The organism is Priestia sp. VA7, assembly GCF_055710015.1.
Genome location: NZ_JBVQPN010000001.1, coordinates 864,574 through 921,069, shown reverse-complemented (window position 1 = coordinate 921,069; position 56,496 = coordinate 864,574). Strand labels below are relative to the sequence as shown.

Annotated in this window: 62 protein-coding genes and 1 pseudogene (1 of these 63 only partly in view); 17 read left to right on the top strand and 46 right to left on the bottom strand. The window is 38.1% G+C overall.

What is annotated here, in order from left to right:
* From AC0C45_RS04785 to AC0C45_RS04765, 5 genes are all read right to left on the bottom strand, one after another.
* Positions 1-414, bottom strand: the 5' portion of a protein-coding gene (locus tag AC0C45_RS04785; protein WP_013084629.1) for a hypothetical protein. The gene continues 27 nt to the left of window position 1, outside the view; 414 of the gene's 441 nt are visible here — the first part of the coding sequence; it begins with the start codon at positions 412-414; its stop codon lies off the left edge, out of view.
* Between the two features lie 107 nt (positions 415-521).
* Entirely contained in the window at positions 522-1,511 is a 990-nt protein-coding gene (locus tag AC0C45_RS04780; protein WP_280168672.1) for a glycosyltransferase family 2 protein, read from the bottom strand.
* 12 nt (positions 1,512-1,523) lie between these two features.
* Positions 1,524-3,209: a DUF6044 family protein gene (locus AC0C45_RS04775; protein WP_047930705.1), complete on the bottom strand. Its 1,686-nt coding sequence runs from the start codon at positions 3,207-3,209 to the stop codon at positions 1,524-1,526.
* 37 nt (positions 3,210-3,246) lie between these two features.
* Entirely contained in the window at positions 3,247-3,669 is a 423-nt protein-coding gene (locus AC0C45_RS04770) for a GtrA family protein (RefSeq protein WP_047930706.1), read from the bottom strand.
* A 159-nt stretch (positions 3,670-3,828) separates the two neighbouring features.
* A complete protein-coding gene (locus AC0C45_RS04765; RefSeq protein WP_472927928.1) occupies positions 3,829-5,154 on the bottom strand; it encodes a metallophosphoesterase in 1,326 nt (441 codons plus the stop codon).
* Between the two features lie 221 nt (positions 5,155-5,375).
* Here AC0C45_RS04765 and AC0C45_RS04760 point away from each other — a divergent pair, with 221 nt between their 5' ends.
* The gene (locus tag AC0C45_RS04760) at positions 5,376-6,761 is read left to right on the top strand and encodes a protoporphyrinogen oxidase (RefSeq protein ID WP_034649449.1); all 1,386 of its coding nucleotides are present in this window, start codon (positions 5,376-5,378) and stop codon (positions 6,759-6,761) included.
* 474 nt (positions 6,762-7,235) lie between these two features.
* On the opposite strand, the pseudogene AC0C45_RS04755 reads toward AC0C45_RS04760, so the two are convergent.
* The 4 genes and pseudogenes from AC0C45_RS04755 to AC0C45_RS04740 all read right to left on the bottom strand — a co-directional run bounded on the left by AC0C45_RS04755 (position 7,236) and on the right by AC0C45_RS04740 (position 10,659).
* A pseudogene (locus tag AC0C45_RS04755) lies at positions 7,236-8,088 on the bottom strand (VOC family protein).
* A 202-nt stretch (positions 8,089-8,290) separates the two neighbouring features.
* Positions 8,291-9,229 carry an MBL fold metallo-hydrolase gene (locus AC0C45_RS04750; protein WP_472927927.1) on the bottom strand — a complete coding sequence of 313 codons (939 nt, stop codon included), beginning with the start codon at positions 9,227-9,229 and terminating at the stop codon, positions 8,291-8,293.
* A 24-nt stretch (positions 9,230-9,253) separates the two neighbouring features.
* The gene (locus tag AC0C45_RS04745) at positions 9,254-10,180 is read right to left on the bottom strand and encodes a DMT family transporter (RefSeq protein ID WP_237892860.1); all 927 of its coding nucleotides are present in this window, start codon (positions 10,178-10,180) and stop codon (positions 9,254-9,256) included.
* A complete protein-coding gene (locus AC0C45_RS04740) occupies positions 10,177-10,659 on the bottom strand; it encodes a GNAT family N-acetyltransferase (protein ID WP_016765270.1) in 483 nt (160 codons plus the stop codon). The genes AC0C45_RS04745 and AC0C45_RS04740 overlap by 4 nt, the downstream gene beginning before the upstream one ends.
* A gap of 220 nt (positions 10,660-10,879) precedes the next feature.
* On the opposite strand from AC0C45_RS04740, the gene AC0C45_RS04735 reads away from it, so the two are divergent.
* Together AC0C45_RS04735 and AC0C45_RS04730 are read left to right on the top strand one after the other, a co-directional pair.
* Positions 10,880-11,500 (top strand): LysE family translocator, encoded by a 621-nt coding sequence (locus tag AC0C45_RS04735; RefSeq protein ID WP_013058667.1) that lies wholly within the window; start codon positions 10,880-10,882, stop codon positions 11,498-11,500.
* 277 nt (positions 11,501-11,777) lie between these two features.
* Positions 11,778-13,211, top strand: a complete 1,434-nt coding sequence (locus tag AC0C45_RS04730) for an alanine/glycine:cation symporter family protein (protein ID WP_047930710.1) — start codon at positions 11,778-11,780, stop codon at positions 13,209-13,211.
* A 62-nt stretch (positions 13,212-13,273) separates the two neighbouring features.
* On the opposite strand, the gene AC0C45_RS04725 is transcribed toward AC0C45_RS04730, so the two are convergent.
* Both AC0C45_RS04725 and AC0C45_RS04720 read right to left on the bottom strand, forming a co-directional pair.
* On the bottom strand, positions 13,274-13,726 hold the full coding sequence (locus AC0C45_RS04725; protein ID WP_047930711.1) for a CBO0543 family protein: 453 nt from the start codon (positions 13,724-13,726) through the stop codon (positions 13,274-13,276).
* 157 nt (positions 13,727-13,883) lie between these two features.
* Positions 13,884-14,849, bottom strand: a complete 966-nt coding sequence (locus tag AC0C45_RS04720) for a bile acid:sodium symporter family protein (RefSeq protein ID WP_047930712.1) — start codon at positions 14,847-14,849, stop codon at positions 13,884-13,886.
* 290 nt (positions 14,850-15,139) lie between these two features.
* On the opposite strand from AC0C45_RS04720, the gene AC0C45_RS04715 reads away from it, so the two are divergent.
* The gene (locus tag AC0C45_RS04715) at positions 15,140-16,246 is read left to right on the top strand and encodes a mechanosensitive ion channel family protein (RefSeq protein ID WP_034649436.1); all 1,107 of its coding nucleotides are present in this window, start codon (positions 15,140-15,142) and stop codon (positions 16,244-16,246) included.
* 40 nt (positions 16,247-16,286) lie between these two features.
* On the opposite strand, the gene safA is transcribed toward AC0C45_RS04715, so the two are convergent.
* The 5 genes from safA to AC0C45_RS04690 all read right to left on the bottom strand — a co-directional run bounded on the left by safA (position 16,287) and on the right by AC0C45_RS04690 (position 20,500).
* Positions 16,287-16,910: a SafA/ExsA family spore coat assembly protein gene (safA, locus tag AC0C45_RS04710; protein ID WP_257061360.1), complete on the bottom strand. Its 624-nt coding sequence runs from the start codon at positions 16,908-16,910 to the stop codon at positions 16,287-16,289.
* A 137-nt stretch (positions 16,911-17,047) separates the two neighbouring features.
* Complete coding sequence (locus AC0C45_RS04705) at positions 17,048-18,412, bottom strand: hemolysin family protein (protein WP_028415084.1); 1,365 nt, start codon at positions 18,410-18,412, stop codon at positions 17,048-17,050.
* A 612-nt stretch (positions 18,413-19,024) separates the two neighbouring features.
* A complete protein-coding gene (locus AC0C45_RS04700; protein ID WP_257061358.1) occupies positions 19,025-19,255 on the bottom strand; it encodes a YuzI family membrane protein in 231 nt (76 codons plus the stop codon).
* Between the two features lie 114 nt (positions 19,256-19,369).
* Positions 19,370-20,089, bottom strand: a complete 720-nt coding sequence (locus AC0C45_RS04695) for an NAD-dependent protein deacylase (protein WP_034649430.1) — start codon at positions 20,087-20,089, stop codon at positions 19,370-19,372.
* A 12-nt stretch (positions 20,090-20,101) separates the two neighbouring features.
* Positions 20,102-20,500 (bottom strand): universal stress protein, encoded by a 399-nt coding sequence (locus tag AC0C45_RS04690; RefSeq protein WP_013058676.1) that lies wholly within the window; start codon positions 20,498-20,500, stop codon positions 20,102-20,104.
* Positions 20,501-20,658: 158 nt separating this feature from the next.
* Here AC0C45_RS04690 and AC0C45_RS04685 point away from each other — a divergent pair, with 158 nt between their 5' ends.
* Positions 20,659-20,802, top strand: coding sequence for a hypothetical protein (locus AC0C45_RS04685; protein WP_280168678.1), 144 nt, complete (start codon positions 20,659-20,661; stop codon positions 20,800-20,802).
* A gap of 26 nt (positions 20,803-20,828) precedes the next feature.
* Here AC0C45_RS04685 and pfkA read toward each other — a convergent pair whose 3' ends face one another.
* Positions 20,829-21,788 carry a 6-phosphofructokinase gene (gene pfkA, locus AC0C45_RS04680; protein WP_013058678.1) on the bottom strand — a complete coding sequence of 320 codons (960 nt, stop codon included), beginning with the start codon at positions 21,786-21,788 and terminating at the stop codon, positions 20,829-20,831.
* Positions 21,789-22,133: 345 nt separating this feature from the next.
* Between pfkA and AC0C45_RS04675 the strand changes: the two genes are divergently transcribed.
* Both AC0C45_RS04675 and AC0C45_RS04670 read left to right on the top strand, forming a co-directional pair.
* Positions 22,134-22,811 carry a C40 family peptidase gene (locus tag AC0C45_RS04675; protein ID WP_016765281.1) on the top strand — a complete coding sequence of 226 codons (678 nt, stop codon included), beginning with the start codon at positions 22,134-22,136 and terminating at the stop codon, positions 22,809-22,811.
* 139 nt (positions 22,812-22,950) lie between these two features.
* The gene (locus tag AC0C45_RS04670; RefSeq protein WP_280168679.1) at positions 22,951-23,493 is read left to right on the top strand and encodes a 5' nucleotidase, NT5C type; all 543 of its coding nucleotides are present in this window, start codon (positions 22,951-22,953) and stop codon (positions 23,491-23,493) included.
* Positions 23,494-23,643: 150 nt separating this feature from the next.
* Here the strand turns inward: AC0C45_RS04670 and AC0C45_RS04665 are convergent, their stop codons facing one another.
* From AC0C45_RS04665 to AC0C45_RS04655, 3 genes are all read right to left on the bottom strand, one after another.
* Positions 23,644-23,769, bottom strand: coding sequence for a hypothetical protein (locus AC0C45_RS04665; RefSeq protein WP_013058681.1), 126 nt, complete (start codon positions 23,767-23,769; stop codon positions 23,644-23,646).
* Between the two features lie 448 nt (positions 23,770-24,217).
* On the bottom strand, positions 24,218-24,343 hold the full coding sequence (locus tag AC0C45_RS04660; RefSeq protein ID WP_016765283.1) for a hypothetical protein: 126 nt from the start codon (positions 24,341-24,343) through the stop codon (positions 24,218-24,220).
* 102 nt (positions 24,344-24,445) lie between these two features.
* Positions 24,446-24,850 (bottom strand): secondary thiamine-phosphate synthase enzyme YjbQ, encoded by a 405-nt coding sequence (locus tag AC0C45_RS04655; protein WP_016765284.1) that lies wholly within the window; start codon positions 24,848-24,850, stop codon positions 24,446-24,448.
* Positions 24,851-24,968: 118 nt separating this feature from the next.
* Here AC0C45_RS04655 and AC0C45_RS04650 point away from each other — a divergent pair, with 118 nt between their 5' ends.
* Genes AC0C45_RS04650 through AC0C45_RS04640 form a run of 3 tightly spaced genes read left to right on the top strand, consistent with a single transcriptional unit; the run spans position 24,969 to position 28,648 of the window.
* The gene (locus tag AC0C45_RS04650) at positions 24,969-26,399 is read left to right on the top strand and encodes a spore germination protein (RefSeq protein ID WP_016765285.1); all 1,431 of its coding nucleotides are present in this window, start codon (positions 24,969-24,971) and stop codon (positions 26,397-26,399) included.
* 21 nt (positions 26,400-26,420) lie between these two features.
* Positions 26,421-27,524: a GerAB/ArcD/ProY family transporter gene (locus AC0C45_RS04645; protein WP_016765286.1), complete on the top strand. Its 1,104-nt coding sequence runs from the start codon at positions 26,421-26,423 to the stop codon at positions 27,522-27,524.
* Positions 27,521-28,648 carry a Ger(x)C family spore germination protein gene (locus AC0C45_RS04640; protein ID WP_047930715.1) on the top strand — a complete coding sequence of 376 codons (1,128 nt, stop codon included), beginning with the start codon at positions 27,521-27,523 and terminating at the stop codon, positions 28,646-28,648. Before AC0C45_RS04645 ends, AC0C45_RS04640 begins: the two co-directional genes overlap by 4 nt.
* 6 nt (positions 28,649-28,654) lie before the next feature.
* Here the strand turns inward: AC0C45_RS04640 and AC0C45_RS04635 are convergent, their stop codons facing one another.
* Complete coding sequence (locus tag AC0C45_RS04635) at positions 28,655-29,023, bottom strand: hypothetical protein (RefSeq protein ID WP_013084654.1); 369 nt, start codon at positions 29,021-29,023, stop codon at positions 28,655-28,657.
* A gap of 230 nt (positions 29,024-29,253) precedes the next feature.
* On the opposite strand from AC0C45_RS04635, the gene AC0C45_RS04630 reads away from it, so the two are divergent.
* Positions 29,254-29,856, top strand: coding sequence for a DUF3885 domain-containing protein (locus tag AC0C45_RS04630; protein ID WP_013058688.1), 603 nt, complete (start codon positions 29,254-29,256; stop codon positions 29,854-29,856).
* Positions 29,857-29,895: 39 nt separating this feature from the next.
* Here the strand turns inward: AC0C45_RS04630 and AC0C45_RS04625 are convergent, their stop codons facing one another.
* The 5 genes from AC0C45_RS04625 to AC0C45_RS04605 form a co-directional block, all read right to left on the bottom strand.
* Positions 29,896-30,591, bottom strand: coding sequence for a hypothetical protein (locus AC0C45_RS04625; protein WP_280168681.1), 696 nt, complete (start codon positions 30,589-30,591; stop codon positions 29,896-29,898).
* A complete protein-coding gene (locus AC0C45_RS04620; RefSeq protein ID WP_257061354.1) occupies positions 30,591-31,460 on the bottom strand; it encodes an ABC transporter ATP-binding protein in 870 nt (289 codons plus the stop codon). Before AC0C45_RS04620 ends, AC0C45_RS04625 begins: the two co-directional genes overlap by 1 nt.
* A complete protein-coding gene (locus AC0C45_RS04615) occupies positions 31,457-31,825 on the bottom strand; it encodes a GntR family transcriptional regulator (protein ID WP_034649413.1) in 369 nt (122 codons plus the stop codon). The genes AC0C45_RS04620 and AC0C45_RS04615 overlap by 4 nt, the downstream gene beginning before the upstream one ends.
* Positions 31,826-31,930: 105 nt before the next feature.
* On the bottom strand, positions 31,931-32,548 hold the full coding sequence (locus AC0C45_RS04610; RefSeq protein WP_472927926.1) for an alpha/beta family hydrolase: 618 nt from the start codon (positions 32,546-32,548) through the stop codon (positions 31,931-31,933).
* Between the two features lie 359 nt (positions 32,549-32,907).
* Positions 32,908-33,798, bottom strand: a complete 891-nt coding sequence (locus AC0C45_RS04605; RefSeq protein WP_013058693.1) for a YitT family protein — start codon at positions 33,796-33,798, stop codon at positions 32,908-32,910.
* Between the two features lie 258 nt (positions 33,799-34,056).
* On the opposite strand from AC0C45_RS04605, the gene AC0C45_RS04600 reads away from it, so the two are divergent.
* From AC0C45_RS04600 to AC0C45_RS04590, 3 genes are all read left to right on the top strand, one after another.
* Entirely contained in the window at positions 34,057-34,866 is an 810-nt protein-coding gene (locus AC0C45_RS04600) for a DUF4397 domain-containing protein (RefSeq protein ID WP_280168682.1), read from the top strand.
* Positions 34,863-35,486: a class F sortase gene (locus tag AC0C45_RS04595; protein WP_013084660.1), complete on the top strand. Its 624-nt coding sequence runs from the start codon at positions 34,863-34,865 to the stop codon at positions 35,484-35,486. Before AC0C45_RS04600 ends, AC0C45_RS04595 begins: the two co-directional genes overlap by 4 nt.
* Before the next feature lie 128 nt (positions 35,487-35,614).
* Positions 35,615-36,433 carry a glycerophosphodiester phosphodiesterase family protein gene (locus tag AC0C45_RS04590; RefSeq protein ID WP_280168683.1) on the top strand — a complete coding sequence of 273 codons (819 nt, stop codon included), beginning with the start codon at positions 35,615-35,617 and terminating at the stop codon, positions 36,431-36,433.
* A 27-nt stretch (positions 36,434-36,460) separates the two neighbouring features.
* Here the strand turns inward: AC0C45_RS04590 and AC0C45_RS04585 are convergent, their stop codons facing one another.
* From AC0C45_RS04585 to AC0C45_RS04530, 12 genes are all read right to left on the bottom strand, one after another.
* Positions 36,461-37,147 carry a hypothetical protein gene (locus AC0C45_RS04585; RefSeq protein ID WP_016765296.1) on the bottom strand — a complete coding sequence of 229 codons (687 nt, stop codon included), beginning with the start codon at positions 37,145-37,147 and terminating at the stop codon, positions 36,461-36,463.
* A gap of 1 nt (position 37,148) precedes the next feature.
* Positions 37,149-37,991, bottom strand: a complete 843-nt coding sequence (locus tag AC0C45_RS04580; protein WP_280168684.1) for an ATP-binding cassette domain-containing protein — start codon at positions 37,989-37,991, stop codon at positions 37,149-37,151.
* Positions 37,992-38,111: 120 nt separating this feature from the next.
* A complete protein-coding gene (locus tag AC0C45_RS04575) occupies positions 38,112-38,621 on the bottom strand; it encodes a GNAT family N-acetyltransferase (protein WP_034649397.1) in 510 nt (169 codons plus the stop codon).
* Between the two features lie 35 nt (positions 38,622-38,656).
* Positions 38,657-39,862, bottom strand: coding sequence for a TolB family protein (locus AC0C45_RS04570; protein WP_047930725.1), 1,206 nt, complete (start codon positions 39,860-39,862; stop codon positions 38,657-38,659).
* 101 nt (positions 39,863-39,963) lie between these two features.
* On the bottom strand, positions 39,964-40,782 hold the full coding sequence (gene yidC, locus AC0C45_RS04565) for a membrane protein insertase YidC (protein WP_013058701.1): 819 nt from the start codon (positions 40,780-40,782) through the stop codon (positions 39,964-39,966).
* Between the two features lie 505 nt (positions 40,783-41,287).
* On the bottom strand, positions 41,288-42,667 hold the full coding sequence (locus AC0C45_RS04560; protein ID WP_472927925.1) for a sucrose-specific PTS transporter subunit IIBC: 1,380 nt from the start codon (positions 42,665-42,667) through the stop codon (positions 41,288-41,290).
* Between the two features lie 179 nt (positions 42,668-42,846).
* Entirely contained in the window at positions 42,847-43,674 is an 828-nt protein-coding gene (locus AC0C45_RS04555; protein ID WP_472927924.1) for a PRD domain-containing protein, read from the bottom strand.
* Between the two features lie 37 nt (positions 43,675-43,711).
* On the bottom strand, positions 43,712-44,209 hold the full coding sequence (locus tag AC0C45_RS04550; protein ID WP_013084668.1) for a PTS sugar transporter subunit IIA: 498 nt from the start codon (positions 44,207-44,209) through the stop codon (positions 43,712-43,714).
* Between the two features lie 222 nt (positions 44,210-44,431).
* Positions 44,432-44,644 (bottom strand): hypothetical protein, encoded by a 213-nt coding sequence (locus tag AC0C45_RS04545; RefSeq protein ID WP_080967522.1) that lies wholly within the window; start codon positions 44,642-44,644, stop codon positions 44,432-44,434.
* Between the two features lie 130 nt (positions 44,645-44,774).
* Entirely contained in the window at positions 44,775-45,401 is a 627-nt protein-coding gene (locus tag AC0C45_RS04540; RefSeq protein ID WP_016765302.1) for an FMN-dependent NADH-azoreductase, read from the bottom strand.
* 140 nt (positions 45,402-45,541) lie between these two features.
* On the bottom strand, positions 45,542-46,033 hold the full coding sequence (locus AC0C45_RS04535; RefSeq protein WP_280168687.1) for a transporter: 492 nt from the start codon (positions 46,031-46,033) through the stop codon (positions 45,542-45,544).
* Positions 46,034-46,193: 160 nt separating this feature from the next.
* Complete coding sequence (locus tag AC0C45_RS04530) at positions 46,194-46,721, bottom strand: hypothetical protein (RefSeq protein WP_228459496.1); 528 nt, start codon at positions 46,719-46,721, stop codon at positions 46,194-46,196.
* A gap of 706 nt (positions 46,722-47,427) precedes the next feature.
* On the opposite strand from AC0C45_RS04530, the gene AC0C45_RS04525 reads away from it, so the two are divergent.
* Positions 47,428-48,594 carry an FtsW/RodA/SpoVE family cell cycle protein gene (locus AC0C45_RS04525; RefSeq protein WP_013084672.1) on the top strand — a complete coding sequence of 389 codons (1,167 nt, stop codon included), beginning with the start codon at positions 47,428-47,430 and terminating at the stop codon, positions 48,592-48,594.
* Between the two features lie 243 nt (positions 48,595-48,837).
* On the opposite strand, the gene AC0C45_RS04520 is transcribed toward AC0C45_RS04525, so the two are convergent.
* Positions 48,838-50,286 carry a SulP family inorganic anion transporter gene (locus AC0C45_RS04520; RefSeq protein ID WP_280168688.1) on the bottom strand — a complete coding sequence of 483 codons (1,449 nt, stop codon included), beginning with the start codon at positions 50,284-50,286 and terminating at the stop codon, positions 48,838-48,840.
* 214 nt (positions 50,287-50,500) lie between these two features.
* Positions 50,501-51,205: a purine-nucleoside phosphorylase gene (deoD, locus tag AC0C45_RS04515; protein ID WP_013058711.1), complete on the bottom strand. Its 705-nt coding sequence runs from the start codon at positions 51,203-51,205 to the stop codon at positions 50,501-50,503.
* Between the two features lie 194 nt (positions 51,206-51,399).
* Between deoD and AC0C45_RS04510 the strand changes: the two genes are divergently transcribed.
* The gene (locus tag AC0C45_RS04510; protein ID WP_013058712.1) at positions 51,400-51,552 is read left to right on the top strand and encodes a hypothetical protein; all 153 of its coding nucleotides are present in this window, start codon (positions 51,400-51,402) and stop codon (positions 51,550-51,552) included.
* A 51-nt stretch (positions 51,553-51,603) separates the two neighbouring features.
* Here AC0C45_RS04510 and AC0C45_RS04505 read toward each other — a convergent pair whose 3' ends face one another.
* The 5 genes from AC0C45_RS04505 to AC0C45_RS04485 form a co-directional block, all read right to left on the bottom strand.
* Complete coding sequence (locus AC0C45_RS04505; RefSeq protein WP_013058713.1) at positions 51,604-51,927, bottom strand: hypothetical protein; 324 nt, start codon at positions 51,925-51,927, stop codon at positions 51,604-51,606.
* A gap of 246 nt (positions 51,928-52,173) precedes the next feature.
* Positions 52,174-52,800: a phosphatase PAP2 family protein gene (locus tag AC0C45_RS04500; RefSeq protein ID WP_013084675.1), complete on the bottom strand. Its 627-nt coding sequence runs from the start codon at positions 52,798-52,800 to the stop codon at positions 52,174-52,176.
* Between the two features lie 235 nt (positions 52,801-53,035).
* Positions 53,036-53,806 carry a sporulation protein gene (locus AC0C45_RS04495; protein ID WP_016765306.1) on the bottom strand — a complete coding sequence of 257 codons (771 nt, stop codon included), beginning with the start codon at positions 53,804-53,806 and terminating at the stop codon, positions 53,036-53,038.
* Complete coding sequence (locus AC0C45_RS04490; protein ID WP_472927923.1) at positions 53,793-54,629, bottom strand: serine/threonine protein kinase; 837 nt, start codon at positions 54,627-54,629, stop codon at positions 53,793-53,795. The genes AC0C45_RS04495 and AC0C45_RS04490 overlap by 14 nt, the downstream gene beginning before the upstream one ends.
* Before the next feature lie 3 nt (positions 54,630-54,632).
* Entirely contained in the window at positions 54,633-54,887 is a 255-nt protein-coding gene (locus AC0C45_RS04485) for a hypothetical protein (RefSeq protein ID WP_074893265.1), read from the bottom strand.
* A gap of 117 nt (positions 54,888-55,004) precedes the next feature.
* Here AC0C45_RS04485 and AC0C45_RS04480 point away from each other — a divergent pair, with 117 nt between their 5' ends.
* Positions 55,005-56,066 (top strand): DUF2515 family protein, encoded by a 1,062-nt coding sequence (locus AC0C45_RS04480; RefSeq protein WP_047930731.1) that lies wholly within the window; start codon positions 55,005-55,007, stop codon positions 56,064-56,066.
* Positions 56,067-56,124: 58 nt separating this feature from the next.
* Here AC0C45_RS04480 and AC0C45_RS04475 read toward each other — a convergent pair whose 3' ends face one another.
* A complete protein-coding gene (locus tag AC0C45_RS04475) occupies positions 56,125-56,295 on the bottom strand; it encodes a YozD family protein (protein ID WP_013058720.1) in 171 nt (56 codons plus the stop codon).
* Positions 56,296-56,496 lie beyond the last annotated feature (201 nt).

Genomic DNA, 56,496 nt, shown 5'->3' with positions numbered 1-56,496 from the left:
ATTGCCTCGTTCGTCCGTCCAGTTAATCATAATGTCTAAACCTGCCGCTTTTCCAGGAACAGCAAAATTCGCATAGCGAAAGCGCTGACCGCTTTTGCTTAAGTTAGACCTTTCAATAGGAGAAAACAAGCTGTATTTCGCCTTATTTTTTCCTTCGTGCCGAAAAGCTTGGACCTGCACGCGCTCTACGTCTTTTCCAATGTTTTCAACGGTTAATCCATATGTATGATAGACATTATTTTTCCACTTTAGCTGATTATCTCCCGTCATGCTCGCTTTTGTCAGTTCAACCGACCATTGTTCAGATGATTTCTTCATCGGAAGCTTCTCAATCGAAAGAGCGTTGACATGAATGGCTGCAAAAGCAAGCCACACAAAACAAAAAGTGCTGACTGTATAAAATAGTCTTTTCATAGATTTTGATCTCCTTAGAAATTTTAGTAGTAGCATTTCCTGTTCACTTAAAAATTATGATAAACGCTTTAACAAAAAAAGCCTCTCCATTTAGGAGAAGCTTCTTATTAATGCATAAGCAAATCTTTTTGTGTGTCTAATGAGTGTTTTGTATATAAATCTCTTTCAATCGCATATTTAGGACGCTGTTTCACTTCGTTAAAAATCTTGCCAATGTATTCTCCGACAAGACCCATTCCCATCAGCTGCAGGCCGCCTACAAGCCAAATTGATAAAATAAGAGACGTCCAGCCAATTTGCGTATGATCTAAATATTTTTGAATCAGCGCGTAAATACCAAACGCAATACTAAAAAGAAAAGAAGCTCCTCCAAGCAGCGTTAATAGGCGTATTGGCGCTACGCTAAAAGATGTAATTCCATCAAATGCAAAAGCAAGCATTTTCTTTAACGGATATTTTGATTCGCCCGCTATCCGTTCTTTGCGGTCATATGTGACTTCCGTGGAGCGAAATCCTACTAATGGTACAAGGCCTCGCAAAAAGACGTTGCCTTCTTTATATTTCATAAGTTCACCAAGAGCACGTTTGCTCATGAGACGAAAATCGGCGTGATTTTGAACGAGCTGAATTCCTAGCTTATTCATAACACGGTAAAACCCTACTGCCGTGGTTCGTTTAAAAAATGTATCGGTTTCTCTGCTGTCTCGAACACCATATACGACTTCATACCCGAGCCAATATTTCTCTATAAAAGTACGAATAACGCTGATATCATCTTGCAAATCTGCGTCAATGGAAATGACGCAGTCGGATTGCTTATGGGCTGCTTCTAGTCCTGCGAGCAAAGCATTTTGATGTCCTACATTCCGCGCTAGCTTTAACCCTTTTACAAACAAATTGCTGCAGCTTTCTTTTTCAATAAGCGACCACGTTCTGTCTTTGCTTCCATCGTCTACAAATAAAATGGTACTTTCACTTGATACAAGACGTTCATTTATCAGTTCTTTTACTACAGTAGTTAATTGAAAAGATGTTTCTGTGAATACTTCTTCTTCGTTGTAACATGGAACAACAATCGTTAAAATAGGTCTGTTCATGCTATTGCCCCCTTACTTTGCTTCATATACATACACTTTCCAAGCGGACTGTTTATCGTTAAACGCTTTTAAAAAGTGCAAACCGTCACTTTCAGCATTTTCGATTGGCACAGCTGAAAAGATATAGCGACCGCCCATTTTTTTAAATTGGCTGATATTAAGCTGCAAATGACGGATTTTTTTCGTTGAGTCTTTTCGGTAATCATATTTTTTCCCTAGCTCGCTAACAAACACATAGCAGCGGTTGCCCCAATGATCATAGTAACTTTCTAACTTTTTATTTTTATCAAGCTCTTTGGCAATGATTTTGCGAAACTCATGTTTATACGTTAACGGATAGAAGTTGTTATACGTATCTAGCGTATAAAAGCCGTTATACTGAGCAATGGATGGATGAAGCCCAATGCTTGCTACCCGATAAGATGATTTAGGTTTCCCTATATATCTGCTGATTTCATCGAATTGGTGGACAGCATAAAATTCTTTGACTGACGGCTCGTGATTGTAGCGATAATAAAGCTCAGGGTTCGCTATAAATAACACAAGCAGCTGTAAAACCAAACACACCCACACAAACTTTTTCCACGCCTGGCCCCGTTTCCATAAAACATAGCTGCCAACTGCAAACATCAAATAAATAATGAGAGGGCGTAAAAAATGAAATCTAGCAAAGTTAAACGTATTAAAAAGCTGATATTTTTCTTTTAGCGGCTCCCATCCTTTATAAAACCAAAATGCATACCACATCGACAGTAGGAGATTAAAAATAAATAACTGCAAAAACGTTTTTTCAAGCTTTTCTTTCTGATTGCGAGCAACAATCCACAGTACAATAAAAGAAAGCGGCAAAATGACAAAGGTATGAAGTGTCATTACATGTGTATGCCCAAGCGTATAGTTCTTAAAAGCAAGGCGAACGGAATGTCCGAAACTTAGAGTAGAGCTTAAAAATTCATTTCGACTCGTCGGGGCCTCCGGAAATAAAAGAGAATCAACAAGGCGGTATTCAATGAGCAGAAAGACAGCGGTCATCGCTGCAATACTGCTTAAAAAAGGAATATTCCACACTCGTTTTTTAACTGCATCTCTTAGCCACAGCGTTCCCATCGCCGTTAAAAAGAAGAAAAACCCTAGCACAAAACTTGCGTAAAACGGAAGCAATAAAAGAGTAAGCCATTCCTTCCACGTTCCTTCGCGGTTTCGAATGGTTAAAAACGCCCACAGCGCCAGCGGCTGTCCTAATGTACTCAGCATGCCTGAAGGCCAAAAAGGAGTAAGTGCAAAAGCAAGTGATACAAGCACTCGAATCGCATAAGCATCCTCACTTTTAATAAAATGCTTTTTTAATAATAAGTACATTCCAATTAAAGCAAATACGCGCGTGATCGTTTGGCTGAGACTGTACGCAAGCATGGTCGGGAATAAACCATACAGCCACTGAATACCGCTAAATTCTGTTCCAAATGTATTCCTCGGCAATCCGTTAATAATTTGAGGTAATACGGCATGACTGGAGCCAAACAGCTCTCCGCTTCGATGCAGAACTTTATACCACGTAATATTTGAGTCTAAATTATCGTGCACGCGTATATGTGAATTTTCCCCGAGCAAAAACATAGGAGATACATATGCAAGCAGCAAAAGGAAAGCGATAATAAGCAATGTTTTTTCTTTATTCATAGCTGTTTCTTTCTTCATCTGTTAACACCTATTTCCATTTCGTAATTGCTAGAAGCTAATCGTGTACGACGACTGCTTCTTTTTTTGTATTAAATACAAAGTATTTTTGACCCGTATAATTTAAAAGCGTATACAGACCTGTTCCAATTAATATACCGACATCTTTTTTGAACGGACGCATAGCAGCAGGAAGTTGATGCAATAACCAGCTGGAGAACTGCAGTCCAATATAGTAAGACAAGCCGTAGCAAACGCCGATAACCAAAATAAAACGCAGTATGCTTGTAGATAAATGAACTCCGCTTTTAAACGTAAATATTCGATTTAACACGTAGCTGACGACTGCTCCTGTTGCGTTTCCGATAAACGTTGCTGCCCAGTAATGATGAAAAATATGAAGCAGCACATACATAATGGAAAGACCTACTGCTGTATTGACCAGTCCCACTACTAAAAAACGTACAAAAGATCCTTTCATACAAACTCCTTTTGATTTTTGATACTTTCATGAAAATTACATATTATGACTTTAAATACAGTTTCAGTGTAGCAACTCCACTTAAAAATCTAATGAAAATAACATTAAAAACAGATGAAAAAAAGCTAAAAGAATCAATAAAAATTAGGACTCTTTTAGCTATTTAGTAGAGCCTTCAATGATTAATTTTTGGTCGCTTTGATTGTCAAACGCATCCACTGCCGCTACTTCTATTTGATACGCAGTATGAGGCTGTAAACCTGATAACGGAAGACTTAGAACATCCGGAACGGGATCGCTGTAGTATTGAGAAAATGCATTATATGTTTTGACCACTTCTCCAGTTTCTTTATTTTTGACGGTAATGCGATAAGAATGAACCATCAGATTATCCACCGCTTGCGTAAACTGGATATACAGCTGATTCGATGAAGCTTTTTCTTGTATAACAGAAATAGTAGAGCTTGGCAGAAAAATCGGTTTTACTAAATCTCGTTCATTCGTGTAGTGAAACTTTTTTGCATCTGCAGGTATGTTAATTTCCCACGCTTCTCCTGTCCAGTTATTTGCGTGAAAATCCCGCCTTTTAACGACTACTTTTCGATTATAAACCTCTACAAGAAGACCTTGACTCACATCTCGGTAGCCAGGAGGAAGTTCACCTTGTAAATATCCGGCACCAGGCCAAATATACCGAACAGAAGACGTTGCAAGAGATGTAAAATCTCTTTGAAAAATAGTACGAGGATCGTCCAACGGATGGTGGGTATGACCAGAAAATGTAATGACTTGCGGATAAGGTTTTAACGTATTATAAAGAAGTTGTTCATTCACTTCTATCCCCCATCTGTTTTTCCCGTACAGTGTATTGTTAATAGGCTGATGAATAAAGACAAAAATCGGTTTTTTAGGATCGTCTCGCTTTGCTATCTTCAACTGTTCAGCAAGCCAGTTAATTTGTTTGACTGAATAATCACCGGCCGTCAGACGGCTTTCTGTTCCAAGCATGATAAAATGATATCCTTTTATCACTTGATGAAAATAAAGAGCTTTCATTTTAGTTTTAGATAAAAAACGCTGCTGCGCTTGCTGATTGGTTACGCTGTCCCTGTATTCATGATTACCAATCGTAAAAAGAGATACGGCCTGCGGCTGTTTATTTTGATTATAAATAGAAAAAAAGCGGTCGTATTCTTTTAACGCGCCGGTATCAGCCAAATCTCCTACTACTACAAATGCATCTTGTTTCGGTGCCTGTTCATTTAACTGCGTTAATGCATGTTGAAAAGTACGCAAATCAAGCGTTCCTGTTTCCTTAATATGAACATCACTGATCACAGGAAAAACTAGCTTTGGTTCGATGTATCCGCTTCGTCCGCTCTTCTCTTCGGCTCGTACGTTTAAGGTAATACCGCATATAAGAACACTTATTAATACTAAAGCGAGCCAGTCTTTTTTCAGCGTTTCCATAAAACCGCCGAGCATGATGCTTCCTCCTTTCTTCACTGCTGCGTCTCAGTCATTTTCTCTACGTGTGTGAGCTTTTATTTTATGTAATTTCAAAATATCTAATCGTATAGTTTCAATATTTCTTTTCGTGTTTGCACACACTATGTTCACAATCAATTCATTACACTTTTCCTAGTCATAGTGGTATGATTTTCGTATATTACAGACTAATTGTTGAAAATGTAGGAGTGAATATTTTGAAAACGGTCGCTGTTATTGGAGGAGGAATTACGGGCTTAACCACTCTGTACTATTTGCAGAAACTAAAACGAGAACGTAATCTCCCGCTTAAATTATTATTACTAGAGAAACATGCCCATTTAGGAGGGAAAATCAATACCCGTGAAGCTGGGGAATTTATTATGGAAACAGGGGCGGATTCTATTGTAGCTCGAAAAGAAAACGTTATGCCCCTGCTAGAAGAGCTGTACTTAACAAACGATTTAGTCTATAACAAAACGGGCAAATCGTTTATTTACTCTGCTAATGAGCTGCTTCCAATTCCTGAAGATACCATGTTCGGTATTCCAACAAGCGTGGAATCTCTTTTTAAGAGCGAGCTGATTTCTTCAAAAGCTAAAATTACAGCTTTAAAAGACTTAATTACTAAAAATACAACGTTTACGAAAGACAGCTCAATCGGACTCTTTTTAAAACATTTTTTAGGAGAAGAGCTAGTAGAAAAGCAAATTGCACCTATTTTATCGGGCGTCTACTCTGGCGATTTAGACAAACTTACGATTTCTTCGACTCTCCCGTATCTGCTCGACTATAAAAACACGTACGGCAGCATCATCAAGGGAATGGGAGCCAATGAAAAAAAATTTAAAACGGCAGGAAATAAAAAATTCATTTCGTTTAAACAAGGTTTATCAACGATTATTCACCGCTTAGAAGAAGAGCTTTCTGATGTAACGATTTTAAAAGATACGCCAACCACCAGCATAAAACGGAACGGTGAACGTTACCAAATCAGTACGCCGGGGCAAGCCCATTCAGCGGATTACGTGGTGTTAGCTACACCGCACACGGCTGCTCAGCAACTGTTGAACGATCCCGAATTAAACGAAGACTTTGAGCAGTTAAAAGATTCTTCTCTCATTAGCATGTACATCGGCTATGACGTTCCAGACGAATACCTTCCCGCTGAAGGCACCGGGTTTATTGCCTCTCAATCAAGCCACTTAATCGCCAATGCCTGCACGTGGACGAGCAAAAAATGGGCTCACACCTCTAAGCGAGGGAATTTGTTAGTTCGCTTATTTTATAAAAGCACGAGTCACCACTTTGACACCCTGCGGACGATGTCAAAAGCAGAGCTGCTAGCAGTGGCACAAAAGGACATTGAAAACAGCTTAGGAATCAAAGAGCAGCCCATTGAAAGCGACGTAACCAATTGGGATAAATTGATGCCTACCTATCACCTTAAACACGGTGAACTTGTACGCAGCTTGACTCAAAAATTGCATGACAAGCACCCCGCTATTACATTAGCCGGCTGTTCTTACTATGGAGTAGGCATTGCAGCGTGTATAACAAACGGCAAACAAACGGCTGAAGCTATCTCTCAACAGTTGACTTAAAAAAGGTTTGAAAACAATAAAAGGCCTGAAAATAAATATATTATTTTCAGGCCTTTTATTACCTTTTCGTTAGCATATAAAGCTACTTTCCTTACTATTAACAACTCTTTTATCGCTTTTCTTTTTGCAAAGCAGCAGTAGCAAACAATACAAGATAGCGCTCGTCTGAAGTTAATCTAAGCCAATGTTTCACTTTATATCTCACAGGTTTCCGCTCCCTTCTTTCAAGGTTTTATATGAAAAGACTTTATATAAAGATTCAATAACGATAAGAAATGATGCTTGATATGTATTTTATTCCCACGCCCGCTTGTTTACAAACTTTTTTAAACGTAAGACTCTTCGTTTATTTCCCTGAAAATAACACCGTTTTCGCCATTATCATCTTACTATTTGAGAAAAAAGTGTACATTTCTTTCCTATTTTGACGAACATTGCGATAAATAAAAGCTGCCAATTGCGGCAGCTTTTATGTTAAAGGACTAATCTAATTATATTGCCTGATGGATCTTTTGTGATGAAATCTTGGTTTTCTTTAGACACAGCTGCTCCGATTTCACGAAGCTGATTTATTGCCTGCTCCCTTGCTTCTTCAGCTGGAAAAACAAGTGTAAATGACCCCTAAACCAACGCTGCTTTCAAGAGGACTAGGCGCTCCAATTCCATTCCAAACGTTTAGTCCGATGTGATGATGATAGCGCCCAGTTGAAATAAACAATGCTTGATTATGGTAATTGCTCACAACCTCAAAACCTAATCCATTTCGATAAAAGTTTTCCGTTTGCTCTAATTCAGAAACGTGAAGATGAATATGTCCCATTAAGGTAGCTGAAGGTAATCCTGTCCATGGTTTACCGTTTCCTTCAGCTAATATCGCTTCTGCATCTAAAGGTTTTGTAGCCATTACTACTTCACTGTCATTCCATTCCCATGTACTTGACGGACGATCTCGATAAATCTCTATGCCGTTTCCATCTGGATCTGCCAAGTACAGCGCTTCGCTCACTAGATGATCAGACGCCCCTTGAAGCGGATAACCGCTATTTAACAAATGCTGCAGTATACTTCCTAAATCAGAACGAGTCGGCAACAATAGAGCAAAATGATATAAGCCTGTTGTACGAGGCTGTTTTGCTGTAACGTTTTCCGGCTGTTCAATCGATAACAGCGCGGTGCGTCCATCAGCTGTTAACAGAGCTTTGTTCTCTTTTCTCCCTAAAAGTTTAAACCCAATTATTTGCTGGTAAAAAGCAAGTGAACGCTCTAAATTTTCTACTTTTAAATTTACTTTCCCAACAAATATATGAGGAGCACGGTGAAAGTTCATGATTATTTCTCCTTTTGAATATATTATTTTTTAATTAACTTACTTTGTGTAACTGATTATATTTTTATAACTTTATTTCGTCAAGTTATTTATTTTACTATCATAACTTAAAGCTTGTATCACTGCACAACCAGTTGAATAAGCCCGCCTGCTCATAACATAGTATGAACAGGCGGGCTTATTTATCATTATGCATAAACTATCAAAACAGTTCTCTGCTTTTGCGCTTGACATTTCCATTAACAAAATACTGTATTCTCTCTTTTTGCTCATTTGTTGGCTTCTTATACGTTTCACATTCAAACTGAAAACATGCTTTTTCTAAATCGACTTCATTTCCTACAATTTCTCCAATCGCACTCAATTGGTCTAAATCTCGCCAAAGTTCCTCAGAAGTTTCAGGGTCAAAATGAGATGAGAGATAATACTGCGCATCATATTTTTTAAGTTCTCTTTGAATCCGCTCAAAGTCTTCTTTATCATAGCTCCAGTCACCGCTATAAAGATCTGGGCATAGACAATCACCTAAAAACAGGACTTTTTCCTGGGGTATGTAGACAATGGACGAGTCCTGCGCGTGTACCCCTCCAATATGCTGAATACAACAAGTAATTCCACCCAAGTCAACTTCCATATGATGATGAAACGTTACATCCGGCTCCTGTAAAATTAACGTGTCTCGACACGGCATTTCTTTCTTGATCATATCCCGGCAAAACTCGATTTCTTCCCCCTCCTGAACGCGTTTATCTAAGGCATCATCGTCCCAGCGCAGTGTCTTTAAATAAGCCAGCTTTTTCTTCGTTAGATGATGGCTGATTGTATACTTGTTCATGGCATGAATGCCAAATGTATGATCCCAGTGCCAATGCGTAATAGCTACTCCTTTGAGTGGAGGCACGCCCATTTTTTCAACTTCTTCTAAAAATAATGATGCATGCGCAGGAGAATTCCCGGCATCTACGATGAAACTATACTTCTCCCCGCATATAAGCCCGAGCACCGGCCGATCCGTTTCTTCAGAATGAGGAAAGTAATAAACATGGTCCGTTAGTTTTTTCAGCATATTTACACCCGCTTTATGTAGTTTAATAAAAACCGCTTCACTAAATGGTAAATAATGATAAATAAACTGTACCATACTCGGTGCTGCTTGCCTATCCAATTAGCTGATATTGGACTTTTCTTGAAGAGCTATGACTTTTTTCGGCTCTTCTGCTTTGTACTTTAAGAAGATCATCACACTAATCATCACAATCATCCCTCCCACTAGCTGAGAAACAGTGGTCATTTCTCCAAGCAAGAAATAAGCGAGAATGATGGCACCAATTGGCTCTCCTAAAATAGCCATTGAAATCGTTGTAGCACCTACGTAATTTAACAGCCAGTTAAATAAGGCATGACCAAAAATATTAGGAATAAGCGCTAAAAGCAAAAAGATCCACCAGTCTTTTGATTCATACTGAGTGAGCGATATATGTGTCCAAACATTGTAGACAAATAGAACCAGGCCACCGATTAAAAAAACGGCGAAGCTATAGATGATTGAAGGCATTTTCCTGCATAATTCTTGCCCCGCAAGCATATGAACAGAAACAGCTACTGTACCTAAAATAGAAAGTAAGTCTCCGTAAAGAGCCGTTTTGGATAGTCCGATATCTCCCGATGCGATAATCACTGAGCCGCTAACAGCAATTAAAATGCTGATAATTCCTACTTTGCTTGTTTTTTCCTTAAATAAAAAATAAGCTCCTATCACTACGAAGACCGGCTCAAGCGCAGTTAAAATCATAGCGCTAGCAACTGTTGTATGTGAAAAAGACTCCATCCAAAACAGAAAGTGAAGTCCTAAAAACACGCCTGATACAGCTAGCATTAGCCATTCTTTTACCGTGCTGTTTTTAAAAAGAATTTTCATTTTCCTCCATGGTAAAAACGGTAAAAATAAAAGGACCGTAAACAGCAGTCTATACATTCCTAAAATAGAAGCAGGTGCGTTCGACCATTTAATTAAAATAGAAGAAAAAGAAACGGCTAATACACCGATTAAAAGAAAGACAGGAGGCGGTAAAGGAAGAGTTGATTTATTCATGCCATTACTCCTTTTAGAATCTCTTTTTTCATATTTACTACGGGAATATCCACTCCCCCTCTATGTACGATTTCTTTTTCCTCTATGTAAAAGCCCATTGATTCATACAAAGCTATATTACGAGAAACGCTCATTCGCACCTTGCATGATAAACTTTCCTTGCCACACTCTTTGGCGTACGTTTCTAGCCATTGAATAAGCTGCTTAGCCATTCCTTTTCCTTGAAAAGCAGGAATGACAGACAGACGGTAAAAATATAAGCTCGTTTCTTCTAGCGTAAAACGCGCCATCGCTACCGGCTTATTTTCGACGTATAAAATGACAGCTTCTTTTCCGTGCTTTAACGATTGCATAATAGATTCTATCGTTTCATCAAGAGCACTGGACGGTGGGACAGAATCCCGATATACGGAGAAGGCTTGCAGCATAAGATCGTGAACTGTAGCAGCGTCCTCTGGCTGTGCTAAACAGTACTTCATAAATTTTACCCTCTTTCTATAAAAATTAAGTATATCGAATCATTATACAACACCACCTATTTTTTTCCTACATCTTTTATTGAATTTTATTAGAAGAAATAACCTCTTTTTATGCTTTTATGCCTTCTTAACTTTACTCCATTAATCTATTAATTCATTAGCACACACTCTTGAGAACTTTTTGTCGAAATGGTTAAAATTCTGTTGGGAGGGAATCATCATGACATTTTCTTGGCTTATACCTTACATAGCCGTGTCACTTATCATTGTCTTAATACCAGGACAAGACATGATTTTTGTAATGACACAAAGTATTGCTTCAGGCGTCAAAGCAGGCATCAAAACCGTATTGGGATCTATTACGGGAACATTTGTACATACTCTTTTAGCCGCAGTGGGGCTATCTATTATCTTTCAAAAATCAATTATAGCCTTTACGATTCTAAAGGTTGTAGGCGTTCTGTACCTGCTGTTTTTAGCATACCAATCGTTTCGCGAAAAAAGCGGTCCGTTGGAATTAACAGAAAACGTTCAGCAGCACCATCACTTTAGAAAAGGATTCGTTAGCAACTTAACCAATCCAAAAGTAGCTATTTTCTTCATCACGTTCTTACCGCAGTTTGTTAATTCGTCTCTTGGACATGTAAGCTTACAGATGATTTTGTTCGGTATCATCTTTATCGCCGAAACGCTCATCATCTTTTCACTTATTGCGCTATTTGCTTCTGGCCTTGGAAAAAAAGTCAAAAAAAGCCGCATCTTTCAGCACACATTAAAATATGTAAAAGGAACGGTTTTTGGCGTACTGGGCCTAAAACTTTTATTTTCTAGCAACAATTAAGTAAAACAAAATGAAATTTCTTTCATCCCTGCTGTTATTTCCTTTTCATACCCGCTTCATTTGTCATATCACCCTATTTTTCCATGTGAGGTTAGTTGACAAAAGACCAAAATTATTATTTTATATATATATAAGGTTCAGATTTAGCAACAAGATTCGACAAAGATAATGAAGAAAAACAGCGGGGAAATAGGGAGATCTATCTAAATAGAGGGAAAATTCTATAAATTCGTGTTTTTCATTATTATTCTACTATAATTCATGAAGAGGTGAAACTATGCAAGAAGTAGTTCAAGGTTTTGTTAGTTCAATCAACGAATTTCTTTGGTCCTACTTACTGATTGCGATGCTGATTGCATTTGGTTTGTTTTTTACATTTAGGTCAAAGTTTTTACAAATTCGGTTATTAAAAGAAATGATTCGTGTATTAAAAGAAGGTGCGGATAGCTCTTCTAAAGACGGAATTTCGCCATTCCAAGCGTTTTGTATCAGTATGGCAGCCCGCGTTGGTACGGGGAACATTACAGGTATTGCGATTGCGATCGCTTTAGGGGGACCTGGTGCTGTATTTTGGATGTGGGTGCTTGCCGTTATTGGCTCAGCTTCAGCATTTATCGAAAGTACATTAGCACAAATATACAAAGTAAAAGACAAAGACGGCGGCTTCCGAGGCGGACCGGCTTACTATATGGAAAAAGGGTTAAAGAAGCGCTGGATGGGCGGACTGTTTGCTGTCTTAATCACTTTATCGTTCGGCTTAATTTTTAATGCTGTACAATCGAACACGATTACTCTTGCGTTTGAAAATGCGTTCGGAACAAATCGTTTAGTGTTAGGAATTATTATGACAGTGGCTTTCGCTGCCATTATTTTTGGCGGAGTTAAGCGTATTGCAAAAATGTCAGAATACATTGTGGTAGTACTGGCTGTTGCCTACATTGGCGTAGCACTCTTTATTATTATTATGAACATTCAAGAGATGCCTTCTCTTATTGCATTAATCGTAAAAAATGCATTTGGTTTCGAGCAAATTGCCGGCGGTTCTCTTGGAGCAGCTCTTATGCAAGGAATTAAACGCGGATTATTCTCAAACGAAGCTGGTATGGGTAGTGCTCCAAATGCAGCCGCAGCTGCAACAACAAGCCACCCGGTAAAGCAAGGATTGATTCAAGCATTTGGTGTATTAACAGATACGCTTATTATTTGTAGCAGTACTGCCTTTATCATTTTGCTTTCAGGTACTTATACAAATAAAAATTTAAGCGGTATTGAGTTAACACAAGCTGCTTTAAGCACTCACATTGGTTCTTGGGCAGCAGGTGCTCTTGCAATTATGATTTTCCTATTTGCTTTTAGTACATTAATTGGTAACTACTACTACGGAGAAACAAATATTGAGTTCTTGAACACAAATAAAGCTTGGCTGATGACTTATCGTGTTGCTGTACTTGCAATGATTGTGTTCGGTTCTATTTCTCAAATTCAGCTTGTATGGGATTTAGCAGACCTGTTTATGGGCTTTATGGTAGTAGTCAATTTAATCGCCATTCTATTGCTCTCGAAAGTAGCCTTTGCGGCACTCAAAGATTATCTTGGTCAAAAGAAAGCTGGAAAAGACCCTGTCTTCTACCAAGACAGCATTTCTGGACTTGATAATATTGAAGCGTGGGATCATTCAAAAGATAAATCTAGCTCGAAAAAAGCGATCTAACAAAAAAGCCGTGAATATTCACGGCTTTTTTTATTGTACATATTTACTTCTTTTTCTTTCTTCTAGTGAAGCAGTCTAAGACTAACCAAATACCTATAGTATAAATAAATCACGCTGTACGGAATCCAGTAGGAAAAAAATGTCCAGACGAGATTCCATCCGTTTCCGTATATTACTCTTTCCATATGCACATACGTTCCTTCTAAAAATGTTGTAAACAGCGTAATAAGCAGAATAAAAAAATGAGGCTTTCCGATTCGCTGAATTAAAAAAATCATATAGCTGGCTAACACAGGATAGACACCTAAATTAAAAGGCAGCGCTTCTAATGCTTCATTTTCTAAAGAGGTGTCAATTTTCCAAAATCCATAGTAGCTGCCTAATTGATTGATAACCATTGCTAAAACACAAAAAGCAGTTCCTACTAAAGGCAATAAACGACGATTTCTAGGGTGTAAGTAGAGTGTGCCAAAAACCCAAGGTGAAATAAACGCCAGCGCTATATTAATAAGCAAAAGTATCCGACCTTTTTCTTTCTAGTATGCCACACCGTTCTTTTTTCTAATCATCTCATTCTCTTAAACGTAACAAGCGGAAAAGCACCTTATTTTTCACTCTTAAAACAAAGTGCTTAATTTGTTATTACAGAGATTCGTCTTCTGCCTCTTCTATTTATTTTAACGAAATAAACTCAGCGTCTTTTTTCTCGTAATAGTTTTGAACTAAACGCCCTGATAAAGCAGCTAATACCTGCTGAAATAACATCCCCAGCACAACCGGTACAGCAACGGGAGCCGGAAAATAAGATACGGCTAACACGGCTCCGGCGCTAATATTTCTCATGCCTCCGCAAAACGTAAGCGTCACAACTTTTGCTCGATCCCATCTTAGCCATTTGCCAATCATCCAGCTGAAGAAATAACCAGCTGAACTCATTAAAAAGACGATCACGATAATAAACAGCAGTTTTTTATCAATATGTTTTAAATAAGGTGCAATTACTCCCCCATTTATCATAACCATCACACTTAACCCTATTTTCGAAACAGGTGCCAGCTTTGGTCCTAATGTCTGCTTAATTGTTCCTTTTGTATATTGATTTAAGCACATCCCTAACAAAGAGGGAAGGACAATCATAAAACATAAATCTTTGACTAACTTTAGCGCTTCCAAATGCACGGTGTCTCCAACCACCCATAAAAGCGTATAAGGAACGATAAGCGGCGCCAAAAGAGTATCAATTAAAATGATGGATAGCGCAAGAGGAATGCTTCCTTTGTAAATCGAGACCCATATAAAACTAGTCACGCCTGTTGGAATAATCGCTGCTAGCAAAAGACCCGTGCTTGTAAATACATCATGTGGAAAAATCACTTGGCCAACGCTCCAAGCCCACGCTGGCATAAAAATATGTAAAACAAACAGGGCCATAATGATTGGAAATGGACGGTGTATCGTGGCATTTAACTGGTGAAAGTTTGAATTCAAACTTCCGGCAAACGTCATTAATGCAAAAAGCCAGGGAATTAAGAAGGCATACTGACTTAATGACGAACCGATAAGAACTCCTATGAGCAAGCTGACCGGCGTAATAAACGGCATCAATTTTTCTAGCATTTTATTTAATTGACTTAACAAAACTTCTCCCTCCAACGAACGTTTTCAATAAATAATAAGATACATTAACGTTTATAATATTATCTATTTATTATACAACTTATTTTCAGACTGTTGTCTGTCTCTTTTATTAAAAAGAGATATATTCATAATTATCACTTAAATAGATTTACGGGTATTTTTATGCTATTTTAATAGGGAAGAAGCTTTTAAAAAGCATGAATTTAGGGTACAGTACATTCTACATAGACATGCTTCAATTGACGGATATAAATGAACTGTAGCACAGTTTTGGTAATTAGGAGGATTGTATGGATTTTTTAAAGTCTCTGTCATCGTTGGATGATTGGAAAAAAATCGTGATTGCGATTGGGATCTTTTTGATCTTTTTGATTCTTCGCAAGCTGTTCACGACTTATTTGTTTAAGTTTATTATTGGTTTTGTCAAAAATAAAAAAATCAATTTAATTACGAGCGTTTTAGAAGCTTTTGAAAAGCCGCTGCGCTGGGTTTTTGTCATTATTGGTTTCAAGCTTGCTCTTCCCTATCTTCCCTTTGATGTTTTAACAGCCGATACGGAAAGACATTTAGTTCGTTCAGCTTCTGTTGGCCTTGCAGGATGGGGCTTGTATAATTTAGCTGCTTCTACCAATTTATTTTTTGCAACGTTTGCCAAAAATTTTGATATCCAAGTGGATCGAATCATCATTCCTTTTATTGAAAAGTTCATCCGCATCGTTGTTGTTATGCTTTCTATCTCCATCATCGCAGAAGAATGGGGTTTTAACGTAAACGGCTTTGTAGCAGGTCTTGGCTTAGGTGGTCTTGCTTTTGCCCTAGCCGCAAAAGACACCGTTAGTAATTTATTCGGCGGAATTGTGATTATTACCGAAAAGCCTTTTACCATTGGAGATTGGATTAAAACACCGAGTGTTGAAGGTGTTGTAGAAGATATTACGTTTCGAAGCACCAAAGTTCGAACGTTCGCTCAAGCAGTGGTAACGGTTCCAAATGCTACTCTTTCTAATGAGCCTATTATTAACTGGGCTAAGATGGGAAAACGTCAAATTGCCTTTCATTTAAACTTGAATTATAATACACCAAAAGAAAAGTTAGAAACCGTAGTGGCAAGAATTAAAAAGATGCTGACTGAGCACGAAGAAATTCACAATGAAACGATTCTGGTTAACTTTGACGGTTTTTATGAATCCAGTCTAAATATCTATCTGTATTTCTTTACAAATACAACCGTTTTCGCTGATTATTTAGATGTAAAAGAAAATATAAACTTCGAAATTATGGACATTCTCGAAGAAGAAGGCGTAGAATTTGCTTTCCCTACGCGCACACTCATCGTTGAACAGGACGGAAAGCTCTCTGGCAATCCAAAAGAATTTCTAGAAAGTGCTCGAAGCTAAAAAAAGCTGACTTAATAGTCAGCTTTTTTTCCTTTCTTTTTTAGTTTGAAATGAACATTTGAGTCCAGTAATGACCGTAGTTTCCGCCTTTAGCGTAACCTACTCCGATTTCGGTAAATTGACTTGATAGTATGTTTTTACGGTGACCTTCGCTATTCATCCATGCGTTAACCACTTCTTTTGGAGTTGCTTGTCCAGCAGCGATATTTTCACCTGCTGTACTGTATGTAATACCAAATTTTTTCATCATGTCGAACGGACTTCCATATGTAGGCGATGTATGACTGAAATAGTTTTTATCAATCATATCCTGCGATTTATAGCGAGCAACGCGAGCTACTTCCCAATTAGATTTTAAAGGTTTAAGCCCTACTTTAGCACGTTCTTGATTCACTAGCTGAACCACTTGCTCTTCGTATGAACTTCCCGCTTTATCTGTTGGTATGGTAATTTTTTGTCCCGGGTAGATCGAATTAGGATTTTTAATAGCAGAGTTCGCTTCAATCAGCTCGGAAACGCCAACCTGATATTTTACTGCTATTTTCCACATCGTCTCGCCCGATTGAACGGTATGTACGGTTGCTGCTTGCGCAGTGTTATTAAGACCAAAAGCTAGAGTGACAGACAACAATGTTACTAATAAAAGTTTTGATAGAGTTTTCATACTTTTATTAAAGCAAATTGATTTCAAGATTCATAGCGGTAATATTATCCCATAGTTCCATCATATGACTTTGTCATCTTCCCAGCACGCTTTTTCCATAAGAAAGGCGCATTGCTCTTTTGCAATGCGCCTTTTTGTTACGAAGATAAAGCCTGTGACTGATTCATGTCTGACACATTAACCGCTTCATCCGTGCTTTGATGCACCTGACGTTTTTTGATCACATCAATATATTGAATGTGATGGCCTTCCATTTTCGTAACGGTAAAGTCATACTGATCAAAGCTAAGGCTTTCTCCTTGCTTGACGTCATATTTTTCCGTCAAGACCCAGCCTCCAATTGTATCAACATCCGTATCATCAATTGTTGTGCCAAGCAGCTCGTTAAGCTCACTTACTAATAATTTTCCATCTACAATATAATGATCGGGTTTGACTTTCTGAATTAATGGAAGTTCATCCGCATCAAATTCATCACGAATTTCACCGACAATTTCCTCTAAAATATCCTCTACTGTTACAATCCCTGCTGTTCCTCCGTATTCATCAATTAAAATAGCCATATGGATGCGTTCACGCTGCATCTTAAGCAATAAATCATGAATAGGAATCGATTCAATTACTTCAATAACAGGACGGATATATTGTTTTAAATCTATTTTTTCCTTGCTGTTGTTCATGACAATCTCGGTTAAAATCTCTTTCATATTGACCATTCCAATAATATGGTCTTTATCTCCATCGATGACCGGATAGCGGGTAAACCGCTCTTCTTGGACCATCTCAAGGATGTATTCGACCGTATCTTCCTGGTCAATCGAAACGACTTCCGTACGCGGCACCATAATCTCCTTGGCAACGCGATCATCAAAGTCAAAAATTTTACTTACATATTTAAACTCCGATTGATTGATTTCACCGCTTTTATAGCTTTCTGATAACAAGATGCGAAGCTCTTCTTCACTGTGTGCAAGCTCATTTTCTGAAGCAGGCTTTAGACCAAATAACCCTGTTATTAAACGAGAAGAACTGTTTAATAGCCAAATGAAAGGATAGGTTACTTTATAAAAGAGTATAAGCGGACGAACAAATAATAAAGTGACTTTCTCTGCTTTTTGAATTGCAAATGTTTTCGGAGCAAGCTCTCCGACCACAACGTTTATAAATGTAACAACCGCAAAAGAAATCGCAACAGATAGTACTTTTGTTAAAGCTCCGCTTATCCCTAGTTGATCAAGTAATGGGGAGAGGAGATGCGAAAGTGTAGGCTCTCCTAACCAACCAATTCCCAGCGCAGTAATCGTAATACCAAGCTGACACGCAGATAAGTATTCATCTAAATTTGAAATAACTTGCTTCGCAGCTTTTGCATTGCTGCTCCCTTCTGCTATAAGCTGATCCACTTTGGAACTCCTCACGCGAATAATCGCAAACTCGGTAGCAACGAAAAAAGCAGTTAATGCAATCAGTACCGCTAGTAAAATCAAGTTAAATATGTCCAATCAAGTTCCTTAGCTCGTTTAAAAACGAGTAAGGACTCACCTCCTAAAAAATAAAAAATTTGGATAAAGAACTCTATCCCTGTACTGATCACTTGGAAAAGTGCATATAAGGAGGAATCACATGATAAATGTATAAACATTTTTATATGGAGCAAAACTGCCAGTCTTTCTTCCTTATCTCACGTTTCACTCGTTAATGTAGCAGGTCATTCTTTATTCAGCTGTTCTAGATGTGAAGCAATGGCTCACATCGCTTCATTTCATGATGTTGCTTCAGCGCTGATTCTCTCTTCCATTCATTTATAAAAAATTTAGTAGTTTACAATCTTTATAAAGTTAAAGTCTGTTAACGTCTTAAAAGAGCGATTATGTGATAAAGAGCGATATGCGTGAAGCAAATGTAGGTTTATATAATACTGTATTGTACGCTTTGACACTGGTGCATATAATGCTACTTCGCCAACGTGGTACACTGCCCCATCCAACCACCTCTATTTCCGTATATCTAAAAAGAATAAGGAATAATTATCCTATTTCTTTTTAAACTTATTGACTTTATTTTAAATGTTAAAAACTTTGCAGTCAAACGTTTTAGTTAGTCTCCTGCCCTTGCTATTTACTGGTGCGGCGATTTTTAGCAGGTAAATAAAAGCTTGCTGCTACACAAAAAAAACCAAGAACAAAACAGATAATGGGGAGTTTCATAACTATCGCTTCAGCATAATAAGTGAGACTCCTTCCGTGGATAGGGGCAAGATTCATTTCAAAAATCAAAGTCAAAACAGCTGTCACTTTGAGTGCAATACCAACAATGAATAGACAAACTCTCAAGCCTCCACTCATATGCGCAAACATCCCTTCTATCCATTAGCGAATGGATGATGTACTACACCATATGATACATCCCTACACTTTATCACTAAATGCTAAAAAAGCGCTATGTCCATGCATAGACGCTTATAAATTTGCGACCACTTGTCCAATGGAATCATAGATAACCAAATCAAACAAATAATCGTAATGGGTAGGTTCTTTATTAATCATCACCATATTTGGACGATTGTACCGGCTCACAAGCAGCGGAATTTGATTAATCGGTGCTACTTCAAGCGATGAACCAAGCACGATGAATAAATCAGATGACAGCGCTGCTGTAACTGCTTCATCGAACTGATGAATGGCATCTCCAAAGAGAACAACATTTGGCTTTAAAAGGCGCTCACACGCTGTACACTGTGGGAGAGCTGACTGATTTAAATACGCTAAGTCATACTCTTTTTTACAGCTCGGACAATGAGCTCTCTTAATGGACCCATGAATTTCAAAAACGTTCGTGCTTCCTGCATCTTGATGCAAGCCATCAATATTTTGCGTAATCACATGCACGGTTTTGGCTTCTTCTAGTTCAGCAATAAAGCGATGGCCCGTATTTGCTTTATACTGATGCAGCATTTTAATATGAAAAATTTCTTTAAACAGCGGCCAAAATTCATGAGGATATTGCTCATAGAAGTCAGCAGCTACTATGTCCACAAAGCTTTTATTTTGGCGATATAAGCCATTTTGAGAGCGAAAGTCCGGTATACCCGACTCTGTGCTCATTCCTGCTCCCGTAAAAAAACAAATGTGTTTAGCATCATCAATGAGCTGTTTTAATTCTTTGTACTGTTTTACCATTGCATTTCTCTCCTATTTAACAATTAGCACAGGAATCGTTACTTGCTGTGCAATCTTAGAACTCACGCTTCCAAGCAGCATGCCTTTTACAGGATTCAAACCTCTGCTTCCTATTACTACAAGGTCAAATGAATTTTGATTAGCAAATTGAATCACTGTTTTAGCCGCGTCTCCGTGCATAAACGTAATCTCATACTCCACGTTTCCTTGCTTTAAAATTTCATCTGTTGTATGTATCCGGCTTTCCCGTTCCTCATCGCGGCTAAGTGATTTTAATCTTGAATCACCCTCTACTGCATAAATGACCTGAATAAAACTGTTTTCCGTCAGCTGAGCCAGCTGAACGGCTTTTTCTGTTGCTTTAGCTGCATGCTCTGAGCCATCTGAGGCAAGTAAAATTCGTTTAAACATCACGCTTCCTCTCCTCTTTTGTAAAATGGTCTTCTCTCTTTACTATATCACTCGCTGTTCAAATGTAATCATTTTTTTGATTATTTCTATAATTTTTAAAATTATTTGTCTACTTTTATGATAAACTGAAAGAAAACTTGTACAGAGGGGATGGAACGATGTTTGGTTTTGAATTAATTTGCACTTTTTGCAAAGGACTCGGAAAGCTAGCCGTTATTCCTGGTATCGGTTACATGAAAACATGCAAACACTGCGAAGGGACAGGGGTGCAATCAAAAAAAGACGAAACTCCTTCCATATAAGAAGTTTCGCCTCAGCCATACTGTGATTAGATTGAAAGCTCTTTAGATAAACGGTACATATCAGCATTGATATGGTGAGGTTCACCTAAAATTTCCATAATATCATAATCTACAATTTCATTTTTACGGATACCGATTGCACGACCGCCTTTACCTTCTAGCAGAAGCTCGACTGCACGACCGCCGAAACGGCTTCCTAGCACACGATCTTGAGCAGTTGGGGAACCACCGCGCTGAATGTGTCCTAATACTGTTACACGCGTTTCAATACCTGCTGCTTCATGCAGCTGCTTCGCTACTTCATTACCATTGGCTACGCCTTCAGCTACTACGATAATGCTGTGCTTTTTACCGCGCTCTTGTCCTTTTCTCAAACGGTCAACCATTTCTTGGAACTCATCTTTTGCTTCTGGAATAAGGATTGTTTCCGCCCCGCCAGCAAGACCTGACCAAAGAGCAATGTCTCCTGCATTACGACCCATAACTTCAATAATAAACGTACGTTCATGAGAAGTTGCCGTATCACGGATTTTATCAATAGCATCGATAACCGTATGAAGAGCCGTATCAAATCCTAATGTAAAATCTGTTCCTGGAATGTCGTTATCAATTGTTCCTGGGATACCGATACAAGGGAAACCAAGCTCTGTTAGTTTTACAGCTCCCATATATGATCCGTCTCCACCAATAACTACTAAGCCTTCAATACCGTGCTTCTTAAGGTTTTCAATACCTTTTAAACGCCCTTCTTCTGTTTTGAATTCTGGACATCTTGCAGAATAAAGCATAGTTCCGCCGCGTTGAATGATGTCACCAACATCTCCAACTTCTAGCTTTTTAATATTTCCTTCTATTAACCCTTGATATCCTTGATAGATACCGTAAACTTCCATACCTTCATGAATTGCTTTACGCACAACAGCACGAACCGCAGGATTCATACCTGGAGAATCTCCGCCGCTTGTTAATACACCTATTCTTTTCATTACTTTCACCTCATCAAAGTCACATACATGACTACTATATTATAGTTCTACATTTTACCCGAGTTCGAACTTTTTGTGTAGTAATTCACAACATATTTCTTTGTTAAATTTTAAATGTACATACTTTTTCATATCTTTTAGTTATTTACCGTCAAATATTCAAAGTTTTTCTAGCAATATTGCACATCTAAAGAACCCTTTTAGTTACAGCTTTTATAAGACTATATTCACCTTTATATTTCATTTTTTTCATATATGTAATGAAATTGTAACGTAGAACACTGTCGAAAGATGATATGATGAATTTACTCAAATCAGGAAAAATTTTCAGGGGGTACTAGTTTTATGAAAAAAGTAATAGCAGCTCTTACGCTTGCTGGCGTTATTGTTTCTACTAGCCCGATTGTCAGCCAAGCGGCTCTAGGCGACCAAACGCTTCGCCAAGGCATGAATCACCAAGATGTTAAACAACTACAACAAACGTTGAAAAATAAAGGTTATTTTAAAGGGAATACGACTACATACTTTGGGACTGTTACAACTTCTGCTGTAAAATCATTTCAGCGCAAAAATGGACTAGCAGCAGATGGTATTGTCGGAAAGGGAACGTATGCTAAACTAGGCGTTTCAGCAAAGGGTAAATCGCCTTCTAGCTCAGCGCGCTATAACCCTAACGCAGTGATTAACAAAGGAAAACAATATATGGGCGTTCGATATCGCTGGGGCGGAACAACGCCAAGCGGCTTTGACTGCAGCGGTTTTATTGGCTATGCGTTCAAACATGGAGGCGGGGTTCAACTTCCTCGAACAGTAGCTCAAATTTATCAAAAAGGAACGCGCGTCTCAAGTCCAAAAGCCGGAGATATTGTGTTCTTCCAAACCTATACAAAAGGGCCTTCTCATGCAGGAATTTATTTAGGAAATAACCAGTTTCTTCACTGCTCTTCATCTAAAGGTGTGAGCATCTCTTCTCTAAAAGAGAGCTATTGGAGCAAACGCTATTTAGGTGCTAAAAGAATGTAGTTTCTATAAATGGGGCAAGCTGTGCGATTTTGATGCGGCTTGCTCTTTTTCTGCATGTAAAAGATTTGGTATAGTAGAAGCAGCACATTACATTGCAAAACCAAGCGTGTAGATGAATAATGTAAAGGAAGTTGAATAAATGTACACCCTTTTAATTGACATGGATTCTGTCATTTGTGATCTTATGACGGATTGGCATAACCAATATAACAAAGATTATTGCGACAGCTTATCGGTTGAAAAGTTAAAATGCTGGGAATCAGAAAAGTATGTAAAGCCGGAATGCGGGACAAAAATTTATGACTACCTCGATCAGCCGGGGCTTTTTTTACATTTACAACCTCTGCCTCATGCTGTTGAGGTTCTTAAACGACTTCATGAAAGATTTTCCATTTTAATTGTCACAAGCAGCCGTACCTATGCTTATACAGAAAAAGAGCAGTGGGTTGAAAAACACCTTCCGTTTATCGGAAAATACAATATCGTGTTTACACACCAAAAAGATAAAATATACGGAGACTTGCTATTTGATGATGCACCGCATAATTTGAAGGCTTTTCAAGCTACAGGTCGCCATGCTGTTGCCATGAACTACCCGTATAACGAAGAAGTAAATGTCCCTCGCGTGGACGATTGGCTTCAGTTTGAACAGTACGTAAATACTTATTTTAACGAATGTTAAGCTAAAAAACACGTGGACTTTGTCATCAGAGAACGAATGCAGTGCGTCTGTTAGCATAGCTATAAGCATAAAAAAACCGCCTTTTGGGCGGTTTTTGACGGATAGCCCCCTAAGGGTTATCCGCTTTTTATTTAAAAAAGATATCGTTTTTTAGTACTTATCAGCTGATGAGAAAAAGTCCATAATGGCATGGATAATTTCAACGGACTGAAAAGAAAACAATGATATGGCTGTTAATGAAAAGAAACCAATCATGGCCATACGTACAAGTAACATAGACTAATCGCCTCCCTGTTTTGAACTAAATGAACGCACCCAAAACAATTCGCTATCTGTCTTTGTTTGTACGACGTTTTCGCCAAGCAAAGGCAGCTCATTCACTGCGTGTAACAATGACAATGAATCTTCATCTTTCTCTTAAAGACTAAGCGTATAGTTAGTATATCAAATGAAACTTTTTCTTCAAGGTTATACTAGCGGTAAAAAAGGAAATAGTATGAAACGATGCGTTTTATCTTTATTTCATACAATTCAGTACCCTAATATTTATTATATTAAACTTTTTAAGAAAATTGCTACTATTATATCTTTTTTATAAAAAAGATAGTAAGACATAGCTGTATACAGTAAACCTGCGTTCACCCTCACAATGAAAGAGGATCCGAACGATTCATCGTTCGGATCCTCTTTCAACTGAAATACTTTTGTTCCGGCCTTCCCCATTTTATCGACACGTACTGTAATACTCGTTGACAATGTCTAAAATAGTTGGGTATTCTTCCACCCATGTAAAATTTGTTTTTTCGTTTTCTTTTTTCACTGTTTCTTGTTCTGCACCGATCTTTTCCATTGTTCAATCTCTCCCTTTAACTGTTATATAACATTTATATTAAATAAATTTTGTTTTATAACAACTTTAAAAAGAAAATTGGACAATGCGTATGAAAAAAAGTTATTGTAGGGATAAAATTTTCACATAATACGTACGAGTCCTTGGTCCATCAAACTCGCAAAAATAAATTCCTTGCCACGTTCCTAGCAGTAGCTGCCCGTCGTGAATGATTATATGCTGAGAGGAGCCGACCGTGCTCGCTTTGAGATGCGCCGCCGTATTTCCTTCCATATGAAGATCTAACTTATGTTCCCAAGGATATACTTCATCGAAGCGTCGGATCATATCGGTTTTTACATCCGGATCCGCATTTTCATTAATTGTTATACCAGCGGTTGTATGAGGACAGTAAACAACTACAGCCCCTTCTTTTAATCCTTCTGTTCTTATTACTGCTTGTACCTGACTCGTGACGTCGATCATTTCGTCACGCTTATTCGTTTTTAACGTAAATGAATGCAGCATGCCATCACCTCTTTTCTTTACCATAACATATCTTTTCTATTCTTCCACATTTTTCGCATAACTCGTTTTTACATCGTAAACACTAAGCTCATTAACACAACAGGCGGTGAGTTTACTTATGCTCGATTCAAAATTTCAGCCCAATGCAGACTACACCGTTCAAACGTTTCTAGATTTGGTGGGTCAAAATACAGATGTTGGTTCCAAAAAATTATGGCTGTCTCCCACAAAATATATATGCATTATTTATCTCCAAGGATTAGTAGACGGAGAAAAACTTGATAATCTTACTCAGCATGTTGTGGAGACAAAAGCAAAAAGTGAAACGCAAACACTCGATGACATCGATTCGTTTATTTCTGTCATTAAAGACAAAGAAGTTTATACATACAAGCAAGCGATCTCGTGTTTTTTTAAAGGTCAGCCCTTGCTGTTTATTAGCGAGAGCACCACGGCATACTCATTGAATATGTCTATGACCAAACAGCGCTCTTTAAGTGAACCTACAACAGAAAAAGTAGTGCGCGGCCCTAAAATTGCTCTTATCGAAAACTTAGATGAAAACCTTGGTCTTTTAAGGCAGCGTTCTACCGAAGAAGAAATGGTTATTGAAGACATTTATATTGGAAATACAAAGGAACATCGAACAAGTATCGTTTTTCATAATAAACACTGTCAAACTCACATCGTGAATCAAGTCCGAGAGAAATTATTAGACATTCCTTTAGATAACATTCAAGACTCAGGAATGATTGAAGAATTTTTAGAAGAAGCACCTTACTCACCATTCCCTCAAGTACAAAATACAGAAAGACCGGATCGTGTTCTCGCTGCGGTGAATGAAGGGCGAGTAGCCATTTTAGTAGATGGCTCTCCTTTTGCTCTTTTAGTGCCTACAACTTTCGATATGATTATGAAATCACCCGACGATTATTACGAAAGATGGATAGCTGGTTCGTTGCTAAGATTACTAAGGTACTTGTCTATTTTTATTACCCTATTCTTTTCAGCTATTTATATTTCACTCGTTTCGTTTAACCAAGGTCTGCTTCCGACGGAGCTTGCTATTACTATTGCGGCCACACGAGAAAACGTTCCTTTTTCTCCTTTTATCGAAGCAGTGGTTATGGAAGTGACGCTTGAATTATTACGCGAAGCCGGTCTGCGTCTCCCTACTCCTGTGGGACAAACAGTTGGACTTGTAGGCGGGGTTGTGATTGGTCAAGCAGCGGTGGAAGCCCATATCGTTAGCTCCGTTATGATTATTGTTGTATCTGTATCGGCAATTGCGTCCTTTACCGTTCCTCAGTACGGAATTGGCCTTTCGTTTCGAATTTTGCGTTTCGTCTCTATGATGATTGCAGCAATCTTTGGATTATACGGAGTTACCATGTTTTTTCTTGTTCTCGTCATTCATCTAACCAAGCTCGAAAGTTTTGGCATGGCTTACTTCAAACCGTTTTTTGCGTTAAATAAAAAAGCGTGGAAAGATTCTTATATTCGTCTGCCAAACAAAAGTCTAAAACAGTCTAAAAATAAAGCCAAATAAAACTGACAAAAGGAGGACCATATGGAACAATCACAGTCACAATCAAGCAAGCTTCTTTCAGACTTTTATGCCATTTCAATTATCTCTTCAACCATGCTGGGCGTCGGTTTATTAACACTGCCAAGCAGCATTACAAACCAGACAAATAATGCAGACGGATGGATTGTACTTATTATGGACGGCCTTTTGTTTATTGGAATTGTTCTTTTTTTAGTCTGGATGGTTAAATATTTTACGATTAGCTGTATGTTTGACTTCACGCAAGAAGTAACCGGCAAGCTGATTGGAAATATCTTCAACTTCGCTATAGTCGTTTATTTCACATCTGTAGCAAGTTTTGAAGTAAGAGCTATGGCAGAAATGATCCATTTCTATTTACTGGAAACGATGCCCATTGAGTTAATTATCCTTTCGTTTATTTTGACAGGCGTCTATTTAATCACTGGCGGTATTAATTCTATTGGAAAAGTAATGGCCCTATGTTTTCCTGTAACGGTCATCATTCTTCTTATCTTATATCTTCTTAGTATCGGAATGGTCGATTTAAAAAACTTACAGCCCGTGTTAGCCGATGGATTCAGCCCGCTTCTTGCTGCTTTTACAACCGTCTCTGTTTCCTTTTTAGGGATTGAAACGATTGTATTTCTTCCAAAACATATGAAAAACAAAAATCATTTACGAAAAGTTTCTATCATCGGATTTTCCATTCCTTTACTTTTATATATTATCACTTACGTATTAGTTGTCGGCGCGTTATCCGTTCCGGAGGTAAAAACAACCGTTTGGCCTACGATTGAATTTGTTCAGACGCATGAAGTAAAAGGAATTTTCTTTGAGAGGCTTGAATTATTTTTACTTATTGTCTGGCTTCTTCAGTTTTTTTTAACCTTTGTAATGTATTTCTTTTTAGCTGTTTCAGGATTTAAAAAGATTTTCAAAAACCGATCAACTACTAATATTATCTTTCTTGTGCCCGTTTTATTTATGAGCTCTTTAGCGCCCAAAACAGCAAGCGACGTGTCACATTTTTCAACGGTATTAGGCTGGGCATTTTTAGTGACATTTTTAGTTATCCCTCTTTTTTTCAGCATGTTAATGAAAATAAAAAAGGTTGTGTTCAAATGACGAAAAAATGTCTTCCTGTCATGATGACCATTTTTTTATTATGCGGCTGTATGAGCCATCGAAATATTGAACAACTTGCTCTTGTTATAGGAGTGGCAATGGATATTACATCGAAAATCGAACCAAAAACAGGAAAAAATCAACTTGTGCTGACTCATCAAACGTTAACCGAAACGGAATCCGGAAATATGTCTTCTTCCATTCCATACAAAAACATTACAACAGCTGGTCCTACTATTCATGAAATCACGCGAAATATTTCGCTGAAATCTGATCCTATATACAGCCAGCATCAGCGAGCACTTTTAATAGGAGAAAAAGCGAGCAAGACCATCCCTCTGGATGCGCTTATCAATCAGTTTGTCCGTGATAATGAAATACGGCGCAGCAGCCTTGCGTTTGTTACAAAGGGCGATGCTAAAAACGTTTTAACGATTCAAGGAATGTCTGTACCGCCTGTAAACTTAATTTACGAGCTTGTTTCCAATAAATTCAAAACGAATAAAATTTTAAATCCCCTAACAATGGGAGAGCTATCGGCCAAGTTAAAAACCGATCAAAGCTTTTTAATACAGCGGCTTTCTAAAATTAAAAATAGTGTTGAACTAGACGGTGCCGCGATCATCAAAGATAAAAAAGCAAAATTCATCTTAACTCAGCACCAAGTGGAGGCTTTAACGTGGTTAACGGGGAATATTAAAGGCGGAATTATTTACGGCAAACACGGGCCATACCCCTTTTCCTATGAAATTGGAGATGTTCAGCAAGATGTGAAGGCTCGGATTGATTCAAGTCACTCCGTTCATTTTGACATCAACGTTCAAACAAGCGGCAGGCTATCAGAAGATTGGGAGACTTCAAAACAGGCTCTTGCCGCCTCTAATGTAAAGAACACCGAAAAAAAAATAGAAAAAATCATTCGAAAAGACGCAGAAAAAACACTCCGCTTACTGCAAAACAACTACAAAGCTGATGTGATTGACCTGCATGATTACGTACGAATTCATTATCCTCATTTTTGGAAAAAACATCAGCATGAATGGGATGAAATATTTAGCCAGTCGACCATCGACTATCATGTTCATGTTCAAATTAAAGATTTCGGGACACAGGGCAGGGATTAGCTCTTATCACTCAACGCCAGCTTCAGTCAGCTCTTTTTTCTTTAGTTCCATAATCGTGAACTTATCGGTATAGTTTTTGCTGACGAACAGCTGGCGTTCATTGTCGTTATTAAAATAAAATTTTTTATCATCTTGATATTGAAAATTCACTTTTTTCTTTTTCATTTGTTTAATAAACGTTAAGTAGTCATCTGAATGAATGAGATACCTTTTAGGCTTATCCGATATTTGCACAACGTCTTCACCCGAAGATTTTAATTTTACAATACTCCATGCAATGGGAAGAGGATTACCTTCTTGAAAGATCGTTTTGTGAAAAATGAGCACAAAGAAAGCAGCTGTAATAATTGAAATAAGAACAAGCTGTTTTTTCACCGTATATCATCCTTTCTTCACGTCGTTACTACGTTAAGTAATACGACAGGCGTATGAAAAAACCTGTTCATCCGCAAAGGTTGTGTAAAGAAATAATGCAAAATCAACAAAATATAACAGTTTGGTTACCTTTTGATTAAATAACATTACTTCTTTACAAATTTAGCTAATCACGTGATAGACTAAACTCAACATATTAAGTCAGGACTAAACTAAATGAGGTGTTGCGTATGACTACAATGCGGCTTCAATCATACTTAACAACAATGTTTCCAAATGTTCAAATGAAAAGACCTCTTTTTTATAACGCGCCCGCAGGTATCCGCTTTACGCTTACCAATCAAAAAGGTGTGTGGGAACGAGAATATATGAAAAATGTGTACGCACGCGCTTACGAAATTTTTGAGACACTCCATGAAAAAAATGATGAGCTGTTACTTGTTTTCAAAGCGAATGCTGCACAGGATGATTTACTTTTAAAAAAGAAAAAAGAAACAGCTATTAAAAAATTCATTCGCTCTCGCCTGAAGAAACAAGAAGTTCAATCCGTAGCATTATTAAATAACGCTGAGTATATTATTGCGTGTAAAACCAATGATGTGAAAGAAAAGCTTCTTTTGCAATCAATTGCCAACCGCGATCTTCATATTCATCCGGCTATTGAAGAAGAGTGTTATATTGTGAATTTGAATAAAGAAACCATCTTCCACCTATACGACGAGCGCGGGCTGGACATTGTATCGAACAATCAGTCTTCTCTTCAACTTCTTCAGCAAAAGTTTCACGACTGGATTCTAGATATTGATGCAGCTTGCTCTAAAAAAGTACAATAAAAAAAGCAATCATTCAGTAAAGAAATGATTGCTTTTTTATTAGGCTTGATGGACAGGAGACGCTTTTTTTAAAAACAGCCAGTTGATAAGAAAGAATAGGAAGCTTGCGATAACCATTGTTCCGAATGTAAGTAATAACGACCCATTCGAAAAGCTTTTTATAAAATGAATAACTGGTTCTTTTATCACTGGAATCGTAAACAATAAAATTAAAACAGCACCTGTGATCATCCCTCCTGTTTGCCCGAATTTGTAAACGATGCTGCCGAGCAAACACGATGCTGCTGTAATAAAAAAGATAAATACAGCGTCCGTTAAAAAGTGAACAGTGACAGTGGAGCCATGAAAGATAAAATCGCTCGCATAATAAAGTTGAATATTCATTAAATTCAAACTATTAATTACCTTTATTGAAATGCTCATGATGATAACATTGATAAGGGACATTACAATTGCAAATAAAGCAAAAACACAGGTCATCGTTAAAAGATATGCTTTACGAGTAGCTCCTAACTTTAAGCAAAAGGAAAAACTTTTTCGAATGATAATAAAACTTACAATACCTGAAAAGATGTACTGCGGCATACTTGTTACTAATAGAAGATGCTCATTCACCTGACTGAAAACTAAAATATCTACTACAACAAAGGCTAACAGAATCGTCCAAAAGCGAATCATTAAATACTTTAGTTCAACGTAGAGCGAATAACTAATGGCGGCAAACTGTCCTTTCATTACGCTACACCTCCACGATTTGCTGTAAGATAAATCATAATATCCTGTATATGAACAGCTTCTATATGAAATGAACTGTCGACAAGCTCCTCAGCATAAATATCTTCATTAAAGAGCACTATTTTTTTCTCTCCTCCGAATACTTGTTCATGGATTACTTGCTTTCCTTTTTCATATTCTTCAATTTGACTTTTAGGTCCTTTCACACTTACACAGCGCTGCTGCAAATTTTCTGCCGTATCCTGAAGAATCAGCTTTCCTTTTTGCATAATGAGTACTTCTTCAAATAAATTACTTACCTCATCAATTAGATGCGTTGAAATAATGAACGTGCGTGGATATTCTTCATATTCATCCAATAGAAGCTCATAAAAATGCGCTCGCATCGCAGCATCAAGTCCAATATAAGGTTCATCAAAGATTGTGATGCTCGTTCGGGAAGATAGCCCAACAATAATTCCTAATGCTGATTCCATACCTTTAGATAATGCTTTTACTTTCATATTACAATCTAAATCGAACTCTTCCATAAGCCTCTCAGCAGCTTCTTCGCTCCAGTAAGGATAAAAAAGTGACGCAATTTTTAACACGTCTTTGACTTTTAATGTTTTTTTGAAATTTCCGCTTTCGTTAATTAAGCAGATGTTTTGCAAAACAGAGCGGTTTTCAAATGGAGATTGATTGCCCACTTTTACCTCTCCTGTCGTAACTGGAATATGCCCGGCTACAATTTGCATCAAAGTCGTTTTGCCCGCTCCGTTTCTACCTAGCAACCCGTATATCTTATTTTTTGCTAGTGTAAGTGAAATGTCTTTTAATACGTGTTTAGATCCATAGCATTTATTTAACAGCTGCGCTTCTATATTCATTTTATTTCCCCCTTGTCTAACAGCTCTTTTAACTCTTTTACCGTAATTCCCAAATGCTGTGCTTCTTTTTTCAGGGGAACAATAAAACGGTTATAAAATTCTTCTTTTCTTTGTGTAAGCAATACTTCTTTGGCGCCCGCACATACAAACATCCCTATCCCTCTCTTTTTATACAATATTCCGTGGTCAACTAGCTGATTAATTCCTTTAGCTGCTGTTGCAGGGTTAATGCGATACATTTTGGCAAATTCATTTGTAGACGGTACTCTTTCTTCTTCTGGAAAAGCATCATTCAAAATATTCTCTTCGATGGTTTCTTTGATTTGTTGAAAAATTGGTCGCTGATGATCTAATGATTGTTTCATTTTGACTACCTCACTTAAGTGGTTCATTACTTATGTAACTAACTATATAACTAACTGGTTATTTTTTCAAGTGTTATTTCCAAAAAAAGAAAAAAAGTCCGTCAGTTAGTTACTGACGGACTTTTTCATTTGACTGTTTAACCACTTGACCGTTCTTTTTACTAGCTCATCCTGCTGCTCTTTAGGGGAAATACTGGCTTTGTTGTCGCCTTTTTGTTTCCCGTACATTCCAAACTGTGCGTGATTAGCTCCTTTTACTTGGACCAGCTCCGTATTTTTTGAAAGTAAATGCTTGGTTTCTTTAATTTTTTCAGGCGTCGACAAACCATCTTTCTCACCGGTTAAAGACAAAATAGGATAAGTGGAAATTGAAAAATTATTTTTATTCATCGGATACGATGCTAAAAGAACTAAGCCTTTTATTGAGTTTTGATGATCATACGCATAAGAGGCTCCACTCACTCCGCCAAGGGAATGCCCTCCGATAAACCATGCGGAAATCTTCGGATAGCTCTTCACAATATCCGTCGCTTTGTTTTGACTAAAAAAACTCATATTAAACGGAGAATCTACAACAGCAACAAGATATCCTTCATTTGCAATTTGCTGAGCATAATAGCCATATGCTAACGGCTCTACTTTAGCACCTTGATAAATAATATAGCCGGCTTTTATCTCTTTGTTCGTTTGAGGCTTGAATACGTAATAATCGTCTTTCTTCACTACTTTTTTCTCATCTACTAGTGAGTGAAGCTGCTTTGAAGGTTCATAATCAAAACCTGACCATATGACAAAAAAACCACGGTTACTGCAACAAGAACAGCAAGACTGACTCCTACTATTTTTAACGTTTTTTTCATGTCACTCCCTCTTTCTGTTTTTTACTATGTACTCTTTTTATATCTTTTAGACATTTTACATGTTTGTTTTAAAGATATACAAGAAAAAAGAGAGGTTCGATATGCCCAAAGCAGGACGCAGCAGAAGCGACATAAACCATTCCATATACTCGAAACAAAGAGAGAAAATAAAAAGGCTGCTGCATGTAATAACGGGACAGCCTCATTAGCAGACAACCTTCACTAATGAATATCTCGTTTCTTAAACCTTCCTCCCCTGACTTCAGCAATAGCGGCTACAGCAAAAAAAGCAGATGGATCTATCTCATCGATAATCGCTTTTAGCTTTGCTTCTTCAAGCCTGGTAATCACACAAAAAATGACTTTTTTATCATCTCCCGTATACGCCCCTTCCCCATTTAAATACGTGACGCCTCTCCCTAAACGAGCAAGAATTGCCTCGCCAATTTGTTCATATTGTTCGCTGATAATCCAAGCTGACTTAGACTCATCTAAACCTTGAATCACAATATCAATCGTTTTAAAAGCAATGAAGTAAGCCATTAAAGAATACATAGCGCGATCCCAGCCAAATACAAAACCGGCACTTCCCAAAATAAATAAATTAAAAAACATAATCGTCTCACCTACGGAGAAAGGCGTACGCTTATTAAATAAAATAGCTAATATCTCGGTGCCGTCTAGCGAACCTCCGTACCGAATAACAATTCCTACTCCCACACCAAGAACAATTCCGCCAAACACAGTGGCTAAAAGAGGGTCACCTGTTAAGACCGGTAAGTCGTGAAAAATAGAGGTAGCAATGGATAGAATGATAACACCTAAAAGCGTAGATAGCGCAAATGTTTTTCCAATTTGCTTGTAGCCAATAAAAAAGAATGGAAGATTTAATACGAAGATATAAAAGCCGATTTGAACATCCGTTAAGTGGGATAAAATAATAGATATACCTACAATTCCACCGTCAATAACCTCATTAGGGACAAGAAAAAATTCTAGCCCGACGGCCATTAAAAGGGCTCCCACTAAAATAAACAGCATGCGCTTTACAATCATTTTAGCTGATAGCGAACGATGAACAACCTTTTTTATTTCATGATTCGTTTGCAGCACATAACTTCCCCTCCTTTTGCGATAGAGACATCAACTACTAACCAAACCCTTATTTTAATATTATCACAAAATTCAAACTATTTATCTGCTCTTTTACAAAAATTTCATCTAATGAAATAAATTATGCATATATTGGATAAAATTGTAGATGATAACAAGTGAATAAATGCCCGAGTACGTTCAAAAGTGAATGCATGCCCACCACTTTTCATACGGGACTAACAGGACAAACTTAGATTAAAAGGAGAGTAAAACGTTATGAACCGTGTAAAGATTATTGCTGCTTCTTTACTCGCAGTTTTATTGCTAGCTTTTTCAGATAATTTCACTTCTGCAGCTGTGCAGGAGGCGATGATACGAGTTGTGCATGCGTCACCTGATGCACCTGAAGTAGATATATATGTGGACAATCAAAGCATCGTAGTCGGCGCATCGTTTAAAGATGTGACGGATTACCTTAAAGTACCTGCGGGGTCTCATAAAATAGAGGTATATGCCATAGGTACAAAAGGAAAAGAAAAACCTGTCATTTCCACTAATGTAACCGTCGAAGCAAACAAAGCCTATACCCTTGCTGCTATTAACCAAGTTGCACACTTGGAATTAAAAGTAGCTCAAGATGATATGAACGTAGCTAAAGGAAAGAGTAAAATCCGAATTGCTCACTTTTCTCCAGATGCTCCCGCTGTTGATGTAGGTATTAATCACGGCCCTACTTTGTTTAAAGACACTGTTTTTAAACAAATGACAAATTATTCTGAAGTAGATGCCGGAACCTATGATTTGACCATTACAACTAGTCAAGACAAGAAAAAAGTACTGGACATTCCAAACCTTAATTTAGAAGCTAACACGGTCTACACAGTGCTTGCTATTAACAAAGCTGACAGTCTTGAAACGCTTTTATTAAAAGATAATACGGCTATGCCTTCTGAAATGCCCAAAACAGGTATGGGCGGTGCTTCACAGGATAATTATAATTCAATTGTGCCGGTTCTTACTTTATTAGGAATTGGAGCGGTCGCTATATTTGTTGTTCGTCGTCACAGAGGATACGAAAGCGAATGAAATGGATAGGAGGGGTTTTCACCTTTTCTTTTATACTATTCATGAGCAGCTGGTTTGCCCAATCAGCAATCGCAAACAGCTCGACAGATTTTGTTGTGAAGATGGCTGAAACAAAATCGGCTCAATCCTTGAAATCTTCAGGAACTGCTTCTACGCCTCTTCCATCTCAGCTTATTATTCCGAAGCTTCATATCAAGGCTTTTATAAAAGGAATGGGCCTTACTAACCAAGGTGAAATGAGCGTTCCTGATAATGGTCATGATGTAGCTTGGTTTAAGCTTGGAGCAAGACCCGGAGAGGAAGGAAATGCGGTCATTGCAGGACATGTTGATGATCAAAAAGGACCCGCTATCTTCTATCATCTCGACAAGCTTACAAAAGGAGACGAAATTCTGGTAACCGATCAGCAAGGGGATCAGCTGACTTTTGTTGTTACCAATAAAGCTTCTTACCCCCGAGATTCTGCTCCTATCAGAGAGATTTTCGGCCCAACTTTTCAACACCAGCTTAATTTAATCACCTGTACGGGAACATTTGATCATAAACAGAAAACTCATGAGCGCAGGCTCGTTATTTATACAAGCCTCCGCCCGGAAAAAACAGCCGATGTTTCTCACTAAACATCGGCGTTTATTACTTTTAATTACATACTCGTTCGTTTTATTTAAATATTTACACAGCCTTAATATGAACACAACATCTCGCTAGTAAACTAATGCACGACCCCTCAATAAAAAGGAGTTTTGATATGAGACGAAAATGGTGGTTTGTAAGCTCACTCACTCTTTGTTTATGCGGTATTTTTATGTTTATACATACGCAGGCAGCTTCTACTCAAGCAGAAAAAGTAGCCATTATTGCTCATCGAGGCGCATCAGGTTATGAGCCAGAGCATACGATGCAATCTTATCTAGCAGCCGTTCAGCAAAAAGCGGATTACATTGAACTTGATCTTCATATGTCTAAAGATCAGCAGCTTGTAGCAATTCATGACTACAAAGTTGACCGAACGACAAATGGAACAGGATATGTAAAACAGTATACAGTGAAGCAGCTTCAGCGTTTGAACGCAGGAAAAGGTAATAAAAAAGCCGTCATTCCAACTTTAGAAGAAATATTCCGTACGTTTGGCAATCGAACAAACTATTATATTGAAACAAAATCTCCTCATGAATATCCAGGTATGGAAAAGGAATTGTTGACGCTGATGGCTAAGTACAACATTCATACCAATCACGTCATTGTACAATCATTTAGTCCTGAAAGCTTAAAAACCGTCCATCGATACCGACCTACTATGAAACTAATTCAACTGATTCGTTCTAAGCAAACCAATATGTTAACAGATCAGCAGTTCAGACAAATCAAAACGTACGCGAACGGCATCGGTCCGAACGCAAACACGCTGACAAAACCATATGTACAAAAAGCTCGCTCGTACGATTTAGACGTTCATCCTTATACAGTAAATGACGAAAAACAAATGAGAATGCTTATCGAGTGGGGCGTAACCGGTATGTTTACTAATTACTCCGATCGGCTTTATAACGTGCTTCATAATAAATAAACACTTGCCGCGGCAAGTGTTTATTCTTTATACATCTCTTCTATTCGCTCTCCACAAGTACAGGCTAATTAATGCTATGGCATAAAGCAAAGCCCAGCCAAACACCAAAAATTTATTTAGTCCTTCGTTAATAAATTGAATGATTGCAGATACGGGTGGCAATACATACAGCAGCAGTCCGCCTCCTTGATACGGAAATGAAACGCCTGCTGCTGCAAGCGTAACGATTAAAATAAATAGAGGTCCAAACCACGATAAGCTGCCTTCTCTTACAACATCTCTTGTGAAAACAAGGCCTATGCTCATACCAAGCAAACTAAACGTCCAGTGAATAATAAACCCAAACACCATTTGCCTAGTGGATATGTCCACTTCAAACATATCAAGGAGCACAGGATAAGCAATGGAAACCGCTGATAAAAATGTAAACAGCAGCGTACAGCTAATAAGCTTGCTCATAAAGTACTTGTTCTTTTTCCCTACATGAAGTTTTGTAATAACTTCTTGACTGGAATCTTCCGCATGAAACAGCGACATCGTAAACCAAGTGGTTAGAAAAAAGAGGAAAAGTGCCGTATTAAAAAAGCTATCAAGCACCGGGTTCGGTCTATATGTATAGTTCATACACAGCGAAATAATATAAAGTGCAAGCGGCGGAATATATCGATACGATTTAATGTATGTAATAAAATGATAGCGAATCAATGCACCCATCTTAAATTTCTTCCCTTTCCATATGATATAGCTTTACAACTTCAGCTTGAACAGCAAGCAATTCTGCAAGAAACTCGTTTACATATTTTTTATCTATATAAAAAATCCAGTAGTTTCCATGCTGTTCAATTTTCGTGCACTTTTCTTTTAATAAGCGAAGCGGCTTATTGAGAATGACATTTGCCTCAATAACCGTTAAATGCTCAATGAGTTGAACGCGCTCATTTTTTAAAATGCGCTGTGAGCCAATGGTGATAACACGATCGGCTACAGCATGAATGAGCCTTTCTTCATGACACGTAAATACAATGGTCATCCCTCGTTCTTTGAGCTTTGTAAAAATTCGTTCTACTTCTAGCTGAGCACGAGCATCTAATCCTGATAGAGGTTCATCAAGCAATAGCAGCTTAGAAGAACTCAGCAGTGCTTGCATCATGTTGACTTTTTGCTTCATTCCTTTTGAAAAAGAAAAGATTTCTTCATGTCTAAACTCTACCATTTCGAAAGTTTCGAGCAGCTCTTCAATTCTAGAGCTGCGCTTTTTCTTAGACAATCCTTGAATTCGTCCCATGTGCTGCAAATAACCTGCTAGCGTAAAACGCAGCTCCTGAGGAAATTGTTCCACCACAAATCCAGGCGTACCGGTTTCTTTATGAAGGTGAACTGTCCCTTTAGTCGGTTTAGATAATCCGCCAATCAGCTTTAAAAACGTACTTTTTCCCGCGCCATTTTTTCCAACAATTGCCACAGTCTCTCCTTTATAAAGGGTCGTATGAACGTTTTCTAATACGGTATGTTTTTTGTATACTTTTGCAACATTTTTTAATTCAATCAGTTTTTCCATCTGCTGCCTCGCCTCTCCATAATCCTATATGTTAAATCATAGCATATTTATGGGGAATGTGCTTCCATCTCTATACGTTTCAGCTAAATTTTTCCCGCACAAAAAAAGCCTTTGATATGATCAAAGGCTTTTTATAGACAATACCATATGCTCTTCATCGATAAATTCACCATCTACTTGAAGAGCTCTTTTTTCATACGCATAAGAAGTAAAACCGAGGCTTTTGTATAGGGCTTTTACTCCTTCATTTTTAGCAGCGACGGCCAGGTAGATTTGCAAAACATTTGTTTTTGAAAAAGCTTGTTCAACAGCGGTTTTTAACAGCTTCTTTCCAAGCCCCTTCCCCCTTGCTTCAGGGGCTACGTACATCCCCCAAATATCTCCCTTATGCTGAACTTTTAAAGGCTTTTGCTGCTGAAACCCTACGATCCCCACAAGCTGTTTTTCCATAAAAGCTCCTACTACAAATTCTGATTGGCTGCTTGGAAAATAATTTCGGATGTCAGCAATTTCTTTTTCATATTCTTCTTCATAACTTAAAATAAAACTTTCGGGATGATCTTTTAAAGCACGAAGACGGAGTTCAAAGTACATGTCAGCGTCTTCTTTTACCAACAATCGTATATTCATGTTTTCACCTTAGTTTCTTATGTTTTAATTAGCTATTAAGGGTTGTACACGCTAAATACTTCATTCCACCGATACAGCTCATAATAATTTCCCGGCAGGTCTAAGCCTGAAATAAGTACCTTATCATTTTTCGTATCTTTTACGCGTGTTAAAAGATTTGCTTGTTTTCGATTTGTACGAATCCACATCGTTTGATTCGTTGCTTTATGATAAACAGGCGCATAATCTCCTAAGCCTTTTTGTGGAAATGTGAACTGACTTTGCTTATTGGTCTTTACGTCCATGCTATACAAAAAAGGCAGCGGCCTCTTTTTTTCATCATTCGACCACCCTGTTTCGGGCACACGTGAAATGATGATGTTATCTTTTTCTGTCCAAGTAAAATCCCAATCTGCGAAGCCTTTTGGAGTAAACACATGTTCTTTAAAAACCGGCATCTCTTTTAAAGTGAACTTTTTATTTTCAGTGGCAAACCTTCCTTCCCCATCAATAAATGCCAGTACTTGCTCTTCATTACTCCACTTAAACCAATTAGGTACATTAAGCATATCTCCCACTACTTGAAAAGCTTTCCCTTCTTTTGTAATGATGCACAGCTTATTTGCATCTGCAGACATCGAAGCCGTTGGAATAGCGATAAAACTAATCCATTGACCGTTAGGAGACCATTTGAAGCTGCTTGTTGTATACGCAAAAAACGAATCATTTTCTGCCGGGAGCGTCGTAAAAGCCTCCACTTTTTTTACATCTAACCCTGCATATTTGCTCACTGTATATAGCTTTACCGGTCCCCATCCCGTCGGCGCCAGCGCAGCAGCTGACGTAATTAAAAATCGATCTCCTTCTGGAAACCATGAAAACTGATCAACCCCTACGGCTACACGCTTCTTTTCATGCGTTTTAACGTTGTAATATACTAAGATTCCATTCGAAATATACGCAAGTTCCTCAGCAACCGGTGACCATTGATAATGAGTCACATCATGTTCAACAAGTAGCGGTTTTCCTTTTAACGGTGCAATCATTAAAGAATCATTTTCTGCATAAGCAACTATATCTCCATGTGATGACCATTGAGGCATAGAGGCATGACGGGCATAGGATAACTGCCTTTCGGTACCGTTATCATATACCCATAGGTTTCCTTGCCTTATAAAACTGACCTTCACTGTATTGGCAGCACTTATTTGCATAGGGAACAACATAAGAAAAAGCAGACATAACGCTATTTTTTTCACCATGTTCACTCCTGTCTTTTTTTATAGCGTTACACAAATCTCCTCATCTCATCACTTTTTTGAAAAAATAAAAAAGCGCAGCGAATAGCTGCGCTTTTTGTATATTATGATTTTGACTTAGATTTTGGTGATGGTTTTGTTTTAGCTTGTGCTGTATTATTAGCTGCATCTTTTTCTTTTAATAAGCTCATACGTTTTTTCAAGTAGTAACCTTGTCCAATTCCGAATAAGTTACCAATTACCCAATATAATGCAAGAGCAGATGGAAGTGAAATTCCCGCTACTAAGATGAAGATTGGCATAATGTTCATCATCATTTTCATTGGAGGTTGAATTTCATCCGTCATACTTACACGAATTTGTAAGAATGTCGTAATCGCTGCAACTACCGGTAAAATGAAGTAAGGATCTGGCTTTCCTAAACTTACCCATAAGAATGAATGCTGTGCAATTTCATGCGTTCGTGCAATGGCATTATAAAATGCGATAATAATAGGCATTTGAATAAAGATTGGCAAACATCCGCCAACCGGATTAATTTTATGCGTTTGGTAAAGCTGCATCATTTCTTTTTGCTGCTTTTGCTGTGTTTCAGGATCTTTTTTACCAGCATATTTCTTTTGAATCTTTTCCATCTCTGGACGAAGTGCTTGCATAGCCATCGTGCTCTTTTGCTGTTTTAAAATAAGCGGCAATAGAACTAAACGAATGATAACCGTCGCAATAATAATAGACAGACCATAGCTTCCGCCTGCCCACTCAGCAATTTTCGTTAATGCCATTGATAAAGGGTAAACAAAATAATGATCCCAGAACCCGCCGCTTGTTGCGGTTACTGGTGTTTTTGTGCTGCTACAGCCGGCTAGAGCTAAAAGAAGCGCTCCCATTAAACCAAGCAATAATAATTTTTTATTTCTTTTCATATTCTTTCCTCCTAATAATGACTAAATGTATGAAGTGTTTTTCAGAAGGAAAGGATCTTCTTCATCATTATTCTTCTCTTTAACTGGTGTTTTTCTATACACATGTATAAATACATTTCGTCTTTTCCATATTGTTAATACTGAAGGATCAATCCCTGCATTCACATGGTCGGTGACAGGTTCCGCATGAAAAGCCGTAAACCTAGCTTCACGAAGCATATAATAACAAAGGATGTATAAAACGAAAGCAGATAAATACGGCGCATATAGAAAAAGATCGTGATAAAATTCCATGTGCCAGCTCTCTTTCTGACTATAATAGTACAATCCAATATATGTAGTGTAGCATTTACGTTCCTGTTACACAACATCAACTTATCTCTTTGACTGTTCTACGTATTACTTTTTAAAAAGTTTCATATTTACGACACAAAATTTGCTCACCATAAAATATGATGAGCAAATCTAATACCATTCTCTATTCTCGTATACTTACCGATGGTTCTCAGTCTTCTTTTAGTTTCATGAACCACGTAACACCGAATGCAACACCTACAGAAATAATCATACCAATGATATAGTGAATTAAATTACTCATACCAAGCGGCGCAGCAATGGCCATCATTGGAATACCTGTAAGTCCGTAGGCATTGGCTACTACGTGCATAAGTACAACATAGCCTCCTCCGGCTGCTCCGCCTATAGCCGCAGCAATAAATGGCTTGCGAAGTCTTAAATTGACGCCGAAAATAATCGGTTCTGTAATTCCTAAGAAGGAAGAAATAGCCGCTGGAATCGCAATTTTTTTCGTTTTGGCATTTTTCGTCTTAAAGTAAACAGCCAGCCCTGCTCCTCCTTGCGCCACGTTCGCGCAGGCCCAAATAGGAAGTAGGAAGTTAACGCCAATCTTCGGATTAGCAAGCAGTCCTGCTTCAATAGCATGAAAACTATGCTGCAAGCCTGTTAATACAATGGTCGAATATAAGCCGCCAAACAAAATTCCTGCAAACACTCCGGCTACATCGTATAAAGACTGAAGGCTGATCGAAATTAAATCTCCAATATAGCGACCGAAAGGACCAATAAACACAAGTGACACAAAGCCTGTGATAATAACAGTTAAAAAAGGCGTAACAAGTAAATCAATCGAATTCGGCACAATTTTCCGGAGTCCCTTTTCAATTTTACTCATAACGTAGATAGCCAATAAAATCGGAACGACCGTACCTTGGTAGCCAATCAGCGGAATACTTAAGCCAAACAAATCCATATATTCCGGCTTAGCATCTGCTAATGTCCACGGATTTAATAACATCGGATGCGTTAAGATCCCTCCTATAACCGCTCCTAGATAAGGATTTGAACCAAATTCTTTTGCAGCTGAAAACCCGATTAAAATCGGTAAAATGATAAATGCTGCGCCTGAGAACATATCCAACAACACAAATAACGCGCTATCTTCTGAGACCCAGTGGAACGCTTTCATCATCCCGAGCAGTCCCATTAGTAAACCACTGGCTACAATGGCTGGAATAATCGGAACAAAAATATTGGAAAGCATGCGGGCAAAACGGGCAAATGGGTTCATTTTCTTTTTCATTTCTTCTTGATGATCCGCTGGGGCAGCAGCCTCGTCATCACCTAATTCTTTCACAAAAGCAGCATGGATTTTATTAACGAGACCGGTTCCAAAAATGATTTGAAACTGTCCTGAATTTGTAAAAGCCCCTTTTACATCTTCTATTTCATCTAAACCTTTTTGATCGATTTTGCTTTCATCTCGAATAACGAGGCGCAAACGCGTAGCACAGTGCTGCGCACTAGCAATATTTCCTTTTCCTCCTAAAAGCGGAACAAGTTTTTTAGCAATTTCTTTTACGTCCATCTTACTTCCTCCTTTTTGTATGTCATAAAAAAAAGCAAGACCTAAAACACACTTATAAAAGACACACTTGTCCTTCATGCGCATTCTAGGTCTTGCCTGCTTTACCAGTCACAATCCCGATTATTCAATTAATACGCTTTCATTGTACTCAAAGCAACAATATTCGTCAATGTTTTTTTCTATATTCTTTGCTCTATTCGGCAAATGTGAAGCGTGATATATCCTAACTCCGCTTCTGGAAAATTAATTTCGTACTCATCTTTGACAAATTGCTTGATCGTTTCAGCACACTGATACGATTTTTTATATTTGACTTTTAATACGTTAAGCATCTCTTCATCCATCTCATGAAAGGGTTCATTTTGCGCTAAACGGTTTAACGCAAAGCGCAAGTGAGTCAGCAGCCGCTGATAGGACATGCTGTTTTCATCAATCTCCATATTCAGCTCTTTTTTTATAATCGTAACCATTTCATTAATAATCGTTGTATTCATCATGAGCTGCTGCATTCCCGGTGAATTCAGTTTCGCCGTATGAATATGAAGCGCAATATATCCCGCTTCGTCAATCGGCATCGTGATATCTAGTCTCTTTTTGATATGCTTAAGAGCCCATACTCCTATTGCATACTCAGGCTGATAGAGAGATTTAATTTCATTAAGCAATTTATTTTGTATGGAAATTCGGCGGGCTATCCTTTCGACAGCAAAGGATAAATGATCGCTCAAAGTAATATGCACATGATGACTTAATGTAGCAGAAAGCTGCTGTTCAGCATAAGAAATGATTTCTTCCGCCACTTGAATATGCTCTTCAGGAAGGTTTTTTAATAGTTCTTGAAACTTTTCCTGCTCTTCTTTCATGACAAAGACTTTCTCCACTTTTGCAGCATTAATAAGATCATTTTTACCTTTTTGAAAAGCAATACCGGGACCCATCGCAATTTTTTCAACTCCGCCTTCTTTAAAGACAACGGCGTTGTTATTTAACACTTTTAAAATCTTCAAATGCGCTCTCCTTTCTTAAAGGAAAAAGCCTTGCTAATTACTTCATCGTTACTTTTGCACAAGCCGTTTCGCCTTTTTGAACCGTCCCTTGAGCCAAAATTTCGAAACTTTCACTTGCATCACTGTTTGTAATAACGATTGGTGTGATAATGCTTTTCGCTTTTTCTTGAATAAGCGCTAAATCAAATGTGATAAGAGGTGTTCCTACGCTTACTTTGTCACCTTGTGCCACGTGAGCTTCGAATCCTTCGCCTTCCATTGCCACTGTTTCAAGGCCGATATGTATTAATACTTCCGTACCGGCTTCTGTTTTTAAGCCTACCGCGTGTTTTGTATGGAAAAGCTGAACGACTTCCCCAGCAACAGGTGAAACAACTTGTCCTTCTGAAGGTTCGATTGCAAAACCGTCTCCCATCATCTTCTGTGCGAACACTGGATCTGGCACTTCGCTGATTGGCAGGATATTACCTGAAAGCGGAGCTAGAACGGTTGTTTCTTTTGATTTTGTCTTATTACCAAATAATTTTTTAAACATCTCAATCACCCTTTTTTAGATTGTACTTGTAGCATACCCCAATGATTCTGCAGAAAAACTTCCCCTATCCCGATGTTACGTTAACATGGTCATTATTTAACCATGCTTTTTTGGTCTTGTAAATAAAAATGTATAAGCGCTTTTATACGAAGCACGTTCTCTATGCTGCATTTTATGTAACCCTTTGCACATTTTCTGAAGGAGGAATATTGAATTTTAAACCTAAAAAAGAGATTGAGACATAAAAAAATGAATCCACTCTAAAGACGAACAACTCGTATACATGAGCCGAACCGCTTTTGACACCGCAGTTGATTTCCGTGCAAGACTTCGCTTTCCGCGGGCGGTCGCTGAGCCTCCTCGTCGCATACGCTCCTGTGGGGTCTCACCTATTCCGCTTTTCCCGCAGGAGTCTTCGGCTTGCCCTCCAATCAACTGCTAGAAAGACTTACAAACATGAAACCTACGTTTACCGTAACAAAAAAAACGAACCACTAATCAAACATCTTGATCAGTGGTTCGTTTTTCACTTCGTCTAAAATTCTTTTGTCCCAGCCTCTTGAGATTAGAACGTTGACGCAACTTCTTTTGCTTTTTCAGATGCTTTTGCTAGAATATTGTCTGCTTCTGCTGGTGTGTAAGCCATGCCTTCTGCAACAACCAGGTGGAAATCTTGAACCCCAATGAAGCTCATCACTGTACGTAAATAGCTTTGAGTAAATTCTAGCTCTGCTGCTGGGCCTTCTGAGTACACGCCTCCACGAGCTTCTAGTAATACTACTTTTTTATCTGAAGCTAATCCTACTGGACCGTTTTCAGTATATTTAAACGTTTTTCCTGCAATTAAAATGTTATCAATATACGCTTTCATTAGTGGAGGGAAGCTTAAGTTCCACATTGGAGCTGAGAAAATAACTTTGTCAGCTTGTAAAAACTGCTCTACTAATTCACCCATACGCGTTACTTTTTCTAATTCAACAGCTGATAATTCTTCACCAGCTCCAGCTTTTCCCCATGCCGCTAAAACATCTCCATCAATGAATGGAACTGTTTCTTTATACAAATCAAGCGTTGTCACTGTATCAGTCGGGTTTGCTGTTTTATACTCATCTAAGAAAACCTGTGCTAAACGAGTTGAAAATGATGCTTCATCAACCTGCGGATTTACTTTTACATATAATACATTTGCCATAAATGTCATCTCCTAAAAAGTGTCTATTATCATTAATTCAAGATATTACTAAACAAATTATCTTTAATTCGAGATTTATTATATAACGCCATTTTTTATGCGTCAACCTTTTCGCACAAAAAAACTCCGCAAGCGGAGTTTTATACACATTGAAATTCTCGAATTTGATTTACATCTACCCCAGCATACACCCAGAAAGATCCTGTCCAGCGATATCCTGCAACTGAGCGTCTGCCTACAAAGGTTGGGTAAAACCAGTAAGGTCGACCATTTCTCGGCCATATATAAGTATATCGGTATAAGCACCCTGAAATAGCGCCTGGATCAACAGCATAAAGCGATGGACCTCCTGAACCTAGCTTTGGTGTAGGTGTAAAAGCTGGCGGCGGACTTGAAGGCGGCTGCGCTCCTCCCTGCGGCGGAAACCCTTGGCCCCCTCCTCCAGGTGGTGGTGGTGGAAATCCTTGACCTCCTCCTCCAGGTGGCGGCGGTGGAAACCCTTGGCCTCCTCCTCCAGGTGGAAACGATGGAAACCCTTGGTCTCCTCCTCCAGGTGGAAACGATGGAAACCCTTGGCCTCCTCCAGGTGGAAACAAATTTTGAAAACGTGGATCGTATTGATATGGATACATACGCACTCCCCCTTTATAATGCTTGCTACGTTACAATATGCATCATAATGAAGATAGGTGAATGTCTACTTTTATCTTCTATAGACTAATTGAACGATGTTAAACTTGGTAAACTTAAAGGGGAGTCTTATCAGAGGAAATAATAAATCCAACACGGAAACTACTTGCGTGTTGGATCTGCTTGCGGAAAATATTTTTCAATAAAATTATACAGCCAAAATACGGTAATCAAAATAGGAGCTATCAGAAAAGGATGTTGAATCCACATTTTCACCAGTACCTTTTCAAATGACGGAATCGATTTTAACACTTGAAATAACGAGCTTCCGCTAAAAATAACGCTCGTTCCTATCAATAAAAAAGATAGCCAGTTAAATTGATCCATCCACATGCTCATAGAGATATAAAAACTAACACCGGTTCCTATGCCCCCCATTATTCCACTTAAAATACTTTTTACCGAAAAAGGAATCCCTACAAACCATCCGGCTCCTAGTCCTGCACACCCTGCTAAAATACTAGAAAAAAGCAGCGGCTGCTCAAGCCAGAGACATGCATTCACTCCAACCACTAAGGTGACATGTATTCCTACGTGAAGGGAAATTCTTTTGCCAACAGGCTCTGAAACATAATGATAGTAGCGCCCGCTATAAAAAATTGTCCACCATAATAATAATAATGCTGTCACACTTGCCCCTATAATCATAAACACACCTCTCTACGTTATGATTCTATTAATCTCTATCTATTATTTTCCTAATATCCTATGTCTTTGATTCGGTAATCTATCCATATACCTTCCATACGTTCGTTCATCAGCAAGAAAGTCGAATGTAACTATATTCTTGTCTCAACTGTTTACTTGTGGGACTGCTAAGAAGTTGAATGTCTGCATGTAGAAAAAGATAGTGTAGAACACTTTCTCTTATCTTTACTATTATTCATATGTATAGCTTGCTAGATTTAGTCCTCGCAGTTTAGAATTTTTCAGTCGTTCATATGAAACTATTTGCCCTTTCTTTCGTTATATGTATACACGTTTCTTTATCTTTTCACGTGCAAAAAAAGATAAATTCCTATAATATGTTTTCATATTAACCTTTAAGGAGATAAAGAAGATGAATTGAATAAATCCCTACAAATAGAGTTTTTAGAAAAAAGAAATTGTTATCATTTCTCCTATTTATGTTATAGAATAATTCATGTATAATAAAAGGCTGTATGGTAACGCAGCTTGCGACATATCTTTTCTTACTTTTAGCAAGTCTATATTCAAAGCAAAAACTGCAAAGTGGGGTTAGTGCGACTCTTCATTAATCGACTTTGCATTAAAAACCAGCATTTTTCTTTTATCATAAAGAAAGAATGAGATTTAATAGTGACAGGTGAATAATATGGGTGAAAATCAAAGAAATGTTAGTAGATTTGACTGGAACTTGGCTTTCCTAATCTTCCTATTGTTTTGCGTAAGCGTTGTGGCAATCCATAGTGCTGAAAAAATTGGGCAGTATGATAAGAACTTCGTAGCGCAACAAGTTGTTTTTTATATTATTGGAATGGTGATTATAGGATTTGTCATGCGTTTTGACTCCGATCAGCTTCAAAAGCTAACGTGGGTTTTTTATGGATTTGGGAACTTTTTATTGCTTCTTTTACTAGTGGCTCCGTCAAGCATTGCCAGAGAAATTAACGGGGCAAAAAGTTGGTTCACACTTCCCGGCTTCTCGTTGCAGCCATCAGAGTTTATGAAAGTGTTTTTGATTATCACGCTGAGTACGGTCATTGTTAAACACAATGAAAAATATCGTATCCGAACAGTAAGAGAAGACTTTTTACTGCTTGGTAAACTAGGCGCTGTACTTGCTTTACCTTTATTGTTAATCATGCAGCAGCCTGACTTAGGTACCGCTCTTGTGTTCTTAGCAATCACGGTTGGACTTGTATTTGTTTCAGGCGTAAGCTGGAAAATCATCGCGCCTGCATTTTTAGGTATTACAGCGGTTGGTTCTGTCATTTTGGGACTTGTTGTTTATGCACCTAGCCTATTAGAAAAGTATCTAGGGGTTAAGCAATACCAATTTGGACGTATTTATTCTTGGCTTGATCCTGAGTCATATAGTTCGGGAGAGGGCTATCATTTAAAGAAATCGTTAGATGCAATTGGATCAGGAATGGTAAACGGTAAAGGAATCGGAAATGGAGTTGTCTATTTGCCAGAGGGGCAGACCGACTTTATTTTTGCGGTTATTGGAGAAGAGTTTGGCTTTATCGGCGCCAGCATTGTTATTAGTCTTTTCTTCGTACTCGTTTATTACTTGATCAAGCTAGGCCTTGAAACAAAAAATGAATTCAATTCTTACTTATGTGTAGGCGTTATTTCAATGCTTACGTTCCACGTATTTCAAAATATCGGTATGACCATTCAAGTCTTGCCTATTACCGGAATTCCACTTCCTTTTATTTCATATGGAGGTAGTTCACTGATGGGGAACATGTTTGCAATGGGTCTGATGTTTGGAATCTCATGGCATCACAAACGCTATATGTTTGGAAATGATTAAAGAGAGACGATGGTCTCTCTTTTTTCTTTTATCTCCCTATTAAGCATGCTACAATAAAAAAAACGCTTCCAAATCCTGTTTTAAAAGGAGTAGATATGCATGCTTGATTACCAATATCGGCGCAAAGCCTATGCTATTTTGTTAAAACAGACATCCGTACCTTCATCTACAACTTCTTTTTCCACCTGGCTCATACAGCTACTAAAACGAAACAAGTAAAAAAGGTGTGCTACTGCACACCTTTTATTTGTTCGACAGCGACGTTATGCCAATTTGCCTTACGATTTTTTTACTGTCTTCATTTAGTCCTTTTACAATAACCTTTTTATTCAATCGCTCGTACTTATCGATAATTTTTGAGATGCCGATCACGGCCGATTGATCCCATATATGAGAAGAACTAAAATCAATAATGATGGTATCCGGGTCTGTTTCATACTGAAATTCATCCATGAAGAAGCTGATCGTGGCAAAAAATAATTGCCCTGAAACCCTGTATTGCTTCATATTGCCTTCTGTTTGTGAAGTTGTTTTGATTTTAGCCATCTTCCAGCCAAATACAATGGTGCTTAAAACAATACCTACCATTACTCCTAATGCTAAGTTATGTGTAAACAATACGATAACCACCGTAACAACCATTACAATAGCATCCGATAGCGGATATTTCGTTAAGTCTTTAAGGGACTGCCAATCAAATGTACCAGCAGCTACCATAAACATAACGCCTACAAGAGCAGCCATTGGAATTTGTTTAACAACATCGCCAAGCACCATAATTAAGAACAATAAAAAGACTCCGGCGACTAAGGTAGATAACCTTCCACGTCCCCCTGATTTTACATTAATCATAGATTGTCCAATCATGGCACAGCCAGCCATTCCTCCAAAGAAGCCTGTTACAATATTAGCAATGCCTTGACCGCGTGCTTCTTTATTTTTATTCGAAGGCGTATCTGTAATTTCGTCCAGTACCGTTGCCGTTAGCATAGATTCAAGTAGGCCTACAATCGCCAAAGGAAGCGAATAAGGTAAAATGATAAGCAGCATCTCCACTGATAAATCAACCTTTGGAAAGTGAAGAACCGGCAGCGAACGCGTAATATTCCCCATATCTCCTACCGTTTTTAAATCTAAATGAAAGACAATCGCTACAATCGTCATCAAGACAATGGCAACAAGCGGAGATGGTATTGCTTTGGTTATGAGCGGAAACAAATAGACGATGAGCAGCGTTCCGGCTACCATTGCGTACATCATCCAGTTTGCTCCTTGAAAATGCGGAAGCTGTGCTGTAAAAATTAAAATACCTAGCGCATTTACAAATCCAATCATAACTGTTTGAGGAAGAAATGATAAAAACCTTCCTACTTTCAAAACACCAAGTAAAATTTGAATAATTCCGGTTAAAACAGTAGCTGCAAATAAATACTCAATGCCGTGATCTTTGACTAAGTTAATCATCAATAAAGACATTGCTCCTGTTGCAGCTGAAATCATAGCTGGTCTTCCGCCTGTAAAAGCAATCACAATTGCCATACAAAAAGATGCATACAGGCCAACCATGGGATCGACACCGGCGATAATGGAAAAAGCAAGGGCTTCTGGAATAAGCGCAAGAGCAACTGTCATCCCAGACAAAATATCTGCTCGAACGTTTGAAAACCACTGCTGTTTAATACTTGCCACCATGATGGTTTATCACCTCTTATGAATTTTTTATACGATTTTCGACTTTCACGAAAATCAAAGCCGTTTTTAACGTATCAAATCGTACCATACAATTTCCTGTTTGGAAACAATTAATTTTCACAAATAAAAAGACGAGAAGCTTGATTGCTTCTCGTCTTTTTATTTGTTACGCCGCAGCTTTTCGCTGCCATTCAGCAAATAAACGACTTTATGTTCATTCATTAATTGCTGCTTCAAGCGCAACAACAATCATATCGTTAAACGTCGTTTGACGCTCTTCTGACGTTGTTTCTTCACCAGTGAAAATGTGATCACTTACTGTTAAAACCGATAAAGCATTACGGCCGTATTTAGCAGCTAGCGTATACAAAGCCGTTGTTTCCATTTCAACTGCCAATACGCCGTGAGCTGCCAATTTTTCTAGCTGGCCGTCTTCATTGTAAAATTGATCAGATGTAAATACACTTCCTACTTTTAACTGAAGGCCTTTTTCAACACCTGCATCGTAAGCGCGCTTTAATAAATCAAAGTTAGCTGTCGGTGCATAGTCGATAGGACCAAATTTAACGCGGTTCATTTGTGAATCACTTGACGAGGACATGGCCAAGATAACGTCACGTACTTTTACATCTTTTTGAATTGCTCCGCATGTACCAACGCGAATTAGATTTTGGACACCATATTCATTCATTAGTTCATTTACATAAATAGCAATTGATGGTACACCCATTCCTGTTCCTTGAACAGAAACGCGTTTTCCTTTATATGTTCCTGTAAATCCAAGCATACCGCGCACTTCGTTATAGCAAGTTACATCTTCTAAAAATGTTTCTGCAATGTATTTTGCACGAAGTGGATCACCTGGAAGTAAAATCGTTTCTGCAATATCACCTTGTTTTGCTCCAATATGTACGCTCATTTCGTACCTCCTATATGTAAAAAATCTTACGCTTTCACTATACCATATTGTATCCCTTGCATGTCTATTTCCTTCTAACATTATGCGACAAAAATAAAAAGACATACGGCCCAAAAAATGGCGTAGTATGTCTTTTTATATAAGGGTACGCTAATAGCGCAAGGGATTTACTAACGTTAGCTGAGGTGATATGTATGGGAAAAAAACATCGCAATCGAATTAATTCGCCTAAAAAGAATAATCATATTCCAAAAGAAGCAATTATAGCAGAACATGAAGCCCATGGAGATGAATATTCAGCAACAAACCGAAAAAATGGTCCTGGCCATCATACTCGTGATTACTAAGGGTCAACATATAAATAAAAAGCGGCCAGATAGGTCGCTTTTACCTTATGTTTAGCGTACGTGCAGGCGATTCACTTTTTGCCAGCCGTCTGTCCATAGCTTGTAGTAATACTTTCCTCGAGTACCTTCATCAATTAACAAAATATCGCCTGTGCTGATAAACCTTGCATCACAATCTTTTGGCAAATTATCAGCAATATTAAACATCTGAAATACTTGTGTTGCTGCGTCTTGATGATCGAATGCTGTAATCGTTAGACGATGGACAGGCTTATATCCGCGCTTTTCGCCTTTTTCTTCTGTTTGCATAATGGTTACATCATATTCTGTGCTAATATTAAATTGTTTTTTTATTGTGGTCCACACACTCAACATTCTTCCCTCCACCCAAAAGCAAGTATTTACTCTTTTACGTCATGTATTCTTATATAATTAGTGATAAAATCCGAAAATCCTTTATCAAATCAAAACGTTTTTTGTCGAAATTACTAGTTTTTTCTTATTAAACATGTACATAAAATATTTGTTTCCCATTTTATCATTAGTTGTTTTTGAATGGATGAATCAATAGGCCTACTTAAACAAAATGAAATATTAACGAAAAAAATGTAACCATTGCTCCTATTTTTGGTTATATAGGCGTTTAGAAAGGAGGTAGACCCCTAAGGACCAAGCAAGCCCTAAACAATATCCTGCTAGTATATCCGTTAAAAAGTGTACGCCTAAATACAAACGGCTAAATCCAATTAATAAAATAACAATAGCAATTACGCATGCAGCTGCCGTTTTGACAGCCCTGCTTCTTGTATACATCCATATCAACAAAAGTACTCCGCTGTAAAACGCCATTGAGTTCATGGCATGTCCGCTCGGAAAACTATAGTGAGAGGCGGGAACGACTTGACTCCAATCAGGTCTTGGTCTTGCAAAAATCTCCTTCAATCCCCAATTTAAAGCGCGAACTCCCCAAAAGACGAGCGTGATATATAAAACGAGCAACCCTTTTCGTTTATAAAGAAGAAGTACTATAATTGCAAACCATATTGGCGCAGTAACATACCAAGATCCTACGGTTGTTATAAATATGATGATGGGGGTTAACGTGTCCGTCCTCCATCCTTCAATGGTATGAAGCACATTAAAGTCAAGCTGTTTCACCCAAGGTGTATTAAATGTAAATAAAATCAGTAAAAAGAAAGCTAAAAGCGATACAATAAATAGAGAATATTTTGTAGTGCGATTTACCATTTTTCATTTCCTCCAACCTATTAAAAGAAAAAGCATGTAGCGTTCTACATGCTTTACTTATTCACACGTTTTGGCTGAATATAGTCTTCTGGCTTAGGAGCTTGATGAACGACAAATTCAGCCGAAAATTCCTCTTTTGCATTTATTTTTTTCGTTTGCTTTGATTGCGGCATATACCTCTCTCCTTTCTTTTTACTGTCTTTAATATACGAAAAATAAAGGAGAGCTATGCACGTTAGCTATAGCGTGAAATAATACTGGTTAATATATTTTTTAACTGAGGAATTTCTTTTTCAGAAACATGAACATGAACGAGCGACTCATCTGCATCCAGCATTTCAGATAGAAAGCCGCCAAACCCTCTGGCACGTCGATCTACTTCTATAAATAAATTGTAGTCATGTAAGCCGCTCGGCTGCACGATGATTTCAATTTCATCTACTTTCCCAGCGTACACTCCACCACTTGGAACAAATTCAAATTCTTGAACAAAAGGAAGTCTTTTTCTCATCCGGCGAGGGGCTTCTTCGCACTCGACTTGGCGCAAGCGAAAGCCAAGCTGTTCCATAGCTTCAATTGTGCTTGTTACCATAAGGTTAGGAAGCACTTTTACATGATCAATATCTGACGGATCAACGGCGTCTTTAATATCAAGGCTCGTCGCCACCCAAACCCGGGTTCTCCCTAATGTAACAGGCGTATCATCAGGCAGCTGAAAGGTAAAAGGAATAGACTTCGTTTCAGATGGTTGAATCGTGAACGGGTCGTTAATCTTAAACGTATTAAGCTCAATATCCTGCTTGTATTTTTTATCGTCTCTTTCTTTTACATAAGTTGTGAATAGACGCAGATAGATGCTGTCAATTTTCTGCTCAACATTGCCTCCGTACACTTCAACAATTCCTTCAATCTTTTCACCAGCACGAAATTCATCATTGACAAGCTTAGCGTCCACTCGCGCTGCACCAATTCCAATGCGGGCTAACGCTTTATTAAATAGCGCCATACTTTCCCCTCCCTGAGTTCTTACTATTTATATAGTCATAAATATCTTTTTGTAAACTTTTAATGCTTTCATACGATTCATCTGTTCTCAGCATTTTTTGAATGATTGTCTTAATAGGCGCCGACAAATGTAACTCTTGTTCCCAGCTTCTTTCTTGTTGTTCCGTCGGCTCATAACCAGAGTATAATAAAAATAAAAGAAAATGACCAAGTGCATAGATATCGCTTGCAGCAGATGTTTGTCTCATAAACTGCTGTTCTTCAATAAGGGTGCTTGTTTCTTCATGGTCTCCTAAAAATCTAGCAAGACCAAAGTCAATAACATAGATGGTTCCGTTAACATCAATAATATTTGGAATACGAAGATCACGGTGAACGATTCCTTGCTCATGAATAGCAGAAACTACGTCTAGAATATTAAGTAAAATGTTAAGCGCTTGTTCTTCCGTATATACGCACTTCTCTTCAAAAATTAATTCTTCAAACGTTTTCCCTTGAATCAACTCCATCACTAAGAAACAGCCTTCATCTGTTTCGATAGCTTCATACAGTGAAGGAATTTGAGGGTGGTTTAATTGAGACAGCAATTTTGCTTCATAATGATAAGACTTCAGCCCCTGGGACGTGCGCTGCTTCGTTTTACGGAGCTGTTTTACGACTACCTTTTTTTGTTGCACAATGTCGTTAGCAACATATGTTATACCATAGCTTCCCATTCCCAGTACATCTATGATTTCATAGCGCCCGCAAATGACTTTTCCTTTTTTAAAAGGGCGGTCAACTAGCCAGCGATAAAAATATTTGAACATTCGATTTTTCATCATAAATCAACTTGAGAAAAAGCTTGAGAAGAAACTTCCGCTTTTACGCTTGCGCTTATAGTGGTGGTGTCCATATTTTGAATGACTGTGGCTGTCATAATATTTGCTTCGCTTATAATCGCTACTGCTGCTATGGTGACGAGGACGTCTGTAATGATGATCACTGCTGCTGTAGTGACGAGCACGTCTGTAGTGTCGATCGCTGCTGCTGTAGCGTCGATGTTTAGATCCAGTTAATGATTCAAAAATTTTTCTGAACATAAAGAAAACCTCTTTTCTTAACATTTGTTACCCTTTATACGTACGAAATGTTATAAAGGTTTCAAAAAGTCCCTTACCCTTTTTTTATATAGTTAAACGTTTCAAAGGAGGCTTAACATGACTTCTACTAACACAAATCCCCTCATTAGATTGGAGGATGTTCTTCGCCTGCAGCAGATGATGCAGCTCAAACCTCCTGCTACCCTCCCGCTGTCTTTTATCGGAGAAGACGTAAAATTGATTAAAGAGATTCGAAAAAAAGTAAAAAAAGCTAATCAAAACAATGTTACACGTACCCAAGCTTATTTAGACTATTATCAAAAACACCCCGAAATTCACTGGGCTTTTTTAGCACACTTGGTTTCGCGGAACGGCGGCTATTACATGACAGATCTCTCCACTACCTTAATAAAATCCCTGCTTTCTCCAGAAAAACAGCACGCGTACTTCTTGTTTTTAGAACATTCCAATTCCGCCATTTTTCATGATGCTTACGCTCAGCTGTTACTCTATGAAAAAAGCAAAGAGCAAAACAGCAATCTGTTTCATTTACTCCCCGCTTTTCACATATCTTCTTTTATGAAAGCTGTTTGGGATGACTTTTGGCAGCATAGAAACAAAACGCTCTTATCAATGGCTCTGATTGTGAACGAACAGTATCATATTGAAAAAAATGTTCTCTTTAAAAAAGAGTTTCAGCGGGATGTTCTTCACTCTTGGCAGTTTCACACTCAAAACTTTCTCGGTATGACTCAAATCGTCTTTCCCTATTATTCAGGTAATAACATTGATTTATGTGGAACAAAAGTGTATCATTTCGAGTCTGTCTTAAAACGGATTGAAGTGGGAAAAACTTTATACGTTCTTCTTTTTTATTCAAACTTGCATGATTCTATCTATACATTTAGCCTTAAACACCCCCACACAGGGTCTCGAAGCGATTATAATTCGGATATATTTACAAAGAATCGAACTCATTCCAAAAAGCTGTATAGCCCGACTTTAACTATGAGCTGGGGAGACCGCGTACACCTTTTTTTAAGAAAAGATGAGTGGTTTGAAGACGAAATCACATTTTCTCTCCTTGAGTCTATTCCCGCTTCCTCCGTTAAAAAAATTCCCCTTCAGCATCATATAAAAGTGCAATCCGCTATTAAAGCTGCTAACCCTTTTTCATAGCCGCTGTCTCATAAACAAAACGACGAGTTTCCCCGTCGTTACAGATGTATCTATCTTTTTATTCCTCATCTTGCTCATCAATAATACATTTATCAATGAGATAATCAAAAGTTATATCCGCTAATTCGCCTAGCTCTTCTTCAGCGGGAACATAGCCTCGCTTGACTAGTTCATTGTAAAAGAACTCCGCAATTTCTTCCGTATCAATGACCACTTCGATTTCTTTCACAATATCACTCCTTATCCCGTTTGAACGGATTAGCGTACCTTATTTTTCTTAAAAATAGGTTCACTCCATCTTCTGCTTGAAGTTTTACCTTATACACATTTATGAACAATTCGGCAATAGTATGTCTAAAATTTCAGCAGTTTAAATAGAAAGGTAATTATACCCATTCTTTTTTTATTACCATCGCCGTATACACAATAA

Coding starts and splice junctions, on each gene's coding strand:
- AC0C45_RS04685 (WP_280168678.1), top strand. CDS start 20,659: ATGTTTGGTTTTGAATTAATTTGCACTTTTTGCAAAGGACTCGGAAAG.
- AC0C45_RS04580 (WP_280168684.1), bottom strand. CDS start 37,991: ATGGAAAAACTGATTGAATTAAAAAATGTTGCAAAAGTATACAAAAAA.
- deoD (WP_013058711.1), bottom strand. CDS start 51,205: ATGAGCGTACATATTGGAGCAAAACAAGGTGATATTGCAGAAACGATT.
- AC0C45_RS04585 (WP_016765296.1), bottom strand. CDS start 37,147: ATGGGTGCATTGATTCGCTATCATTTTATTACATACATTAAATCGTAT.
- AC0C45_RS04505 (WP_013058713.1), bottom strand. CDS start 51,927: ATGTTGAGTGTGTGGACCACAATAAAAAAACAATTTAATATTAGCACA.
- AC0C45_RS04600 (WP_280168682.1), top strand. CDS start 34,057: ATGAACCGTGTAAAGATTATTGCTGCTTCTTTACTCGCAGTTTTATTG.
- AC0C45_RS04625 (WP_280168681.1), bottom strand. CDS start 30,591: ATGAAAGGACAGTTTGCCGCCATTAGTTATTCGCTCTACGTTGAACTA.
- AC0C45_RS04535 (WP_280168687.1), bottom strand. CDS start 46,033: ATGTATCCATATCAATACGATCCACGTTTTCAAAATTTGTTTCCACCT.
- AC0C45_RS04670 (WP_280168679.1), top strand. CDS start 22,951: ATGTACACCCTTTTAATTGACATGGATTCTGTCATTTGTGATCTTATG.
- AC0C45_RS04620 (WP_257061354.1), bottom strand. CDS start 31,460: ATGAATATAGAAGCGCAGCTGTTAAATAAATGCTATGGATCTAAACAC.
- AC0C45_RS04550 (WP_013084668.1), bottom strand. CDS start 44,209: ATGTTTAAAAAATTATTTGGTAATAAGACAAAATCAAAAGAAACAACC.
- safA (WP_257061360.1), bottom strand. CDS start 16,910: ATGAAAACTCTATCAAAACTTTTATTAGTAACATTGTTGTCTGTCACT.
- AC0C45_RS04570 (WP_047930725.1), bottom strand. CDS start 39,862: ATGGTGAAAAAAATAGCGTTATGTCTGCTTTTTCTTATGTTGTTCCCT.
- AC0C45_RS04665 (WP_013058681.1), bottom strand. CDS start 23,769: ATGTTACTTGTACGTATGGCCATGATTGGTTTCTTTTCATTAACAGCC.
- AC0C45_RS04675 (WP_016765281.1), top strand. CDS start 22,134: ATGAAAAAAGTAATAGCAGCTCTTACGCTTGCTGGCGTTATTGTTTCT.
- AC0C45_RS04630 (WP_013058688.1), top strand. CDS start 29,254: ATGACTACAATGCGGCTTCAATCATACTTAACAACAATGTTTCCAAAT.
- AC0C45_RS04595 (WP_013084660.1), top strand. CDS start 34,863: ATGAAATGGATAGGAGGGGTTTTCACCTTTTCTTTTATACTATTCATG.
- AC0C45_RS04695 (WP_034649430.1), bottom strand. CDS start 20,089: ATGGTAAAACAGTACAAAGAATTAAAACAGCTCATTGATGATGCTAAA.
- AC0C45_RS04745 (WP_237892860.1), bottom strand. CDS start 10,180: ATGAATAAATCAACTCTTCCTTTACCGCCTCCTGTCTTTCTTTTAATC.
- AC0C45_RS04655 (WP_016765284.1), bottom strand. CDS start 24,850: ATGCTGCATTCATTTACGTTAAAAACGAATAAGCGTGACGAAATGATC.
- AC0C45_RS04740 (WP_016765270.1), bottom strand. CDS start 10,659: ATGAAGTACTGTTTAGCACAGCCAGAGGACGCTGCTACAGTTCACGAT.
- pfkA (WP_013058678.1), bottom strand. CDS start 21,788: ATGAAAAGAATAGGTGTATTAACAAGCGGCGGAGATTCTCCAGGTATG.
- AC0C45_RS04520 (WP_280168688.1), bottom strand. CDS start 50,286: ATGGTGGCAAGTATTAAACAGCAGTGGTTTTCAAACGTTCGAGCAGAT.
- AC0C45_RS04645 (WP_016765286.1), top strand. CDS start 26,421: ATGGAACAATCACAGTCACAATCAAGCAAGCTTCTTTCAGACTTTTAT.
- AC0C45_RS04650 (WP_016765285.1), top strand. CDS start 24,969: ATGCTCGATTCAAAATTTCAGCCCAATGCAGACTACACCGTTCAAACG.
- AC0C45_RS04770 (WP_047930706.1), bottom strand. CDS start 3,669: ATGAAAGGATCTTTTGTACGTTTTTTAGTAGTGGGACTGGTCAATACA.
- AC0C45_RS04730 (WP_047930710.1), top strand. CDS start 11,778: ATGCAAGAAGTAGTTCAAGGTTTTGTTAGTTCAATCAACGAATTTCTT.
- AC0C45_RS04560 (WP_472927925.1), bottom strand. CDS start 42,667: ATGGACGTAAAAGAAATTGCTAAAAAACTTGTTCCGCTTTTAGGAGGA.
- AC0C45_RS04765 (WP_472927928.1), bottom strand. CDS start 5,154: ATGCTCGGCGGTTTTATGGAAACGCTGAAAAAAGACTGGCTCGCTTTA.
- AC0C45_RS04735 (WP_013058667.1), top strand. CDS start 10,880: ATGACATTTTCTTGGCTTATACCTTACATAGCCGTGTCACTTATCATT.
- yidC (WP_013058701.1), bottom strand. CDS start 40,782: ATGAAAAGAAATAAAAAATTATTATTGCTTGGTTTAATGGGAGCGCTT.
- AC0C45_RS04490 (WP_472927923.1), bottom strand. CDS start 54,629: ATGATGAAAAATCGAATGTTCAAATATTTTTATCGCTGGCTAGTTGAC.
- AC0C45_RS04480 (WP_047930731.1), top strand. CDS start 55,005: ATGACTTCTACTAACACAAATCCCCTCATTAGATTGGAGGATGTTCTT.
- AC0C45_RS04540 (WP_016765302.1), bottom strand. CDS start 45,401: ATGGCAAATGTATTATATGTAAAAGTAAATCCGCAGGTTGATGAAGCA.
- AC0C45_RS04525 (WP_013084672.1), top strand. CDS start 47,428: ATGGGTGAAAATCAAAGAAATGTTAGTAGATTTGACTGGAACTTGGCT.
- AC0C45_RS04700 (WP_257061358.1), bottom strand. CDS start 19,255: ATGAGTGGAGGCTTGAGAGTTTGTCTATTCATTGTTGGTATTGCACTC.
- AC0C45_RS04590 (WP_280168683.1), top strand. CDS start 35,615: ATGAGACGAAAATGGTGGTTTGTAAGCTCACTCACTCTTTGTTTATGC.
- AC0C45_RS04485 (WP_074893265.1), bottom strand. CDS start 54,887: ATGTTCAGAAAAATTTTTGAATCATTAACTGGATCTAAACATCGACGC.
- AC0C45_RS04495 (WP_016765306.1), bottom strand. CDS start 53,806: ATGGCGCTATTTAATAAAGCGTTAGCCCGCATTGGAATTGGTGCAGCG.
- AC0C45_RS04510 (WP_013058712.1), top strand. CDS start 51,400: ATGGGAAAAAAACATCGCAATCGAATTAATTCGCCTAAAAAGAATAAT.
- AC0C45_RS04780 (WP_280168672.1), bottom strand. CDS start 1,511: ATGAACAGACCTATTTTAACGATTGTTGTTCCATGTTACAACGAAGAA.
- AC0C45_RS04640 (WP_047930715.1), top strand. CDS start 27,521: ATGACGAAAAAATGTCTTCCTGTCATGATGACCATTTTTTTATTATGC.
- AC0C45_RS04615 (WP_034649413.1), bottom strand. CDS start 31,825: ATGAAACAATCATTAGATCATCAGCGACCAATTTTTCAACAAATCAAA.
- AC0C45_RS04715 (WP_034649436.1), top strand. CDS start 15,140: ATGGATTTTTTAAAGTCTCTGTCATCGTTGGATGATTGGAAAAAAATC.
- AC0C45_RS04775 (WP_047930705.1), bottom strand. CDS start 3,209: ATGAAGAAAGAAACAGCTATGAATAAAGAAAAAACATTGCTTATTATC.
- AC0C45_RS04500 (WP_013084675.1), bottom strand. CDS start 52,800: ATGGTAAATCGCACTACAAAATATTCTCTATTTATTGTATCGCTTTTA.
- AC0C45_RS04750 (WP_472927927.1), bottom strand. CDS start 9,229: ATGGTACAGTTTATTTATCATTATTTACCATTTAGTGAAGCGGTTTTT.
- AC0C45_RS04660 (WP_016765283.1), bottom strand. CDS start 24,343: ATGGAAAAGATCGGTGCAGAACAAGAAACAGTGAAAAAAGAAAACGAA.
- AC0C45_RS04575 (WP_034649397.1), bottom strand. CDS start 38,621: ATGAATATACGATTGTTGGTAAAAGAAGACGCTGACATGTACTTTGAA.
- AC0C45_RS04690 (WP_013058676.1), bottom strand. CDS start 20,500: ATGTTTAAACGAATTTTACTTGCCTCAGATGGCTCAGAGCATGCAGCT.